This window comes from Gracilibacillus phocaeensis, from assembly GCF_900626275.1.
Classification (GTDB): domain Bacteria; phylum Bacillota; class Bacilli; order Bacillales; family Amphibacillaceae; genus Gracilibacillus; species Gracilibacillus timonensis.
This window is the reverse complement of sequence record NZ_LR131145.1, coordinates 1-57,671: the sequence shown is the minus strand read 5'-3', so window position 1 is coordinate 57,671 and position 57,671 is coordinate 1. Positions and strand designations below refer to the sequence as shown.

At 40.3% G+C, this 57,671-nt stretch carries 53 protein-coding genes, 1 tRNA gene and 2 rRNA genes (1 of these 56 running past the window's edge); 39 read left to right on the top strand and 17 right to left on the bottom strand.

What is annotated here, in order from left to right; genetic code table 11:
• The 4 genes from E0E32_RS16390 to E0E32_RS16375 form a co-directional block, all read left to right on the top strand.
• Positions 1–252, top strand: partial view of a TIGR01458 family HAD-type hydrolase gene (locus E0E32_RS16390; RefSeq protein WP_165445057.1) — the 3' portion only. The gene continues 513 nt to the left of window position 1, outside the view; the window shows 252 of its 765 coding nt (coding positions 514–765); its start codon lies beyond the left edge, outside the window; it ends in the stop codon at positions 250–252.
• A 29-nt stretch (positions 253–281) separates the two neighbouring features.
• Complete coding sequence (locus tag E0E32_RS16385; protein WP_130860246.1) at positions 282–677, top strand: nucleoside 2-deoxyribosyltransferase; 396 nt, start codon at positions 282–284, stop codon at positions 675–677.
• Positions 678–1,873: 1,196 nt separating this feature from the next.
• Entirely contained in the window at positions 1,874–3,331 is a 1,458-nt protein-coding gene (locus E0E32_RS16380) for a protein adenylyltransferase SelO (RefSeq protein ID WP_130860245.1), read from the top strand.
• An 87-nt stretch (positions 3,332–3,418) separates the two neighbouring features.
• On the top strand, positions 3,419–5,725 hold the full coding sequence (locus E0E32_RS16375; RefSeq protein WP_130860244.1) for a polyprenyl synthetase family protein: 2,307 nt from the start codon (positions 3,419–3,421) through the stop codon (positions 5,723–5,725).
• On the opposite strand, the gene E0E32_RS16370 is transcribed toward E0E32_RS16375, so the two are convergent.
• Entirely contained in the window at positions 5,722–5,997 is a 276-nt protein-coding gene (locus E0E32_RS16370; protein WP_165445056.1) for a hypothetical protein, read from the bottom strand. The genes E0E32_RS16375 and E0E32_RS16370 overlap by 4 nt on opposite strands.
• Before the next feature lie 100 nt (positions 5,998–6,097).
• On the opposite strand from E0E32_RS16370, the gene fabI reads away from it, so the two are divergent.
• The 5 genes from fabI (at position 6,098) to E0E32_RS16345 (ending at position 10,723) form a co-directional block, all read left to right on the top strand.
• Positions 6,098–6,877: an enoyl-ACP reductase FabI gene (fabI, locus tag E0E32_RS16365; RefSeq protein ID WP_066185919.1), complete on the top strand. Its 780-nt coding sequence runs from the start codon at positions 6,098–6,100 to the stop codon at positions 6,875–6,877.
• 261 nt (positions 6,878–7,138) lie between these two features.
• Positions 7,139–8,119 carry a D-alanyl-D-alanine carboxypeptidase family protein gene (locus E0E32_RS16360; protein WP_066185917.1) on the top strand — a complete coding sequence of 327 codons (981 nt, stop codon included), beginning with the start codon at positions 7,139–7,141 and terminating at the stop codon, positions 8,117–8,119.
• A gap of 23 nt (positions 8,120–8,142) precedes the next feature.
• Positions 8,143–9,024 (top strand): ATP-grasp domain-containing protein, encoded by an 882-nt coding sequence (locus tag E0E32_RS16355; protein ID WP_130860242.1) that lies wholly within the window; start codon positions 8,143–8,145, stop codon positions 9,022–9,024.
• Complete coding sequence (locus E0E32_RS16350) at positions 9,021–9,869, top strand: ATP-grasp domain-containing protein (protein ID WP_130860241.1); 849 nt, start codon at positions 9,021–9,023, stop codon at positions 9,867–9,869. Before E0E32_RS16355 ends, E0E32_RS16350 begins: the two co-directional genes overlap by 4 nt.
• 5 nt (positions 9,870–9,874) lie before the next feature.
• The gene (locus E0E32_RS16345; RefSeq protein WP_066185909.1) at positions 9,875–10,723 is read left to right on the top strand and encodes a metallophosphoesterase; all 849 of its coding nucleotides are present in this window, start codon (positions 9,875–9,877) and stop codon (positions 10,721–10,723) included.
• Positions 10,724–11,051: 328 nt separating this feature from the next.
• Here E0E32_RS16345 and E0E32_RS16340 read toward each other — a convergent pair whose 3' ends face one another.
• Positions 11,052–11,432 (bottom strand): SLAP domain-containing protein, encoded by a 381-nt coding sequence (locus E0E32_RS16340; protein WP_165445055.1) that lies wholly within the window; start codon positions 11,430–11,432, stop codon positions 11,052–11,054.
• Between the two features lie 193 nt (positions 11,433–11,625).
• On the opposite strand from E0E32_RS16340, the gene E0E32_RS16335 reads away from it, so the two are divergent.
• Entirely contained in the window at positions 11,626–13,167 is a 1,542-nt protein-coding gene (locus E0E32_RS16335; RefSeq protein WP_066185903.1) for a PTS sugar transporter, read from the top strand.
• Between the two features lie 83 nt (positions 13,168–13,250).
• The gene (locus E0E32_RS16330) at positions 13,251–13,763 is read left to right on the top strand and encodes a GNAT family N-acetyltransferase (protein ID WP_066185898.1); all 513 of its coding nucleotides are present in this window, start codon (positions 13,251–13,253) and stop codon (positions 13,761–13,763) included.
• Positions 13,764–13,828: 65 nt separating this feature from the next.
• Here E0E32_RS16330 and E0E32_RS16325 read toward each other — a convergent pair whose 3' ends face one another.
• Positions 13,829–15,190, bottom strand: a complete 1,362-nt coding sequence (locus E0E32_RS16325; RefSeq protein WP_130860239.1) for a PFL family protein — start codon at positions 15,188–15,190, stop codon at positions 13,829–13,831.
• An 11-nt stretch (positions 15,191–15,201) separates the two neighbouring features.
• Positions 15,202–15,474, bottom strand: a complete 273-nt coding sequence (locus E0E32_RS16320; protein ID WP_066185895.1) for an ACT domain-containing protein — start codon at positions 15,472–15,474, stop codon at positions 15,202–15,204.
• 272 nt (positions 15,475–15,746) lie between these two features.
• On the opposite strand from E0E32_RS16320, the gene E0E32_RS16315 reads away from it, so the two are divergent.
• On the top strand, positions 15,747–16,478 hold the full coding sequence (locus E0E32_RS16315; protein WP_130860238.1) for a Cof-type HAD-IIB family hydrolase: 732 nt from the start codon (positions 15,747–15,749) through the stop codon (positions 16,476–16,478).
• A gap of 112 nt (positions 16,479–16,590) precedes the next feature.
• A complete protein-coding gene (gene gnd, locus E0E32_RS16310; RefSeq protein WP_066185891.1) occupies positions 16,591–18,012 on the top strand; it encodes an NADP-dependent phosphogluconate dehydrogenase in 1,422 nt (473 codons plus the stop codon).
• Between the two features lie 116 nt (positions 18,013–18,128).
• Here gnd and zwf read toward each other — a convergent pair whose 3' ends face one another.
• Complete coding sequence (zwf, locus tag E0E32_RS16305; RefSeq protein WP_066185885.1) at positions 18,129–19,610, bottom strand: glucose-6-phosphate dehydrogenase; 1,482 nt, start codon at positions 19,608–19,610, stop codon at positions 18,129–18,131.
• 272 nt (positions 19,611–19,882) lie between these two features.
• Here zwf and E0E32_RS16300 point away from each other — a divergent pair, with 272 nt between their 5' ends.
• Positions 19,883–20,650: a TIGR01457 family HAD-type hydrolase gene (locus E0E32_RS16300; RefSeq protein ID WP_130860237.1), complete on the top strand. Its 768-nt coding sequence runs from the start codon at positions 19,883–19,885 to the stop codon at positions 20,648–20,650.
• A 336-nt stretch (positions 20,651–20,986) separates the two neighbouring features.
• Here E0E32_RS16300 and mreBH read toward each other — a convergent pair whose 3' ends face one another.
• Entirely contained in the window at positions 20,987–21,994 is a 1,008-nt protein-coding gene (mreBH, locus tag E0E32_RS16295) for a rod-share determining protein MreBH (RefSeq protein WP_066185868.1), read from the bottom strand.
• A gap of 332 nt (positions 21,995–22,326) precedes the next feature.
• Between mreBH and E0E32_RS16290 the strand changes: the two genes are divergently transcribed.
• The 6 genes from E0E32_RS16290 to pdaA all read left to right on the top strand — a co-directional run bounded on the left by E0E32_RS16290 (position 22,327) and on the right by pdaA (position 25,934).
• Positions 22,327–22,695 (top strand): DnaJ family domain-containing protein, encoded by a 369-nt coding sequence (locus E0E32_RS16290; RefSeq protein WP_078059864.1) that lies wholly within the window; start codon positions 22,327–22,329, stop codon positions 22,693–22,695.
• A gap of 15 nt (positions 22,696–22,710) precedes the next feature.
• A complete protein-coding gene (locus tag E0E32_RS16285; RefSeq protein WP_350308634.1) occupies positions 22,711–23,241 on the top strand; it encodes a low molecular weight protein-tyrosine-phosphatase in 531 nt (176 codons plus the stop codon).
• Positions 23,242–23,258: 17 nt separating this feature from the next.
• Positions 23,259–23,552 carry a YtxH domain-containing protein gene (locus E0E32_RS16280; RefSeq protein WP_066185863.1) on the top strand — a complete coding sequence of 98 codons (294 nt, stop codon included), beginning with the start codon at positions 23,259–23,261 and terminating at the stop codon, positions 23,550–23,552.
• Positions 23,539–24,396, top strand: a complete 858-nt coding sequence (locus E0E32_RS16275; protein WP_130860235.1) for a YihY/virulence factor BrkB family protein — start codon at positions 23,539–23,541, stop codon at positions 24,394–24,396. The genes E0E32_RS16280 and E0E32_RS16275 overlap by 14 nt, the downstream gene beginning before the upstream one ends.
• Positions 24,397–24,493: 97 nt before the next feature.
• Positions 24,494–24,886, top strand: coding sequence for an OsmC family protein (locus E0E32_RS16270; RefSeq protein WP_066185858.1), 393 nt, complete (start codon positions 24,494–24,496; stop codon positions 24,884–24,886).
• A 253-nt stretch (positions 24,887–25,139) separates the two neighbouring features.
• On the top strand, positions 25,140–25,934 hold the full coding sequence (gene pdaA, locus E0E32_RS16265) for a delta-lactam-biosynthetic de-N-acetylase (RefSeq protein ID WP_066185852.1): 795 nt from the start codon (positions 25,140–25,142) through the stop codon (positions 25,932–25,934).
• Positions 25,935–25,977: 43 nt separating this feature from the next.
• On the opposite strand, the gene E0E32_RS16260 is transcribed toward pdaA, so the two are convergent.
• The 3 genes from E0E32_RS16260 to E0E32_RS16250 form a co-directional block, all read right to left on the bottom strand.
• Positions 25,978–28,065 carry an RNA degradosome polyphosphate kinase gene (locus tag E0E32_RS16260; RefSeq protein WP_066185849.1) on the bottom strand — a complete coding sequence of 696 codons (2,088 nt, stop codon included), beginning with the start codon at positions 28,063–28,065 and terminating at the stop codon, positions 25,978–25,980.
• Positions 28,066–28,194: 129 nt separating this feature from the next.
• Complete coding sequence (locus tag E0E32_RS16255) at positions 28,195–29,721, bottom strand: Ppx/GppA family phosphatase (RefSeq protein ID WP_130860234.1); 1,527 nt, start codon at positions 29,719–29,721, stop codon at positions 28,195–28,197.
• A gap of 84 nt (positions 29,722–29,805) precedes the next feature.
• Positions 29,806–31,149, bottom strand: coding sequence for a tetratricopeptide repeat protein (locus tag E0E32_RS16250; protein WP_130860233.1), 1,344 nt, complete (start codon positions 31,147–31,149; stop codon positions 29,806–29,808).
• Positions 31,150–31,639: 490 nt separating this feature from the next.
• Between E0E32_RS16250 and E0E32_RS16245 the strand changes: the two genes are divergently transcribed.
• From E0E32_RS16245 to E0E32_RS16230, 4 genes are all read left to right on the top strand, one after another.
• Complete coding sequence (locus tag E0E32_RS16245; protein WP_130860232.1) at positions 31,640–33,760, top strand: ATP-dependent Clp protease ATP-binding subunit; 2,121 nt, start codon at positions 31,640–31,642, stop codon at positions 33,758–33,760.
• 220 nt (positions 33,761–33,980) lie between these two features.
• The gene (locus tag E0E32_RS16240) at positions 33,981–34,811 is read left to right on the top strand and encodes a dimethylarginine dimethylaminohydrolase family protein (protein ID WP_130860231.1); all 831 of its coding nucleotides are present in this window, start codon (positions 33,981–33,983) and stop codon (positions 34,809–34,811) included.
• Between the two features lie 98 nt (positions 34,812–34,909).
• A tRNA-Ala gene (locus E0E32_RS16235) sits at positions 34,910–34,981 on the top strand.
• A gap of 276 nt (positions 34,982–35,257) precedes the next feature.
• On the top strand, positions 35,258–36,652 hold the full coding sequence (locus E0E32_RS16230; RefSeq protein ID WP_130859979.1) for an IS4 family transposase: 1,395 nt from the start codon (positions 35,258–35,260) through the stop codon (positions 36,650–36,652).
• A gap of 254 nt (positions 36,653–36,906) precedes the next feature.
• Here the strand turns inward: E0E32_RS16230 and E0E32_RS16225 are convergent, their stop codons facing one another.
• Positions 36,907–37,026 (bottom strand): GapA-binding peptide SR1P, encoded by a 120-nt coding sequence (locus E0E32_RS16225; protein ID WP_130860889.1) that lies wholly within the window; start codon positions 37,024–37,026, stop codon positions 36,907–36,909.
• A gap of 228 nt (positions 37,027–37,254) precedes the next feature.
• Here E0E32_RS16225 and ald point away from each other — a divergent pair, with 228 nt between their 5' ends.
• Positions 37,255–38,370, top strand: a complete 1,116-nt coding sequence (gene ald / locus E0E32_RS16220) for an alanine dehydrogenase (protein WP_130860230.1) — start codon at positions 37,255–37,257, stop codon at positions 38,368–38,370.
• Positions 38,371–38,407: 37 nt separating this feature from the next.
• Here the strand turns inward: ald and E0E32_RS16215 are convergent, their stop codons facing one another.
• The 3 genes from E0E32_RS16215 to E0E32_RS16205 form a co-directional block, all read right to left on the bottom strand.
• Positions 38,408–38,653, bottom strand: a complete 246-nt coding sequence (locus E0E32_RS16215) for a YuzB family protein (RefSeq protein WP_066185833.1) — start codon at positions 38,651–38,653, stop codon at positions 38,408–38,410.
• A gap of 97 nt (positions 38,654–38,750) precedes the next feature.
• Entirely contained in the window at positions 38,751–39,437 is a 687-nt protein-coding gene (locus E0E32_RS16210) for an LrgB family protein (RefSeq protein ID WP_130860229.1), read from the bottom strand.
• Positions 39,430–39,798, bottom strand: coding sequence for a CidA/LrgA family protein (locus E0E32_RS16205; RefSeq protein ID WP_130860228.1), 369 nt, complete (start codon positions 39,796–39,798; stop codon positions 39,430–39,432). Before E0E32_RS16205 ends, E0E32_RS16210 begins: the two co-directional genes overlap by 8 nt.
• 274 nt (positions 39,799–40,072) lie before the next feature.
• On the opposite strand from E0E32_RS16205, the gene recX reads away from it, so the two are divergent.
• The 3 genes from recX to E0E32_RS16190 all read left to right on the top strand — a co-directional run bounded on the left by recX (position 40,073) and on the right by E0E32_RS16190 (position 41,680).
• The gene (recX, locus tag E0E32_RS16200; RefSeq protein ID WP_130860227.1) at positions 40,073–40,885 is read left to right on the top strand and encodes a recombination regulator RecX; all 813 of its coding nucleotides are present in this window, start codon (positions 40,073–40,075) and stop codon (positions 40,883–40,885) included.
• Between the two features lie 55 nt (positions 40,886–40,940).
• Positions 40,941–41,270, top strand: a complete 330-nt coding sequence (locus E0E32_RS16195; protein WP_066185824.1) for a YfhH family protein — start codon at positions 40,941–40,943, stop codon at positions 41,268–41,270.
• 140 nt (positions 41,271–41,410) lie between these two features.
• Positions 41,411–41,680, top strand: coding sequence for a YfhJ family protein (locus tag E0E32_RS16190; protein WP_066185822.1), 270 nt, complete (start codon positions 41,411–41,413; stop codon positions 41,678–41,680).
• A gap of 48 nt (positions 41,681–41,728) precedes the next feature.
• On the opposite strand, the gene E0E32_RS16185 is transcribed toward E0E32_RS16190, so the two are convergent.
• On the bottom strand, positions 41,729–42,718 hold the full coding sequence (locus E0E32_RS16185; RefSeq protein ID WP_130860226.1) for a metal-dependent hydrolase: 990 nt from the start codon (positions 42,716–42,718) through the stop codon (positions 41,729–41,731).
• 110 nt (positions 42,719–42,828) lie between these two features.
• Here E0E32_RS16185 and mutY point away from each other — a divergent pair, with 110 nt between their 5' ends.
• The 4 genes from mutY (at position 42,829) to E0E32_RS16165 (ending at position 46,745) form a co-directional block, all read left to right on the top strand.
• Complete coding sequence (mutY, locus tag E0E32_RS16180) at positions 42,829–43,965, top strand: A/G-specific adenine glycosylase (RefSeq protein ID WP_078059862.1); 1,137 nt, start codon at positions 42,829–42,831, stop codon at positions 43,963–43,965.
• A 121-nt stretch (positions 43,966–44,086) separates the two neighbouring features.
• Positions 44,087–44,260 carry a gamma-type small acid-soluble spore protein gene (locus tag E0E32_RS16175; RefSeq protein ID WP_066185812.1) on the top strand — a complete coding sequence of 58 codons (174 nt, stop codon included), beginning with the start codon at positions 44,087–44,089 and terminating at the stop codon, positions 44,258–44,260.
• 179 nt (positions 44,261–44,439) lie between these two features.
• The gene (gene ntdP / locus E0E32_RS16170; protein ID WP_066185809.1) at positions 44,440–44,967 is read left to right on the top strand and encodes a nucleoside tri-diphosphate phosphatase; all 528 of its coding nucleotides are present in this window, start codon (positions 44,440–44,442) and stop codon (positions 44,965–44,967) included.
• A 29-nt stretch (positions 44,968–44,996) separates the two neighbouring features.
• Positions 44,997–46,745: an ABC transporter ATP-binding protein gene (locus tag E0E32_RS16165; RefSeq protein WP_066185807.1), complete on the top strand. Its 1,749-nt coding sequence runs from the start codon at positions 44,997–44,999 to the stop codon at positions 46,743–46,745.
• A gap of 52 nt (positions 46,746–46,797) precedes the next feature.
• Here E0E32_RS16165 and E0E32_RS16160 read toward each other — a convergent pair whose 3' ends face one another.
• A complete protein-coding gene (locus E0E32_RS16160) occupies positions 46,798–47,886 on the bottom strand; it encodes an FUSC family protein (protein ID WP_235817421.1) in 1,089 nt (362 codons plus the stop codon).
• Between the two features lie 123 nt (positions 47,887–48,009).
• Between E0E32_RS16160 and bcbE the strand changes: the two genes are divergently transcribed.
• Positions 48,010–49,215 carry a bacillibactin exporter BcbE gene (bcbE, locus tag E0E32_RS16155; protein ID WP_286171961.1) on the top strand — a complete coding sequence of 402 codons (1,206 nt, stop codon included), beginning with the start codon at positions 48,010–48,012 and terminating at the stop codon, positions 49,213–49,215.
• A 39-nt stretch (positions 49,216–49,254) separates the two neighbouring features.
• Here bcbE and E0E32_RS16150 read toward each other — a convergent pair whose 3' ends face one another.
• The gene (locus E0E32_RS16150) at positions 49,255–50,544 is read right to left on the bottom strand and encodes a glutamate-1-semialdehyde 2,1-aminomutase (RefSeq protein ID WP_066185798.1); all 1,290 of its coding nucleotides are present in this window, start codon (positions 50,542–50,544) and stop codon (positions 49,255–49,257) included.
• Positions 50,545–50,695: 151 nt separating this feature from the next.
• Between E0E32_RS16150 and bcp the strand changes: the two genes are divergently transcribed.
• The 3 genes from bcp (at position 50,696) to perR (ending at position 52,448) form a co-directional block, all read left to right on the top strand.
• Positions 50,696–51,166 (top strand): thioredoxin-dependent thiol peroxidase, encoded by a 471-nt coding sequence (gene bcp / locus E0E32_RS16145; protein ID WP_130860225.1) that lies wholly within the window; start codon positions 50,696–50,698, stop codon positions 51,164–51,166.
• A gap of 68 nt (positions 51,167–51,234) precedes the next feature.
• Complete coding sequence (locus tag E0E32_RS16140; protein WP_066185792.1) at positions 51,235–51,792, top strand: cob(I)yrinic acid a,c-diamide adenosyltransferase; 558 nt, start codon at positions 51,235–51,237, stop codon at positions 51,790–51,792.
• A 206-nt stretch (positions 51,793–51,998) separates the two neighbouring features.
• On the top strand, positions 51,999–52,448 hold the full coding sequence (gene perR / locus E0E32_RS16135) for a peroxide-responsive transcriptional repressor PerR (RefSeq protein WP_066185787.1): 450 nt from the start codon (positions 51,999–52,001) through the stop codon (positions 52,446–52,448).
• A gap of 151 nt (positions 52,449–52,599) precedes the next feature.
• On the opposite strand, the gene E0E32_RS16130 is transcribed toward perR, so the two are convergent.
• Entirely contained in the window at positions 52,600–52,950 is a 351-nt protein-coding gene (locus E0E32_RS16130) for a YgzB family protein (protein WP_066185785.1), read from the bottom strand.
• 170 nt (positions 52,951–53,120) lie between these two features.
• Here E0E32_RS16130 and E0E32_RS16125 point away from each other — a divergent pair, with 170 nt between their 5' ends.
• The 3 genes from E0E32_RS16125 to E0E32_RS16115 form a co-directional block, all read left to right on the top strand.
• The gene (locus tag E0E32_RS16125; protein WP_066185782.1) at positions 53,121–53,993 is read left to right on the top strand and encodes a nucleotidyltransferase-like protein; all 873 of its coding nucleotides are present in this window, start codon (positions 53,121–53,123) and stop codon (positions 53,991–53,993) included.
• A gap of 293 nt (positions 53,994–54,286) precedes the next feature.
• A 16S ribosomal RNA gene (locus E0E32_RS16120) occupies positions 54,287–55,851 on the top strand.
• A gap of 374 nt (positions 55,852–56,225) precedes the next feature.
• A 23S ribosomal RNA gene (locus E0E32_RS16115) occupies positions 56,226–57,671 on the top strand; the annotation flags it as partial.

Genomic DNA, 57,671 nt, shown 5'->3' with positions numbered 1-57,671 from the left:
TACGTATTAGGAAAGCCCAGTAAGCAATATTTCTCCTTAGCACTTGATGAGCTTGGGGTAACAGCGGAAGAAACTGCTGTAGTAGGTGATGACCAGACAACAGATATACTAGGGGCAGAGGGCGTTGGTGCTACAGGGATTCTTGTTAAAACAGGAAAATATGCGGAAGTAAATGGGAGTCAAGTCAAAGTTGAACCGAATAAAGTGATTGATTCCATAAGCCAACTTCCTCTGATTTTAAAAGATATCTAAATCGAGATAATTGATAAGGAGGAGTTGCTGTGCATTTTTATATAGCCTCAAGTTTTAAAAATAGGAAAAAGGTAAAAGAACTTGCTAATAAATTAAAGCAGAGAGGTTATACCTATACTTATGATTGGACTCAAAATGAAAAAGCCAATTCTTTTGAGAGGTTATCTAATATTGGAGAAAAAGAACGTGAAGGGGTAATGAATGCAGATTTTTTCATTATTCTATTGCCAGGAGGTAAAGGGAGTCACATTGAATTAGGGATTGCTCTTGGACTGGGAAAACGAGTTTTTTTATATTCACCGGCTAATGATATATACGAATATGATAAAACATGCACTTTTTATCATATAAAAGGTTTAAATCGTTTTGTTGGAGCATTTGACTCGTTTACGGATTATTTATTAGAACATGAAGATTTAAATTGAAATGACATTTAATAAGTTGGTTTAAATAACTTTAGGCATGAGCAAAAGATAATAAGAAAAACCGGGCAAAATTCGCCCGGTCCTTTACCGACCACTCAAAGAAGTTAATGAACTGCCGATAAGATGGATGATGTAAAGTAGTTTGCTTTCTTTAGTGGTGAGTTTGCCCGTTTTTTTGTGCTAGGCGAGCGCTGCGGGAATATGCTGCGCTTTCCATGGGGACGGCTTCAGCTAACTAAAAAGAAAAGCACTTTTTAGTGGATCTTCAGCTCGTCCTGTTCCCATAGGAGTCTTCGCATATTCCCTCCGCTAGGTAAAAGTATAACAATGGTTGTTACTGCTAGAATGAAGGGTTCTAGGTACCTAGACAGTATTGTAGCAAAAGGAGAAAATCGTCAGCTGATTCTTCGGTTGCGTAATGATCATGCTACAAATATAAAAGTCATAACGTAGGATCAAACCGTTCTCAGAAAAAGGTTATGCGGTTTGCTTATTGGCAGAAATATAGTGTCTGGAACACTTCATCTTCGCAACCATTCGATTGTAGTGCTACTACCCAGCGGAGGAAATAGGTGGAGACTCCTGCGAGAAAAGCGCAGTGTGAAGACCCCGCAGGAAGCGATCTTTGCTGACGAGGAGGCTGAGCCAAGCTCGCGGAAAGCGGAACCTATTTCCGGAGCGTTTCCTAGCATTGACAAACAATCAACTTTACTACATGGAATAATGGAACTAGATACTTTACATCATACATCTTATCGGTATCACCATTCGTTCAAGATCAAAATCGGTCCACATCCTTTCATACTCAGAATTTTATACTTTCTTATTTTTCAAGAAAAAAGAATTGGGAACCACTCCAACTCCTCTTTCACTACGTTTACATGCTTCACGAGATTATTTTCACATCCATGTTTTAGAATGGGAATGGTGGTTTTGTTGATAGGATCATCGCTTATCTTGTTCCTGTTAAAGCAAGGGTTATCCAATACCGAATATTCAATTTATCTATCGTGTGTGGTTAAAAAGTGAATGATCAAACAATCGATAAACAGGACAAAAAAGTAACCTTTCTCTGCTTTGGTAGTCATTCCGCAATCAAATCTCATGAATAGTAACGACAAACAGTGGTATGTTATGCTAAAAGAAATATAATAGCTTAACGTCAAAAACGCCATTAAATTTACGAGGTGATACAAATGATAACCGACCAGAATCCAGGATGGCATTTACGTCATAAATATCAGGATCTTCCTGATATTTTCTATTCTTCCGTTGGTCCGACCGAAGTAGCGCAGTCGAAAATCGTTCTCTTTAATGAGACATTAGCCGAGGAACTGGGGTTGGATGACACCCTGCTTCGTCAACTTCCAGACATTTTCACAGGAAATCAGTTGCCAGATGAAAGTAAGCCAATTGCTCAAGCATATGCTGGTCACCAGTTTGCTTCTTTCACCATGTTAGGGGATGGAAGGGCTGTCCTGCTAGGTGAGCAGCAAGCCGACGATGGAAGATTGTATGATATCCAATTAAAAGGTGCTGGGCGAACCCCTTATTCACGGGGTGGAGACGGACGGGCAGCATTGGGTCCTATGCTTCGAGAATATTTGATTAGTGAATCTATGCATGGACTGGGTGTGCCAACTAGCCGAGGATTAGCGGTAGCCACCACTGGGGAAAAGGTATATCGAGAAGAGGTCTTGCCGGGCGCAGTACTGACAAGGGTAGCGGACAGTCATATTCGTGTTGGTACCTTTCAATATGCGCGCCAATGGGGAAGCAAACAAGATTTGCAGGCACTAGCGGACTATACGATCGACAGGCATTATCCAGAAATTGCAGAGGACGAAAATAAATACTTGTCCTTCTTACACAAAGTGGCCGAAAGACAAGCCGCTTTAATTGCAAAATGGCAGTTGGTTGGTTTTATACATGGTGTAATGAATACCGATAACGTAGCCATTAGCGGGCAAACTATTGACTATGGTCCCTGTGCCTTTATGGATCGCTATGATCGCCAAACGGTTTTCAGTTCGATTGATCTCGAGAGGCGTTATGCTTATGGAAATCAACCCGAGATAGGCGCTTGGAACATGGCGCGTTTTGCTGAATCTTTGTTAATACTGATCGATGAAGAGGAGGAAAAGGCACTTCCACAAGCAAAAGAGGTTATTCAAAACTATTTAAGCTTGGTAGAATCCTATTGGTTGGATGGTATGAGGGCTAAATTAGGGATCGTAGATAAAACGGATGAAGATAAGGTGCTAATCGAGCGGTTGTTGAATTTAATGGAGCAGCATCGTGCCGATTTTACCAATACTTTTCGAGCCTTGACGCTTCTACAATTTGATCCTGCCTCAAGATTGTTTCAAGCCAAGGCCTTTCAAACATGGTTTCAAGAATGGCAAAGTAAATTGGCGCTGCAGTCAATGACTGTAACAGAAGCTTATCAACTTATGAAACAGCATAATCCTTCTGTTATTCCAAGGAATTATTTAGTTGAAAAGGTATTGGACGAAGCAGTGTCCAATAATGATTATCAGCCTTTGTATGACCTGTTGGCAATTATGCAAAATCCTTATGCCTATACAGAAATGCAAGAAGCATATGCCGCTGATCCACCTGACGAAGCCTATCAGACTTTTTGCGGTACGTAAGCAAGCAGACGAGTCGAACTTGTCTGCTTTTTCACTTCTATCTAAACATGGTATACTAAGAAAAAAACGACAAGGATTGGTTATACCATGAGTGAACACTATTATGAAATGAAGCTGCGGCAGGCAGAGGATTATTTTCAATCATTACAAGCACAAGCAACCTCCAGTCATTTCGTCGATGCTTTGATAGATGACTTGCAACAATATGAAAAGTCCAAACAAAATATATGGGTGAACTTGGATAAGAGTGCTTCTCAGCTTGGACCATCACTCCTTACACAACTAGCTAGAGCTGGAATGTTGGATCATTACTTATTTCGCAGTGTTTCTTATATTTATTTACGGGATTTAGGGCGAGACGTTACTACACCAGTTATGCAAAAACGAATAGCAGAGATAACCAAAAGCGTGAAAGGTTACCTGAAAAAAAAGCAGCAGCGACTGTCCTTTGATTTAGCTGAATTATACCGATTAGCACAACAAGAATCGCTGGAAACTGTTTTTTTCTGGGTAACAGACAAGTTATCCAATATTTCTACATTAATGCCAGAAGGTATGGATCCCGCAGAAGCCAAACGTAAATTGATTAAAATTATTGCAGGCGTAGTGATCCACGAAATCGAAGAATTAAAGGATGAAACATCGTTGCATATAAGACAGCAACGGCTGGATCATGCGGTACGTATTGGTTATTATTATGGTTTAACGTATCCATTTATTGATGACCTACTGGATGCAGCTATCTTATCTCCGCAAGAAAAACAGAATTTCAGTTTTTTTATTCGGCAAACGTTATTAACTGGAGAGGTTGTTCCGCTTGAGGCTCAAGATTGGCAAGAGCAGAATCGTGATTTGATTCAAGCGGTACATGATGAGTTGGCGGAGGCGTTTACTTTTTTGAAGAATAATCAACCAGTTGAACGAGTGCAAGACTTTTTAGATAATGCCTATCTTTTCTTTCAGTCACAGGAAATTGATCGTAACAAGTGCCTGGATGATCCTTCCTACACAAACCATCAGTTATATGTGCCAGTCATTCTTAAATCAGCATCTTCGCGACTCATCGTGCGATCCTTTCAATCCTATTCCGAGGACAAACAAGTGGAGGATAATCTATTTTATTACGGTATTTATAATCAATTGTCAGATGATTTGACGGATTTACAGCAAGATTTAGCGTTGCAGAGTGTGACGCCGTATACCTATTTTCTAACCTATGCGGATGAGCAGGCGGAAATACGCAATCCCTTCCTGATGTACTGGTCGGTTATTTATTCTTTTATCCATACGGTTCATCAAGGAAAGTCAGAGATACGAAACCTGATATTGGACCGTGTGATTAATGGTTTGCAACGCTTGCAGGATCGGCTGGGTAAGGAGCGTTATCAGGCAATCATGCAGCAAATTTCCTTCGATGCCCGCTTTGATCAAGTCCTAAACCAAGTCGTTCAAAAAACAAAAAATGTAGCCTTTTTTGATAAATTAATGCGCGATCAATTATTAGATACTTTACGGAAAAAAAAGCAAGCGAAAGAACATTTTTTATCCATTATGAAAGATACCAAGTGGCAAATAGACCGTTATTTAAGACTGGATTCGCCTGAAAATGATTTGGAGAAGGCTGTTAATTACAGCTTAGAGGGCAATGCAAAGCGGGTTCGCCCGATTATGACCTGGGTAATGGCAAAAGAAGGGTTTGGACTAAGTGAGGCATTTATTCTTCCACTGGTGAAATCTGTAGAGTACATGCATACCGCTTCGTTGATTTTCGATGACCTGCCTTCTCAGGATAATGCCCCAACTAGAAGAGGTAGACTGACACTACATGAGAAATATAACCATGCACTAGCAGAATTAACCGCCTTATGGATGACACAGAATGCCGTCGAGGAACAGGCATCGATGAAAGAGGCTGATCCGACACTGGTGCTACAGCTTATCGCTTATTCCACTAGGACAACACAAAGGATGTGTCAGGGACAACTAGTTGATTTAGAGGCAAAAGGTAAGACATTACAGCTAGCAGAGTTGAAAGAATTATCGGTATATAAAACAAGTCTTGGATTCGAAGCGGCACTGATGATGCCATTAATTATGGCAGACGCACCAGAGGAAATGAAGCAGGCTGCTGCTCAATTTGCCTATCATGCAGGTATTGTTTTTCAAATCAAAGACGATCTATTGGATGTGGAAGGAGAGAGTACAGCGTTAGGTAAGCAAGCTGGGCTTGATCGACTGAACCAAAGTGCAACCTTTGTCTCTATACTGGGAATAGAAGCGGCAAAAAAGGAAATGTGGGAGCATTATCAAGAAGCTGTCCTTTGTCTCAAACAGCTTCCTAGCTTGTCTTTCTTTCAACAGCTGCTAGATTTTATCTTATTCCGTAAGCATTAATAACGAGTCATGGTTAAATAGAAAATAAACACTAATAAGCCACCAAATCCAATGATATATGCTAGGAAAACAGGGTTAAATAAAATTGGGTGTTTGGCCGTTATTTTGGTATCTTGATCATGTTCCTGTTCTTGCTCATTAACCGTTTTACCAACGCGAATGGTATAGATAAGGCCAGCTACGCCAACGATAACGACAAGAATCGATAAAAAAATAACCACGGGTTTGGTCACCACCTTCCGCTTATTGATGATTAGTTTGTTACAGAGCATGTGAAATTATGCAAGAATGTTTTTTATTTTCTTTGGCAGTTATGTTATATTAGTATGAGGTACTAAATCGTAAGTCACACCGGTTGTGAAGGAGGATATAATGGATAATTTATTAAAACTAAAGGATAAGAATATTGTCATAATGGGTGTAGCAAATGAGCGCAGTATTGCGTGGGGAGTGGCGAAATCTCTTCATCAAGCTGGTGCCAATTTGATTTTTACATATCGGAAGGAACGTTCGTTAGCGAAATTACAGAAAGCGTTAGACAAAAACGAGATAGAAGCAAGGCTGATTGTTGCTTGTGATATTAATCATGATGAACATATCAAAGAGGCTTTTGCGGCAATCGGAACAGAAGTTGGTACCATCCACGGATTGGTTCATTCGATTGCTTTTGCTCATGGAGAAGATTTAAAGAATCGTTTTGTGGAGACAAGTAGAGAGGGATACGCCTTTGCTCAGGATACCAGTGCTTATTCCTTAATTGCCGTCGCCCGCGAAGCACAAACTTTGATGACAGAGGGTGGTTCGATTATTGCCATGACCTATCTGGGTGCGGAGCGTGCCGTGCCAGGTTATAATGTGATGGGCGTTGCGAAGGCCGCGTTGGAATCTGCGGTGAAGTATTTAGCCTTAGACTTAGGTGAGCAGAATATCCGAGTCAATGCTATCTCTGCTGGAGCGATCCGTACCTTAGCAGCGAAAGGAATTCCGTCTTTTAACGAAATTTTACACAAAATAGAGGCAGAAGCCCCATTAAAACGAAACGTAACGCAAGAAGAAGTTGGCGATATGTCTCTAGCCATGCTCAGTCAACTAGCTCGTGGTGTAACGGGTGAAATTGTCTATGTTGATTCAGGTTATAACATTCTAGGGTAAACCATGATCCATCAGCACACCTTTGCCCTGCTGATGGATCATTTTTGTCACAGTATGAAGTGTCCGGAAAATCCAAGAAATTAGGTGAGGGATGAACATTAAACATCCACTTAAGCCTCGCGCTTATCTATCAGTGGGGCTGTGTAGCAGGCTAAGTTTGCGACAGCCATAACGTCTGCGCTACTACGTCCTGTTTGTTAAAAACCCTTCCACTGATGACAGTCTCGTTTTATCAAGTACACATAGAGATGGAGAATCATAATGAAAAAACGATTAATGTGGTTGATTTTATTAATAGTTGTTATTTGCAGCGTGTTTTTTATTGCTTTTGATTTTAAACAGACTTTGACCGGTAGTATGGCGCCTGGCTCAAGCACTTCTGTTCTTAGTCATAGCTTGCCGGAGAACATTATGGATCGATTCTGGTTGATTGATGAGGTCGATTTAGAGGCGGAGTCGGCATTGCTCATTGAGGCAGATACAGGGCATGTCCTGTATGAGCATAATAGTGAGTTATCCGTACCTACAGCAAGTATGTCGAAAATGATGTCTGAAGTCCTTGTATTAGAGGCGATTGAAGCGGGGGCACTTGACTGGGACGATACCGTCAAACTCAGTGAATACGCCTTAGCTATCTCAAATCATCCCGGATATGCCAGTGTTGGTTTGTCGGATGATCAAGCCTACACGGTGCGCGAGTTGTTTGAGGCGATGGCTGTTTCTTCCGCAAATGGCGCCACAATCGCTCTTGCCGAAGCAGTAAGCGGTACGGAACAAGCCTTTGTACAGGAGATGAATTTGAAAGCAGCGGAACTGGGACTAGAGGATTCCTCGTTTGTAAATAGTACGGGACTAGACAATTACTTATTAGGTGATTACTATTCTACCGGTAACCTTAATGATACAAATAAGATGTCAGCAAGGGACCTGGCGAGTCTCGCAAGTTATTTACTGGATACGCATCCTGCCGTATCACAGGTGATGAGTCAGCCACAATATAGCAAAGGGAATTTGACCTCTCCCAATACGAATCAAATGCTATCTGGTGAGTTAGCCTATGATGGTGTGGACGGCTTAAAGACAGGTTATACGGATATCGCTGGTTATTGTTTTACTGGAACTGTGGAGCGTGATGGCGTGCGCTTAATCTCTGTTGTAACAGGAACATCGAGTGAAGAACAGCGTTTTATTGATACGGCCTCTCTATATGAACAGGCCTATGATTTAATCGATAATTGGTGAAAACAGTTGGGAGGCGAGGAGAGATGGGAAAAACTGGCTGGATTGTTTATAATGGCAATTTATACACCAAAAAATTCTCTGAACAAGTAGAATGGCTGCTCTATAGCGCCAAACAACTGAATATCGAAATGGAGGCAATCGCTAACCATGACCTGCTGGTGATGACCGATCAGACCGGGCCTACCTTGTTGACAGACAAACAAGCCCCGGATTTTGTGTTTTTTTGGGATAAGGACTTGTTTTTAGCCAGACAGCTGGAGCATCAAGGGATACGCCTTTTTAACAGCGCCAGAACGATTGAAATTTGTGATGATAAGGCATTGACCCATGTAGAGCTAGCCAGCCATGGTGTTCCAATGCCTCGAACGATTATTGCGCCAAAGGTATATGTAAAGCTGGAGGATGATCGCCACCTACAGAAGGTAATGGAGACAATCAGATTTCCGATGATTATTAAGGAAGCATTCGGATCATTTGGTGAGCAAGTTTATTATATTGAAAATGAAGAGGTATTACGAAAAAAGGTTCGTGAACTCGGTAACACTCCCTATATTTTTCAAGAATATCTCCCATCAAGCTATGGTAAAGATATCCGTCTGCATGTGGTTGGTGATCGGGTCGTGGCGTCGATGCTGCGAAAATCAGACGATGACTTCCGGGCAAACGTAACAGCGGGCGGGCAGATGTTTCCTTATCAGCCAACCAAGGAGGAGGAAGCATTAGCCATAAAAACTAGTCAGTTGGTTGGTGCCGATTTTGCCGGAGTGGATTTATTGTTTGGTCCCAAGCAAGAGCCGATTGTTTGTGAAATCAATTCAAACGCTCATTTTAAGAATATCTATGATTGTACAGGGATAGATATAACAAAGGATATGCTTTCTTATATTAAGGAGCAATTATCATGAAGGGATGGTTGATTTATCGAGAGGAAGACGCAGAGAGGAATCAAGGGTTTATCACATGGCTGCAAGAAGAAGCGATTGAACAAGGTATTAACCTCAAGCTTGTGCTCTATCATACCCTTTCCTATGGTGTAAGGGATGGTGAGCTATTTGTAGATGCATGCTCTACTCTTCCTGATTTTGTTATGATGCGGGTGATGGACTCTCTATTATCCCAGCAATTTGAATACTTACAGATACCAGTTTTTAATAAGGCGAGGGTAGCCGAGATTGCTAACAATAAGGCCAAGACACATCAGCTCTTTGGTAGTTATGGTATTGCGATGGCGGACACCTATTTCTTGGCAAAAGATCAAGTGAATGCTTATGCGATGGAGCACCCGTTTATACTGAAAGAAGCAAAAGGCAGAAGCGGAAAACAAGTGTATAAAATAGAACAGCAAAAGGACCTGCCTAACGTAGATGGGGAACAATATATAGTCCAAGCAGCTGCTGTATATGGCAAAGATTTACGTGTGTTTGTGATGGGAAATGAAATAATTGGAGCAGTTCTGCGCTCTTCTGATCATGATTTTAAGTCCAATTATTCATTAGGTGGAACGATTAAGTTGTATACCTTATCTGAACAAGAAAAAAATGTGGTCAAACAGATTATGGATATTTTACCGGCCGATTTTATCGGAATTGATTTTGTTTTTGATGAAAAAGGAAGGCTGTTGCTTAATGAAATAGAAGATGTGGTGGGCAGCCGCTCTTTAGTAGATTTGACAAATATCAATATTGCCTCTATGTATATCAGATATATAGTAAGCACACTGTTGAATGGTAGTCGAGCGAGAGGAAAGTGAGAAATATGTCGAATAAACCATCGAAACCTTTTTACAAAAAGAAAGGCTTTCATCTTTTGACGATATGCTTATTGTTGGTGATGATTACGGTAAAGGTATACAGGGATACGAGTATATTTAAGCTGAATAAGATGCAACTAGAGAGTGAAAAGCTGGAAAAGGGAGATCGTTTTCAAATTTTACAGTTGACGGATGTCCATAACAAGGTGTTCCGCGATAATAATGACAAGCTTGTGGCAGAAATTGAGCAAACAAAGGCCGATATCATCGTAATAACCGGTGATTTAGTCGATCGAAAAACGGATGAATTGCAGGATGTGTTAAGCTTGGTGGATCGCTTGTTAGAGGTGAATCCACAGCTTTTCTTTGTCACTGGTAATCATGAATGGGAAAATTGTCACTATGGTTTATTAATGAATGAGTTAGCGTCTAGGGGTGTAACAATTCTTCACAATGCTAGTGAACAAGTGGAGCTCAATGGGGTAAGCGTTAATTTAGTTGGTATTGATGACGCCTCGACAGAACGTGAAGACCTACGACAGGCTTTTCATCAAGTAGATACAGACCAATATACCATTTTGTTATCTCATACACCGAATGTGACACAACATTATGCAGGAATTCCTGCTGACTTGATTTTGAGTGGTCATACACATGGCGGGCAAATCAGGTTCCCCATCATTGGCGCGCTTGTCGCTCCAGACGATGGGCTTTTTCCGAAATTAGAGAAAGGATTGTATCCTTTGGGTGAGCAGCAATATTTATATATTGACAGTGGCCTTGGTACGACAGGTGCTCCCATTCGTTTTTTAAACCAAAGTCAATTCAGCTTGATTGAGGTCACTAACGACTAGCATTCCGTTTACCGATGGAATGCTTTTTTGTAACAGGCAAAGCAAGTATTGCAATGGCGAGATTCGGGTATAACACTTCCTAACTATAAGAAAAAGCTGATAAAAATAGATCGACCAACCAACTTACTTATCTATTTTACCGACAGTGCTATTTGTTTTGGTTAGTACTAAAAGACTGGGTGTGATCGCATCTGTGAATTCAGAAAACATCTTTATAAAAGAGGTATAAGGGCGTCAACTTTCTTGATTTTATCTTCTTGCTTCGCTTGATGGTTGACTTTATTAATACCAAATAACATTATAAAAAAGTTCTTTGTTTTATTGTTTCTTAAGCCTGCGTAACCATTTCCATAGATGAAGAGTCAATCTCTGCAGGCTGTGTAACATCGGTGAAGATAAATGTCCATGGCATGCTTGTGTTTGTCGGGAGTCGCAGTCTGGGATCGGTGATGGAGAGCTTGGACAGAAATTGTTTATTTGATAGCAAATGTATGGTCTCGCATGTCAAATCAATGGTTTGGTTCGAAGTGTTATGGATAAGTACAGTAACAAGTAGGTGGTTGTGATGATTGACCGCTATATGAACGATGGTAAAGGACAGATCATGATGTGCCGTATCCTTCGTTTGTTGAAAAAGAGTTTCCAGTCTTTGGCGATCCTGAGAACTGATTGTACGATCCCAAGCTTCGGTAAATATTAGTTGCTGCACACGAATGCACCTCCTGAAATGATAGGGCTTAACTGTCCTTCATCGTGATATTACTATCTTAACAGGGAGTAGAGAGATAAAACAAGATAATTCTTTTAAAAGAAAAAATATTCAGATAATAGACTGGTATCTCAGCCTATCTTTTCTTATAATAAAGGAAGTTGCATCATTTTAAGGAACATGGGGGCACAATATGAAAAGAATAGCAATTATAGGAAGCAGTGGGGGAAACCTGTATAATCTGGGAGGAAAACATCCACAGCAATTATTAGAAGAGATAGAGAAACAAGCAGAGAGTGCAGGCATTTCGATTACAGCTGTTCAATTTATTGCAGCCAATGAGTCAATGGATGCTATCAAAGAGACTACCGAGGCAGCTATCTGGGAGAAGAATGAACAAGGCATGCACCCAGGGAAAAGTAATTTATTAATAGATATTAATGAACGAACGAAAGAAATCGACCAAGCGATTGCCAAACAGATAAGAGCAGGGGATATTGACGGGCTAATTGTCATGAGCGGTGATCCAGAAGGAGCCAATCTAAATGCCTTATCGGCCGCAGCGGAAACAAAGATACCTATTGTGGGAACAGGTGGGACTTCGATGGCGGCTATTGCTTCCATGGGTTGTCGTGTCATTTCCACTTCTGGCACAACGGGAACGACTAATAGGACAAGGGCGGTTTCCTTCATCACCTCGTTAAGTAAAGAATTTCAGCTTACCTACCGGCCGATTTTGGGGAGCGGGGATCGTGAGTTATCCAACGGGAGCGGTTTGCGAAATATCAGCATCCGCGGTATTATGATGGCCTCGTTACCAGGTTTTATCGCTTTGGCGTTAGTATTAGCATTAAGCAAGATTCCGGGTTTAGGAGCATTAGGCGATGTGTTTGATGTGTTATTAGGTGCTTTACCAGTTATGATTGCCGTTATTGCTGCCAAACAGATTTCTGAATTAGACGAGGTATCGATTGTAGCTGGCGTTATTGCAGGTATCTTATCGGTAGATGGAGGAATTATTGGTGGTTTAGTTGGCGGTATATTGGCTGGCTTAACCGTGAGGCTGTTATTTCGAAAATTTGTCGAATGGCGTTTCCCGATGACAACCGTTAATATTGGAGCCGGAGGAATATCGGGGCTTATCGCCGGATTATTGGTATTCTATTTGATCGCTCCGGTTGCTTTATATATTGGGGATGGTATTAAATGGCTGCTTGAAACGACGATTGCGTTTAATCCCATCGTCGCCGGAGCTATTGCAGGTATCTTGATTTGGCCAGCTATCATTGGCGGTATTTATCATGCGGCGATTCTCCCAATTGTGCTATTGGATATGGAGCAAACAGGTAATAGTTTTTTGGGCGCGGTCGATATGGTCGGATTGGTGATGGTGGCAGCTGGTATTAATCTTGCCAATATTATTAAACCTCGTGAAAAAAGTGAGGCAGCCGTCGCAGCCCCGGGGTTTGCGATTAATATGGGGTTTGGAACGTTTGTGGAATCAGCCTATCCGTTTATGTTTTCGAGCAAATGGATATTTGGCGGTGCGTTGCTTTCAGCTGGAATCGGTGGCGCTTTAGTTGGCTTTTTTGATATCAGGGGAACGGCCTATGTGCCAACTTTCACAGCACCATTGTTAGCCAACAATCCTGCTGGTTTTATCATTGCAATGCTCGTGCCATGTGTGCTGGCTTTTATCATTACATTAACCGTTAATCTTATCCAGCGGAAATAAACATGAAATAACTCTTTTAAGGCTGTAGTAGTTAGATATTCATTTATTTCTAAGCTTAGTTGGGAAGAGAGAGGTGCTGTTTGATGTCTGGAAATATCCAAATTAGATTAGTACAAGAAAGTGAAAAATCCGTGCTAAGACAATTAATGGAACTATATTCATATGACTTTAGCGAATTCACTGGGATTGATGTGAATCTGTATGGTTTCTATGGCTATCGCTACTTGGATCATTATTGGACGGAAGCTGGCAGATCCCCATTTTTTGTGCTAGTGGATGGAAAATTGGCTGGATTTGTACTAGTTAATGATCATTGCCATATATCGAAGGAGGATAATGCTCGTTCTATCGGAGAGTTTTTCATTATGCGCAAATATCGAAAGACAGGAGTCGGTTCTAAAGCAGCTGCTCTGATTTTTCAACAATTCACCGCACACTGGGAAATACTTGTACATCCTGAAAACCAGGTTGCGGATAAATTTTGGCAAAAGATGATCGAACAGTATACAGATGGGAACTATCTAACAAAAAAAGTAGTAACAGAGGATTGGGAGGGTACGGGATATACCTTTTTTAGTCAAATCAATAAACGGTGATGGACTTGCAACACGCCAAGTAATCAAAATAAAACAAAAGAAAAGCTTCTTCTGCTTTTCTTTTGTTAATTAATCAGTGATTGAAGCGGTGCCGGAATTCGCCCGCCACGCTTGATCAGCTTGTCCGAGTTAAAGTTATTGACACCGATAATGGGTGCACGTCCAAGTAAACCACCAAATTCAACGATATCTCCTGCTTCTTTTCCTATCACAGGGATGATCCTTATCGCCGTTGTTTTTTTGTTGATCATACCGATCGCGGCCTCGTCTGCAATAATCGCAGCTAGTGTCTCCGGACTAGCGGAACCTTCTAATGCAATCATGTCTAAGCCAACTGAACAGACACAGGTCATCGCCTCTAATTTCGAAAGGTTAAGCGCACCATCCTCAATACCGCGAATCATACCATTGTCTTCACTTACTGGGATGAACGCCCCGCTAAGTCCACCCACATATGAACTGGCCATCGCACCACCTTTTTTGACGGCATCGTTCATTAAGGCCAAGGCCGCAATCGTTCCATGCGTTCCCACACGTTCTAGTCCAATCTCTTCTAAGATTTCTGCCACACTGTCATTAAGTGCGTTCGTGGGTGCCAAGGATAAATCCATAATGCCGAATGGTACTTGTAAACGATCAGCCACGACACGTCCAATCAGCTCACCGGCTCGGGTGATTTTGAAGGCGGTGTTTTTAATCACATCCGCCACCTGGCCAAGGTCCGCATCAGGGTAGCGTTTGAGTGCATTCAGTACAACACCAGGTCCGCTGACTCCAACACTTAACACCGTCTCACCTTCTCCTGCACCATGGAATGCCCCTGCCATAAATGGGTTATCCTCAACCGGATTACAGAAAACAACCAGTTTGGCGCAACCGATACTATTATCTGTTTTGGTGAATTCTGCAGTTTCGTGAATAATCTTACCCATTTGCGCGACTGCATCCATATTGATCCCTGTACGAGTCGTTGCCACCGAGATGGAGGAACAGACTCGCTCTGTTTGACTTAATGCCTCAGGGAGGGCATCTAATAAAACCTGGTCTCCTTTAGAAATTCCTTTATGTACGAGGGCAGAAAAACCACCAATAAAATCAACTTCTAATGCTTGAGCCGCTTTATCCAATGTAATAGCAAGTTCAACAGCTTCTTCCTTGGTAGCATGCCCTAACAATTCAGAAACAGGGGAGATGGCGATACGTTTATTAATAATCGGCACACCATATTCTTGAGCCACTTGATTCGCTGTAGCCTGCAAGTTTTGGGCAGTGGTAGTAATTTTCTGATACACCTGTTCCTTTACTTTGGCAAAGTCATGATCAGCACAATCACGTAGACTGATTCCCATCGTAACGGTACGAATATCGAGGTGTTCCATTTCGACCATTCGAATGGTCTCTTGTATTTCTGTAAAACCAATTGGCATGTTTATTCCTCCTACACACGATGCATTGCTTGAAATACATCCTCTAATTGGATGCTGATTTTTAAGCCTAACTCATTTTCGACTGGCTTGAATTGCTTCTGCAGCATGTTTAAATTATTAGTATCCTTGATATCAATTAACATGATCATCGTAAAGAAATCCTGTAAAATGGTTTGACTAATATCCAAGATGTTCATCTCGTTTTCAGAAAGGACGGTTGTGACTTTGGAAATAATACCTATCTGATCCTTGCCAACCACACTTACTACTGCTCGTTTTGCCATTCTGATCATCCTTTTTATGATTTTATTCTGATAAAAATGTCCTTCACTAAAGACGTAGGTTTGGTTTCATTTGGAGATGAAAGGATTATACCTGATCTTCATTACATTAAAATATAGCATTATTATGCCTTGCTATCAAATTTTCTTTATTTATCTAACATGCCTTCTTTCCCTTGAAATAGAATTTCACTTAATGTATAGCCACTGTTTTTGCTAAATTTCTTCGTTTGCCTTAAAATATAAGGAGAACTGATATGGAAAGGAGTACATACATGACAAAGGATATCAAACTAATTGCCCTGGACATGGATGGTACATTGCTAGGAGCAGACCATCAAGTATCAGAAAGAAATCAACATGCAATAAAGCAAGCACAGAAAAAAGGTGTTGAGGTCATTATTTCAACGGGGAGACATTATCAAACAAGTTCCAAAGTCGCAGAGGCATTAGGGATTGATTATTTGATTACGGTGAATGGAAGTGAGATTTGGACATTGTCAGGTGAGCTTATTTCTCGACAAACCATCCAACCTAACACGATAAAAAAGCTCGTTGATATAAAAGATGAACATAATGTTTGGGCCTGGCTAGCCTCCGTAACAGATTTATGGCGTGGGGAAGTACCGACTGATTTACTGGCACATCAATGGCTGAAGTTCGGTTTTGACACGAATGATCCAACAACAAAGGAGCTCATTGTCAAGACACTAGCAGAATGGGATGATGTCGAAGTGAGTAATTCCAGTCCCACCAATATTGAAGTGAACGCGATAGGAGTCAATAAGGCAGCCGCTATTGAGACCATTTGTGAGCGGTTAGGGATAACAATGAATCAAGTAATGGCAGTCGGCGATAGCTTGAATGATATTAAAATGATTGAAGAAGCTGGCTTGGGTATCGCAATGGGTAATGCACAAGAACCTGTTAAAAAAGTAGCCAATCAGCAAACGGCGGCTAACACTCAAGATGGAGTAGCGCAGGCCATTGAAAGATGGGTACTCTAAGAGAGTGCACGATTTTGATCCGTCATACGAAATGGAAGGCATTTATCCTTTATTTATGGTAAAATAGAGAGGGAAAATATTATAGTAATAATGAAAAGGAGCGAATAAGAGCATGGCTAAACAGCAATTTGGTGTCATTGGTCTTGCTGTTATGGGAAAAAACCTGGCCCTTAATGTAGAAAGCAGGGGTTATTCCGTAGCAGTATTTAACCGTACTTATCAAAAAACAGAAGACTTCTTAAATAATGAAGCAAAAGGTAAAAACTTCGTAGGTTCAGAAACGATTGAGGAATTCGTTGATTCGTTAGAAAAGCCTCGTAAAATAATGCTAATGGTACAAGCAGGACCAGCAACGGATGCAACGATTGCCTCTTTAAAACCTCTTTTAGACAAAGGGGATATATTGATTGATGGTGGTAATACATTCTTCAAGGATACGATGCGTCGTAATGCAGAACTTGATGAATCTGGCATCCACTTTATCGGTACTGGTGTATCCGGTGGAGAAGAAGGTGCACTTAAAGGACCTTCGATTATGCCAGGTGGTCAACAAGAAGCATATGAAAAAGTAGCACCGATTTTTGAAGCTATTTCTGCTAAAGTAAATGGTGATCCATGTGTTACCTATATCGGTCCGAATGGTGCAGGACATTATGTAAAGATGGTACATAATGGCATTGAATATGGGGATATGCAGCTGATTTGTGAAGCCTATTTCATTCTCAAGCATGTACTTGGTTTAGAAGCCGAAGAATTACATGAGGTATTTAAAGAGTGGAACAAGGGTGAATTGGATAGTTATCTGATCGAAATCACTACTGACATCTTCAAGAAAAAAGATAAAGAAACAGGCAAGCCAATGGTGGATGTCATTCTTGATACCGCTGGACAAAAAGGTACAGGTAAATGGACGAGCCAGAGCTCACTAGATTTGGGTGTACCATTACCTGTTATCACAGAGTCTGTGTTTGCACGCTTTATTTCCGCTATGAAGGAAGAACGTGTAGCGGCAAGCAAAGTATTACAAGGACCATCTGCACAAGACAAGCCTTATGAAGGGGATAAAGATGAGTTAGTCGAAGCCATCCGTAAGGCACTATACATGAGTAAGATTGTTTCTTATGCTCAAGGATTTGCGCAAATGCGTGCTGCTTCAGAGGAAAATGATTGGAACTTGCGTTATGGGGATATTTCGATGATCTTCCGTGGCGGATGTATTATCCGTGCCCAATTCCTCCAAAAAATCAAAGAAGCTTATGATCGCGATCCAGCTTTGGCTAATCTTTTATTGGATCCTTATTTCCAAGAAATCGTGGAGAGCTATCAAACATCATTGCGTAAGGTACTTTCCATTGCGATGGAACGCGGTATTCCAGTTCCAGGTTTTGCTAGTGCATTAGCTTATTATGATAGCTATCGTACAGCGACATTGCCAGCAAATCTACTTCAAGCACAGCGTGATTACTTTGGTGCCCATACGTATCAACGTGTAGATAAAGAAGGAGTATTCCACACCGAATGGTTGGAAGATTAATTTAAAAGAATCGACAAAGACGCCGGCTTTATGTCGGCGTCTTTGTTATAAGCTTTCTTAAATCTTAGCATAAAAAACAACCTATCCCTCGATTGGAATAGGTTGTTTTAAGGTGCTTATTCAGGTTTAACGTTCCACCACTCAAGACCGTCTTTATTTAAAAGCATATCAGCCTCTTTAGGTCCGTTAGTTCCAGACTTGTAATTAGGGAAGTCAGCTTTTTTACTAGCCCATGCATCTGCAATCACATCAACAAATTTCCAGGAAAGTGCTACTTCATCCCAGTGGGTAAAGTTTGTAGAATCACCGCGCATACAATCATGCAAGAGGATTTCATAAGCTTCCGGTGTATTCATTTTATCCTTTGCGTTGTTGTCATAGCTTAATGCAATCGGAGTAGAAGAAGCATTATAATCTCCTTTTCGGGCATTTACATGTAAGGTAATACCTTCATGAGGCTGTACATGAATCACCAATAAGTTGGACTGTGTTTCATTTCCTTGGCCATAATAAAGGTTCATAGGCAAATCCTTGAATTCAACAACGATTTGGGTTGACTTCTCTTTCATACGCTTTCCAGTACGAATATAGAAAGGGACACCTGCCCAGCGGAAATTATCAATCATCAGTTTAGCAGCAACAAAGGTGTCCGTGTTCGATTCAGGATCTACACCATTACCTTCACGATAAGAGGCAACTTCTTCTCCATTAACCGTTCCATTATCATATTGCCCACGAACAAAGTGCTGATCAATTTCATCTTCATTGAAGACGCGTAACGCCCTTAATGCTTTCACTTTTTCACTGCGAATCTCATCAGGCGTCAATTTAATTGGTGGTTCCATCGCGATCAATGCAAGCATTTGCAGCATATGATTTTGCACCATATCCTTGAGTGCCCCAGCGCTGTCATAATAACGGCCGCGTTCTTCTACACCCAGTACTTCACTGGAAGTGATTTGAATGTTGGAAATGTATTGATTATTCCATAAAGGTTCAAACAAGGCATTGGCAAAACGGATCACTTCAATATTTTGCACCATTTCCTTACCAAGATAGTGGTCGATACGATAGATTTGATCTTCGTTAAATGCTTCACGAATCTGATCATTCAGTTCTTTTGCTGACTGGTAATCGTGGCCAAATGGCTTTTCAATCACAAGGCGAGTCCAGCCTTCTGTTGTAGTCAATCCCTCTGATTTAAGGTTCGCGGCTAATGTACCAAAGAAATTAGGTGCCATGGAGAAATAGAAGAGACGATTACCTTCTGTTTCATGTTTGGCATCTAGCTCTTTAATTAAGTTCTCCAGTTCTTGATAGTGTTCCAAGTCTTGAATATCAAATGGGTTGTAATGGAAATGACTGGCAAATTCATCTTTATCAATATGAGGATCATCGAAGCTATCGATGGACTCCTTCACCTTTTCATGAAAAATTTCATTTGTCCACGGACGTCTTGCTACACCAATTACTGCAAAATTATCAGATAATTTTCCATTACGATAAAGTCTGTAAATGGAAGGGTAAAGTTTTCTATTTGCAAGATCCCCTGTCGCACCAAATATTACGATTACTGCTTTCGGGTTATTCGTTGTCATTGACTTTAACTACCTTTCTTCTAGTTTATTTACGAGTTATATGCATATGTGTCACGATATGCTATAATCATGTAGCAACTACAGTGATAAAGTAAAATTTATCAGGCATCATACTTTACTATTGTAGCATGTTATAAACTTCAATGGAATTATTCCACCTGATAACAATCAACTATAGTGCTAGTTGTCAATTGTCATAAATATATACTATCATTTATTATGAAAATAACAAATAAAATACATAGAATTTTTAAAAAATTTAGGAGGACACGATGAAACAATATAAAGGATTTTTAATTGACCTAGATGGAACCATGTATAAAGGAACAGAGCCTATTGAAGAGGCAATCTCTTTTGTGCAAAAATTGGAAGAAAAAAAGCTACCCTATTTGTTTGTAACCAACAATTCCACTAAACATCCCCGAGATGTCTCTGAAAAGTTGCAAAGCATGGGAGTACCAAGTACAGCAGAACATGTCTTTACCACGAGTATGGCAACCGCTCATTATCTGAAAGAACAAAAGCCTAATGGGAAAGTCTACGCCATTGGCGAGGAGGGACTGCACCTAGCTCTTGAAGAATGCGGACTGGAATTAGTGGAAGAGGATGCTGATTTTGTTGTAATGGGTTTGGACCGCACTATCACTTATGAAAAATTGACTAAGGGAGTTTTGAATATTCGATCCGGTGCCCAGTTTGTAGCCACAAATGGCGATGTTGCACTGCCAACTGAGCGCGGCTTCTTACCAGGTGCAGGCTCATTGATTTCTGTTTTGTCTGTATCCACTGGTGTAACACCAACTTTTATCGGCAAGCCAGAATCGATTATTGTGGAACAAGCGATAGAAGTGTTGGGCACAACAAAGCAAGACACCCTAATGATAGGTGACAATTACGATACAGACATCCTGGCAGGTATTCGTGCAGACATCGATTCCTTGTTGGTGCATACAGGTGTAACGACTGCAGAAGACCTCGAGGTTATCGAACAGCAACCAACATTCACGATGAACAGCCTTTCAGAATGGCCTTTTGAATAACAAGGATAAAAATGATGATGGACAGCGTGCTATGTTGCCCATCATCTCGCGGACTAGGGAGAGGAAAACACGCTCCTGAGTCCGTAAGAATAAATCTCACGGACAAAAAACCAGCAAAACGCGAAATACTGTCCGTAAGAGTAAATCTCACGGACAAAAAACCGGCAAAACGCGAAATACTGTCTGTAAGAATGGATCTCACGGACAAAAAAACGCACAAACGCGAAATACTGTCTGTAAGAATAAATCTAACGGACAAAAAAACGTCAAATCGCCAAATGCTGTCCGTAAGAACAACCTCTTATAGCTAAATCCGTCAAGCCCGGTATTTCCATATTATTTTGCCGCTTTTTGCAGTTTTTGAATCATTTGTAAGGATCGACCGGTTCCAACCGCTACAGATTCTAAGGGGCTGCTCGCAAGATGAACCGGTACATTTACTTCTTCGCCGAGCCAATCCTGCATTCCTTTTAATAAGGCACCTCCGCCAGTTATAGTAATCCCTTGGTCGACAATATCGCCGCTCAACTCAGGAGGGCAATCTTCAAGTGTTTCCGTTATAGCCTGGAAAATGGATTCTAACACTTCTTTGATAGCGTGATGAATTTCGCTTGAATGAATGGTCACCACTTTAGGTAAACCTGTGACAAGATCACGACCTCGAACATCCATTGTTTCTTCTCGGTGACCGTCCACGGCGTTCCCGATCTCAATCTTGACACGTTCTGCTGTGCTTTCCCCGATGAGGATATTATATTTCTTTTTGATATATTGGATAATCTCTTCGTCCATATGATCACCACCAACTCGCACAGAACGGCTGGCAACCACACCGCCAAAGGAAATGATTCCCACTTCGCTTGTGCCGCCGCCAATATCGACAATCATACTTGCTTGTGGTTCTGCTACTGGCAAGTCCGCACCAATGGCAGCCGCCACAGGTTCTTCGATAAGATGTACTTCTTTTGCACCAAAATTTTTGACCGCATTATCAATCGCTCGGCGCTCTACTGCCGTGCTCCCAGATGGGGTGCAGACAACGACACTAGGCTTACGCATTGATACACCAGCCTTTTTACTCACTTTTTTGAGAAAAGCTTTTAACATTTGAGTGGTACGATCAAAATCAGCAATCACGCCATCCTTTAATGGACGGATTGGAACAATATTACGTGGTGTTTTCCCAACCATTTCTTTTGCTTCATTTCCTACTGCTACGACTTGATTCGTAGACGTATCCACTGCCACGACAGAGGGCTCGTTTAAAATAATACCTTTGTTTTTAGTATAAATTAGTATATTTGCTGTACCTAAGTCAATTCCAATTTCAGTTGTTGAGAACATGATGTAACCTCCAGTTTATTGATTAGCTATTGTTAAGTAAATAAAACGCATATAAAATGTGTAAGTCATTGTTTATACTCTTCCCTATATAAAAAAACTCACTCTAATACATAATTATTCTTATGAAAAAAATAAATTATGACGGTTGTTGAAATAGTAAAATATTCATTTTTATAAAAGCTAACCAATGAAAAGAAAGACATTCTTATGTATACTGTTTGTAGAAGAACTACAATCAGCCTCACTTCAATATCGCAACCTTTATCAGTGTTTACAGCAATTACCGAGCAATTGGAACTGGTAATGATAGTGAGGGGAAAGGATGGTATATAGTGGATTTCATTTCGCAAATGGCAGAAGAGCGGATTAAACAAGCAATTGCTGACGGTGATTTTGATCAATTGGAGGGGAAAGGAAAACCTCAACGTCAAGACCCTTTGGCTGGTGTACCAGAAGATCTGCGAATGAGCTATCGAATCATGAAAAACAGTGGTTATCTTCCAGAAGAAGCAGAAATCAACAAAGAGTTAATGTCATTAAGGGATTTATTAAATGCCTGCACGAATGCAGAGGAGCAAGCAGATATTAGAAAACGGATATCGGAAAAGGAAATTCAATTTCAAATTTTAATCGATAAAAGAAAATGGAAGCAGAATCGTTCTGTTCGAAAATATAGTAATAAGTTGCAACGATTGTTCTAGTACTATTAGCAATAAATGATAGCAGAAATAGGATTAACAGGAGAGGTATGGTGGTATCATATGATTAAGGTGTTGTTTATTTGCTTGGGAAATATCTGCCGATCACCCATGGCTGAAGCGGTATTTCGTCAATTAGTGAAGGACAAAGGAGTGGAAGAGAAATTTATCATTGATTCTGCAGGTTTAGGTGATTGGCATATCGGCAGCCAGCCCCATGAGGGTACCAGACATAAATTGGATGAAAAGGGTATTTCTTATCAGGAACAGCATGCTCGGAAATTGACAGCAGATGATTTTGCTAACTTTGATTATATCATAGCCATGGATCAGCAAAATATCGATGAAATGTCTCGGTTTAATTATGCAGAAGAGACTGTCACTGTGAAAAAGTTAATGGATTTTGTTGACGACATGGAAGAAAACAATATTCCAGACCCTTATTTTACGAATAATTTTGATTACACGTATGAATTAGTCCAGTCCGGTTGTGAGCAATTATTTTATTATATATCTAACCAACAGGACTCGTCCTATAAAAAAATATAGAGAAAAGAGTTGAAATCATGAGTAGAGATAAAGTAATAAAAGGAGTAATCGCCGGTGCAGTAGTAGGTGGTCTTCTGACATTAACAAATAAAGATACAAGAAATTATGTAACAAAAGGAGTAAAAAATTGCGGCAGCCAAGTGTCCTTTTATCTGCATAACCCGGTTGAGGCGGTTCAACAATTGAATAATCAATATACACAATATTCGAAACAACTTTCCGCTACCCTGACATCTGTGTTAGATATCCTTAATCAAGTACAATCGGCAAGCAATAAACTACTTGAGCGAGATGAACATGAATCTAGCTGACAATCGTTTCGTTCAGTTCGTTAAACAATTGATAGCTCGTATTTCGAGACACGATGTCCCAGGGTTGTCGGCACAGTTATCTTATTTCTTTCTGTTATCCTTGTTTCCATTTATGATTTTCTTCGTCACCTTGATGGGTTATTTACCCTTTGAAGATATTGATGTAATCAATTTCTTATCGGATTACGCTCCTGCTGATATCGTGAATTTGTTAAATAGTACGATTTCAGAAGTAATGAATAATCGTAATGGTGGATTGTTATCCATTGGTATTATTGGTACACTTTGGTCCGCTTCTAATGGTATTAATGCTTTAATACGTTCTTTTAACTCTGCCTATGATATTGAAGAAGCACGTCCATTTCTTATTGCAAGAGGTATTTCGATTATTTTAACGATTGCTATGATTGGTGTCATCATTATGGCATTTGCTTTACCCATTTTTGGACGGATGATCGGAGAGTATATCTTTTCTTTGATCGGTCTATCGGATGATTTTGTTAGTTTATGGAATACCTTGCGCTGGGTAGTTTCTTCTGTTGTATTTTTTATTGTGTTGATTATGTTATACAAAATGGCACCGAGTAAACACGTTTACTTTAGACATACTTATCTAGGTGCGTTGTTTGCAACGGTTTTTTGGCAATTAACGTCATTAGGTTTTTCTTATTATGTATCCAATATGGCAAATTATTCTGCGACATATGGCAGTCTCGGTGGGGTAATCATTATGATGTTCTGGTTCTACCTGTCGGGTATTATTATCATCGTTGGCGGTGAGATCAATGCCTTGTTCGCTCAGAAGAAAGAGAGAAAGGCAATACGTGCGTCATCCGTAAGCTAGGCAGGAGAACATCTGCCTAGCTTATTTTCGTGATCAAGCTTATCGATTATCAGAGTGTGGTAAACTAACTATAACAAGGGAACAAGGAGGGAAGGCAATGGAATTTTATCTGAAACAAGGTGGGGTAAGGACTAATTTGGCTTATGGAGAATTAGATATTGCTGGTAATGAAGATAATGGTTACCGCCCATTTGAATTAATGGTAGCTTCGGTGACAGGCTGTAGCGCTTCTGTGTTCTGTAAGGTGTTAAAAAAGAAGCGGATCGATATTGATGATTTAAAGATTACTGCAGATGTGGAACGATCACCTCAACACGCCAATAAGATTACGGCTATCGAATTGCAATTTGTTGTTAAGGGTTCCCAACTAAAAAAAGATCAATTAGAAAAAGCTTTAGAAGTCGCCAGGAAAAATTGTTCGATGATTCGGACGATAGAGGAATCTGTCAACATTACTGAGAAGTTGGAAGTGATTAACCTGAGCCATTGATACTTGGATTTACTAAAGTGTGTTTGTCTGAGTATGATATGCACGCCTTAAGTTATTTAGAAAGGGTTCATCACCATAGACTCGAAATAGGCTTAAACCTATGGAATGATTTGGATCTGGAACCAATTCAAAGGTTCCGTATCTACTTTTGCTTCGTTGTTTATTTTTGGCTGGATTGCCAGCATTATTTTAGTGTAAAAAAGCATAAAAAACTGCCTGGATGTCAAAATAAAAGAAAAAAAGGTGAGTTTTTATGAAAAAATTATATGTATTGCTCTTGATTGGTTTATTTCTTTTTCCTTTGCAAGCTGAAGCAGTAAGTTATGGCTGGGGATATAAGAAAGCTGCCGATCATCAGCCACCTGAAGTAGGAAAATTTGAAGCAATCTTAGCCAAATATGACGCCTTCTATGTAGACCCATCTGGCGATAAGGATATCTATTTAACCTTTGACAATGGTTATGAGGCAGGATATACTAAACAAATTCTTGATGTATTAGCAGAGAAAAACGTACCAGCGACTTTCTTCTTAACCGGTCATTATGTTACTGATCAGCCATCACTGGTCAAACGAATGATAAAAGACAATCATATTATTGGAAATCATTCCGATGGGCATCGTGATTTTACTGCTTTATCAAATAAGGCATTCACTAAGGATGTAACAGTATTAACCGATAAATTAAAAGAAATCGATCAACAAGTAAATGTGAAATATATTCGCCCGCCGAAGGGAACTTTTAATGAAACGACTCTGGAATGGGCCGGTGAGCTGGGTTATACCCATATATTCTGGTCGCTTGCATTCGTTGATTGGAACCAAGGATCGGAGCAAGGCTGGGAACATGCGTATAAGCAAGTCATGGATCAGATTCATCCAGGTGCCATTGTATTAATGCATACCGTTTCACAAGATAATGCGGATGCATTGGCTTATTTAATCGATGATTTAAAAGAACAAGGTTATCAATTCAAAAGCCTGGATGACTTAATGTTAAAGCAGATGTTACCTAAAGAACTGCATCTGGGTACAAAACGGCCATCATAGTGAGTTGTTAAAAGAAGAGATAAGCAGCCCGACAAGAGGCTGCTTATTCTATGATAAAAGGTTGGTATGCTTGTTCAAAAAGGATTAACTGAGAATCTACATCGTTTTTGGGAGAAGTAATATGTGCATAGTTGCCATCGGGTGATTGGATCCGCGCTTTGGCTGTATCCTCCAGCATCAACTTTAGAATAGAAAGAATTCGTGCTTTGATCCGTCCTTCAAAAATAGGAAACATAAGCTCAACCCGTTTCACCATATTTCTTGTCATTAAATCAGCAGAAGATAAAAAGACCTTATCCTCTCCATTGTGATAAAAATAATACACGCGGCTATGTTCAAGAAAACGGCCCACAATACTGCGTACATGGATATTATCACTTACACCTGGAATTTTTGGTCGCAAGCAGCAAATACCACGAACGATCAGATCAATCTTCACTCCAATTTGTGAGGCCTCATACAATTTTTCAATTAAAAGCTTATCGGTTAAGGAATTCATTTTGGCAATAATATAACCATTTTTATAGCGTTTGTGGAAGTCCATTTCCTGATCAATATATGTCAATAAGTCGTTGCGAATATCAAATGGGGCCATTGATAAATGATGAAAGGTAGGTTTTTCGGTGTAGCCACTTAAATAATTAAAGAAATTAGTGGCATCCACACCAAACTTACGCTTTATCGTGACGTAAGACATATCGGTGTAAAATTTGGCTGTCTGATCATTATAATTACCGGTTCCTAAATGTACGATTCGTTCAATCCGCTGTTGATGTTTGCGAACAATCAAGGTGATTTTACTATGGGTTTTTAAGGAAATCATGCCATAGATAACATGACAGCCAGCTATTTCTAATTGTTTAGCCCACTGCACATTATTCTCTTCATCAAAACGAGCCTTCAATTCGACCAGAACAGTGACTTGCTTACCGTTTTCAGCAGCTCGTTTCAATCCGGCAATAATGGGGGAGCCACCACTTACCCGGTATAATGTCTGCTTGATCGCAAGCACTTCTGGATCATCGGCCGCTTCCCTGACCAAATCGACAATAGGTTCAAAGGATTCATAAGGATGGTGGAGAAAAATATCCCGCTTTCTTACCGCATCAAATACCGTTTCATCCTCATGTATATCTAGGGCTGGTTGTGGAATTAATGTTTCGTAAATTAAGTGTTCATTATCTTGCTCCAATTGGCTGTAAAACTCACCCAAGCAGGTGAGATCCAACGGTCCATTCATCACATATAAGTCTTTTTTATGAATGTCCAGCACGTGCAGTAAGAAATCAACCATTCCCGAATCCTGCTGTCTGGCGTCTACCTCTAGTCGAACGGCAGCACCAAATCGCCGTTTTTTTAATTCCTTCTCGATCTCCTTCAATAAATCATGTGCTCCTTCTTCGTGAATAGTCATATCTGCATTCCTTGTGATGCGAAAGGTGGTTACAGAAGTCACATGATACCCTTCGAAACATTTATGAATATAATAGCGAATGACATCTTCTAATAAAACATAATGGTGGGAGTCATCCATTCGCAAGAAGCGATCAAGTAGAGCAGGCACCTGTACAATCGCCGTTTTATGATGTTCTTGTTCATGGTCATAGTGATCGGCTAACTGCACGACGAGGTTGATAGATTTGCTTAGCAACATTGGAAATGCCCGATAGGCATCAATGGCCATTGGTGTGAGAATCGGAAAAATGTGTTCTGCAAAATAGTCACTTAAGCCGTCAAGCTGTTGTTTTGTTAAATCTTCCATCTGGATAATCCGAATGTCTTCTTTTTCTAGTTCAGCGAATAATTGTTTATATAAGGTATATTGTTCCTGCACTAATTCATGATTAAAGTCGGAAATTCGAGCAAGCTGTTGTTTTGGTGTCAGAACGGATTTGTTATCCGGTCGGTTAAATTCCGCTTTTACTTGGTCTTTTAATCCAGCCACACGCACCATAAAGAATTCATCAAGATTAGATGAAAAGATGGACAGAAAGCGCAGTCGCTCTAATAATGGATTCTTTACATCACTAGCTTCTTCTAGCACCCGCTTATTAAAAGAAAGCCAGCTTAGCTCTCTATTGTTGTAATCAGCCGGTGGGTGGGGTTTAGTTTTTTCTGTGTTTTTAGTCATATGATATCACCCTTTTTGTGCAGTCAGAAGGTATAAAAAACTCGTGAGAGCAGTTGAACAACCTCTTATAGTATAACTTTCCATTGTTAAGCCTATGTAAAGTGTATGTTTGATTCGTGTAAAATAGTTCTATTTCATTTTGAATTTTAATTGAATATTTTGATGGATCGCTTTTTCTAAGTGTTTCTTTTGTTTTTCTGATTGATATTCTTCTGGCCGGGCATCGCCATCGCACAATAATGTAATGACTAAGGCCTGCTTCTTTTGCTTAAAGGAAATATCTTGCACTACCTGTCTTTTGGTAGCATCTAAACAATAACTGAATTTTAACATTGCCCCTAGGTGTTGCAGTTTTTTTCGTTCCTCTTTCAGAAACCATGACTTGTAAGGCTGGATAAACTGTTTGAACACGGTCTTGTTTTTGTAAGAAGCTACTAAAGCAAGCTTTAATCGATCTTTGTGCATCAGTCCATCTATCGTACGATTGGCCAATAAGTAGAAGCTATGCTGTGCGCTTGATTCGGCATCAATATATTCACCTAGGTGACAGAGACAGCTCGCTCTTTTTAACAGCAGCCAGTCTTGCTTTTTTAAATGTAGTAAACCATTCTCACGGCAATAATTAAAAAGGGTTTTAGCGAAAAACTGAACATGAGTCACTTGTTTTAGATCCAAGTCATAATCATTAATCAGTTCTTGAATGCTGTCTTCAAGGACATTGGGGAAAATCGCATAGCCCATCTCTTTAGATAATTGTTCGTAAAATACTCCATCGCGTAAGCCTTTGCGACTGAGAATAAAACTATCGGCTTGTATCGTTTGATAGAGGCTGTGAAATACTTCAATAGCAGGAATGATAATATCCGCTCGATCCTTGGATAATCCCTCTACTTTCGTTAAGTTTTCTGGCTTCAGTGAGGTGAGATAATTACTGACTTGCATAATATCTGTGTCATACATTTGATACTGATGTAACCCAGCTAACGGGTATTTTTTTAGGTTTTGATCGATTTGGGCCAAGTTACGAGCACTTCCACCGATGGCGATTAAAGGCACTTCACGATTTCTCAACCATGGTAATGTATCAAATTGCTTGGTTAAGTAATGCCGAAGCTTATTTAACTCATTGGTGGTAGGAAGGGTATGTTTAAAGAAATCTTTTAGAGTCAGTGCACCAAAAGGAAAGCTATGTGATTCTTTTATTTCGCGGTCTTCGAAATAAGTTACCTCAGTACTTCCACCACCAATATCCACCGTGATTCCTGTAGTAATGGAGGTAGAGTTGACTACGGCCAAATATCCATAATAAGCCTCTTCTTTTTCTGAAAGAATACGCATCGCAAGCCCAGTCTGTTTACTTACTTGTTTTTCAATATCTTCTTGGTTAGCAGCTTGTCTAATCGTTGCTGTCGCTACACAAACAATATCCTGTAACGTATAGCTAGCCAAGACATCCTGGAAGCTTTGCAAGGTAGTGATTAATCGGTCAATACCAGCTTGGCTTACCGTATGATCTTCTTCGAGGAAAGTTCGCAGTCGGGCAACCGCCTTGACGTTCTCAATCTCTTTTAATCTGCCGCCTTTTTCTCTTAAATAAATCACAAGGCGCATGGTGTTGGAACCGATATCGATAATAGCAAAATATTGTTTCTCCATTATTGTCACATCCGTTTCTATAGGTAATATTTTTTTCGTATTATAACATATAAAAAGTGGCCGCCATTCTTTCATAAACGAGGTTCAAGAAGGGATATTACCTAGTAGCTGCTTATACATAGAAGCTTGTTCTTTATCCCCTTTTGCTAAATGACTCTTATATAAATATTGAATAGGGGCTGCATTCTTTGGTGATAATTCCATTTCCCATTCAAAGCATGAGATGGCCTGGTCATATTGTTCTAAATCATAATAGAGCTCCCCAAGGGCATATTGCTGGTCAGGGTTCTGCATCAATTTCTCCATATTGCGCAGTTTCTGTACGATGGGAAGTTCGGTATGCTCAATCCGTTTCAGAATGTCTCTTATTGGGATGACAGGGAGCAGTTTCTTTAGTACTTGCTGTAACAATTTTTCCAAGTGTGGATGATCTTCTTGATAAGTTACCGTTAGCTGCTTAAGTAAAGCCTGATAATTCCTGCTAAGTTCTTCTGTAGAGGCAGACTGTAGTGCCAGTTCAAAGGTCTCCTGCTGTTCTGCATTAATGGGTGACTGTAGATAATAGTGCAGCACGGTATCATATGCTTCTAGTGATAATAAATGCTTCATAATTTGCTCTGGTTCAAGGGTGGTTTGTAAGATATGCTGCCAAAAGTGAATCTGCTGGTCGGTCGTAAAATAATCGTTTAACAAGTTAGTTATGGAAGTATCTGTATGCAAGTGCTGATGTCGGATGTAATAAAGGTAAATTTGATCAAATATACGGTTATCCTGGTGGTATTGGTCAAACAACGACGGAACGAAAGGAGCAGGAAAGTCTTGGTCAACGATATAGTTCTCAATATAGAGCGGATCTTGCCAATCTTGGATTAGCTGAGGGATATGGTCATATGGTACTTTATATTTTTGGAAATCACGATGTTGCAGCATGTCATTAGCGAAGGTATCGTCAGGACGTGCCTCTGCAAAATGTAAGACGACCTGAAAGGCTTTTTTAAGTTGACCATTTCTTCGATAACGATAAAAGGCGTCCTTACAAAAGGTTTGAATTTTATTTGGTTGTATATAATGGTCAAACATTGCCAATACATAAAGCATTTCAGATGGATGATAGCTTTTTTTTAACTGCTGGACCATTTGATTGTTAGAGATAAGCGATGATTGATTTTGCAACTGTAAGAAAGCATTCGTTAAGAAATGATCAGCTGGATAGGATACTCCCGTTCGCAGTGCTCTTGCAAGATAGGATGTTAATTGGATAGAAGCAGTTTTCTTGATATTGATAAACTGATTTTTATAGCAGAATAGATAGTAGGAATGACGATTCTTTCCATATGCTTCGATGATTTTAGTTTGTCGGTAAATCGTTAAATGAGTGACTTTTAAACGGATTTTCCTTTTATTATAAAGCATTTCCAGCATGGCCATAAAGCACACAACTCCTTTTTGAGTGGATTAATGTAAGTGTAGCATAAAAGCAATGTTGGAGAAAAGTTCGACCTTCTAAAAATTGTTCAAAAATGACACATCGAATCTCCATATTGGCTTGTATAATAGGACTTGAAATGATGTTGACCTGGAACGAATCCCCCTTCCTGATCGGTAGTCAGCATTTTTTCATGATATAAGTTGAATGAAATCATTGTGGATTGATATCTGATAGGTGCTCTTGATCCCTTCGTGTGAATCGCCATTCACACGAAGGGATCAAACAAGGTATTATTAGGAAATAATGTGAGCAAAGACTTGCCTCACACATGTTTCTGATCGACCTTTTATGAAAAAAATAATTTTTTTGAGCAAAGATATTGAAAGTCAAAAAAGGTCAGAGTATAATAAGAATCAAGGAAGGTCAAAGATAGTCAAAGTCAAAGTTGACCTTGGCCTTCATCCTACTAATTTGAAGGAGGAATTATCTATGAAATGCCAACAATGTGGTGTTCATCAAGCAACTATTAATGTAAACCTTCGAGTCAATAATCAAACAGAATCATTACATGTGTGTCAGTCATGCTTTGAAGATATTAAAAATCAAATGAAACAACCATCAGGAATGTTTGGTGGACAAGGGTTTGAAGAATTCTTCGCTGGGGGAGCAAATGGCTCTGGAGCAGCCCAAGCGCAAACCCGTACTAGAAAAGGTGGCAGAGGGAATGGCCTGCTTGATCAACTAGGTAAAAATCTAACAGATGCAGCAAGATCGGGTCAGATTGATCCAGTTATTGGGCGCGATCAAGAGGTAAAACGTGTGATGGAAACCTTAAACCGCCGCAGTAAAAATAACCCTGTTCTTATCGGGGAACCTGGGGTAGGTAAAACTGCTATTGCAGAAGGTTTGGCACTAAAAGTAACAGAAGGTAGTGTGCCAGCGAAATTATTAGACAAACAAATCTATATTTTAGATGTCGCTTCGCTGGTTGCTAACACGGGAGTGCGTGGTCAATTTGAAGAGCGTATGAAGCAATTGGTTTCTGAGTTGCAAGAGCGTCAAGAAGTCATCCTATTTGTGGATGAAATTCATCTGTTGGTAGGCGCCGGCACTGCTGAGGGTTCGCAAATGGACGCAGGTAACATCCTAAAACCAGCTCTTGCTCGTGGCGAGCTGCAATTAATTGGAGCAACTACGTTAAAAGAATACCGTCAAATTGAAAAAGACGCAGCATTAGAACGTCGTTTCCAACCTATTATGGTTAAAGAGCCAACATTGGAAGAAACAGAACAAATTTTACAAGGCTTAAAAGATCGTTATCAACAATACCATCAAGTAGGTTACTCTGATGAAGTATTGAGCGCTGCCGTTCGTTTATCGAAAAGGTATATTCAAGATCGTTTCTTACCAGATAAGGCAATTGACTTGATTGATGAGGCAGGCGCACGTTTGAACTTAACTGTCAGTGAATCAGATCATGACAGTATTCAAAGTCGATTGGATGAAATTGTTAAAGAAAAAACAGAAGCAGCAGAACAAGAAGACTATGAGCGTGCTGCTAACCTTCGCCACCAAGAGATTAAACTTGAACAAAAATTGGCGGAATCTCAAGAAAAACCAAAGGCTGAAGTAACGATCGAGGACATTCAATTAATTATTGAAGAAAAAACAGGTATTCCTGTCCGCAAGATTCAGGCAGATGAACAGTCTAAAATGAAGCAGCTAGCCGACAATCTCAGCCAGAAGGTAATCGGTCAACAACATGCCGTAGATAAGGTTGCCAAAGCAGTGCGTCGTAGTAGAGCAGGACTAAAATCTAAATATCGTCCCATCGGTTCCTTCCTATTTGTTGGTCCAACAGGTGTAGGTAAAACCGAATTGACCAAGGCGTTAGCTGAAGAAATATTTGGTACCAAGGATGCGATGATTCGATTAGACATGAGTGAGTATATGGAAAAACACACGATCTCTAAAATTATCGGTTCTCCTCCTGGCTATGTAGGTCATGAAGAGGCAGGTCAATTAACCGAAAAGGTTCGTCGCAATCCATATAGCTTGCTTTTATTAGATGAAATCGAGAAGGCACATCCAGATGTACAGAATATGTTCTTACAGATTATGGAGGATGGTCACTTAACCGACAGTCATGGTCGGACAGTCAGCTTCAAGGATACCGTGATTATTATGACAAGTAATGCCGGTACCAATGTCAAAAATATTTCAGTAGGATTTAATAGTGACAACAATGAAGCTGTTTCCGTGCTAGAGCATTTAACAGATTATTTCAAAGCGGAATTCCTTAATCGTTTTGACGCGATCATTCCGTTTAATGAATTAACAGAAGCAGACTTGTTGCAGATTGTTGATTTAATGCTTGCTGAATTATCCGACCATCTTCAAGAAGCAGAACTTGAAATAACAGTAAGTGATGAAGCGAAGAAATTCCTTGCCGATAAAGGCTATGATCCACGCTTTGGTGCACGTCCATTACGTCGTGTGATCCAAGACAAAGTGGAAGATGGCATTACCGACATTATCCTAGAAGAAGATCAGGTGAACAAAGTAGAAGTCACTTTTGAGAACGAGGATATTGTGGTTAGAAACGTCTAATAGAACGATTTAATAGGGCACCCTCACGTGATGAGGGTGCTTTTAGTGTATTAAACCACTTCTTAAAACATCATCCCAGCATGAAACTGGGCAAATAGCGTATGATATACAATGAGGCTTATCTGGTATATAATTCTGAAAGTCAATCAAGATTATCCCTGAAATAAAAGGGGTAGGACAGTAATAGCACACTTTGACAGGAAAGAGGAGTCAGCAATTCATGGTCTATCAAATAAATGAATACGATCACTTAACACGAGTGATCACTTGTCCACCAATGTATATGGAAATCAGAAATATTATTAATGAAACACAGCGAAAATATCAAAAGGAAAATATCAACACCCGTTTAGCCATGCAGCAATATCAGAACTTTGTGCAAACCTTGAAAAAATTAGAGATCGAAGTGATCGAGCTAACACCATCCCCAGATTTGAATGAACAAGTTTTTACCCGTGATATTGGTTTTACGATTGATGAACATTTGTTTACTTGCAAAATGGAACAGCCGATTAGAAAAGGGGAGGTAGAGGTCCTCCAGCAGACACTCCAACAGCATGACATCGATTGTCAGCCATTAACGGTTGATACGATGGAAGGTGGTGATATTGTCATTACCGATGACATCGTTTATGCTGGTAACAGTAATCGAACCACTGCCAAGGCTATTCAACACCTCCAGCAATTGCTTCCAGACAAACAAATAGTACCATTACCGATGAGAAAGGATATTCTCCATCTAGATTGTTGTTTTAACCTAGTTAGTGAAAGGGAAGGTCTCATATATGATGGTGCTTTTTCCACTGATGATGTCCGACAGCTGCATAAACGATTTGATTTAATCGAGGTGTCAGCTGAGGAACAATTCTACATGGGAACGAATGTATTATCCCTTGGTGATAGAGTCGTTATTTCTTTGCCTGAAAATAAACGAATTAATCAAAAGTTAGAGCAGAAAGGATTCCAAGTGATAGAGGTACCCTTTTCTGAGATTATCAAGTCTGGTGGTTCATTTCGTTGTTGTACGTTACCTGTTCAAAGGAAATGCTAATTTGTCTACCTTACCGTATAACAGAAAATCTGCAATTAATATAAATTTATGCTTGAAGAGACGAATGAAATTGCTTATAATAGGTAAGGTAGCCTAAAGGGGCATTAGCTCAGCGGGAGAGCATCGTGCTGGCAGCGCGAGGGTCAGCGGTTCGAATCCGCTATGCTCCATAAAAAAAGAACCTGGCAGACTGATATCAGTCTGCCAGGTTCTTTTTTTGGATAATATAGCTGTTGCTTGGCGTTGATGATTTATTAAGATCAAAATAGATGATGACCAACATTCAGGGAGTAAGACTTATAAACTCAAGTTTCGGAGTTTAAAAAATGACCTGACTCCTTGTTGCACTTAGTCTTGGAATGAAATAATTATCATTAAAATACAAAAAACACCCTATTCTTTGGTAAAATATAGGCACCACACCAACCAAAGAAAGGATGTTTTCCGTGTCTACTATTTTACCAAATTCTAATGAAAATGAAAAATCAAATTCCCGTATGCTGCAGTTTTTTACTCAAGCTAAGATTGGAACTTTTCTTAATCAGGCCCATGTTCACAAGGAAAAAGGATTTTCCCCACGTCTTATTATGCAATTTATTTTCGCACTTGTACTTCATGGAATGAGTTTTTCCAGGGCGCTGGAATCAGAACGTGTTTCAAAGGATTTTGAAAAGGATACGGTGTATGAGTTCTTGAAAAACCCAACTTATAACTGGCGTAAATTCCTTTCCAATGTTGGCTCTAATCTTGTTATGAAATTCTTGCTCCCTTTAACTTCCGAGGATCGTGACCGAGTTCTCATATTTGATGATTCTTTGTTCAGCCGCAATCGCAGTAAAGCGGTCGAACTGCTTGCCAGAGTGAAAGACCATACAACCGGAAGATACTTTAAGGGATTTCGTATGCTCACGCTTGGCTGGTCAGACGGAGCTTCTTTTATGCCACTTGCTTTTTCGCTTTTAAGTTCAAAAAATGAGAAAAATCGTTTTCAAGACGTCGATTCAAATATAGACAAGCGAACAGTCGGTTATAAAAGACGCCAAGAGGCAACGAAAAAAAGTACAGAGACGATGTTTGATCTTCTCGATTCCATTAACCCAAATAAGCTAGGTGCGAAAACGGTTCTTTTTGACAGTTGGTTCGCATATCCAGCTATCATATCGAAAATCATAAAAAACTATTCGCTAGATGTTGTTTGTATGATCAAACGTTCACCTAAAATTCACTACACCTATGAAGGTGAATCTTACACATTGAACCAGCTTTACAAGAAAGTTCGTAAAAAGCGTGGACGTGCTAAGATCCTTGCGAACATTGTAGTTGGACTTCGCCATGACGATAAAAATGGGAATGAAATTCAAGCACGCATTGTATTTGTTCGTGATAGAAATCGTTCCAAACAATGGCTTGCGCTTTTAACAACCAACCTCGAACACACGGAAGAAGATGCTATCCGTATTTATGGCAAGCGCTGGGAGATCGAGTGCTTTTTCAGGGTGGTCAAATCCAATTTGCGACTGGCAAAGGAATTTCAATGCCGTAGCTATGATTCCATGACTGCACACACTACAATTGTTTTCCTGCGTTACATGATGTTGTCACTTAGCGTACGGGAAGAAGAAGACCATAGAACAATTGGTCAACTTTTCTATGTGTGTTGTGATGAGATAGAAGATATCCGATTTGCACAAGCATTGATGACTATCCTAGAATTAATCGGTTCAACAATGGTAGAAGAATATCTACTAACTGATGAACAAATCAACGAGTTTTTTAATCGGTTCTTCCGCAAATTACCTGATTATTTGCGGAAATCGCTGCTTCATACTGATGTAGCCTGATAATAAAAACTATATTATCCCTTTAGTACCAAGTATTGAAGCTTATTTGTCTTGTCCGAAACTTGAGTTATAAATGTAACAAAAACGTGTTACAAGCAAGTCTTTGCTTGCATTATTTTCTGTTAATACCTCGTTTGATCTCATCATACCGCCTAAATGGATCAAGAACACCTATCCGATATCAATCCACAATAATTTCATTCAACTTATATAGGTTGTAAATTCAAAAAAATGAACACGCTTTCTTTCGGGAGTTACCTTACAGTCTGATGCCGGCATCTTGGGTTTTTGCAAAAGGAATAGTAAGTAGTAACCTTATCAGTAGAGAATACATCTATTGCATTTCCACAGTTCCCACAAATGATCTGACCCATTTTTTGCGGCTGTCTTGCTTTGTACATTATCAATTCCTCCTTAGATAGTTTACTTACTAATAATGTACACTATATAATTATAAAATGCAACGCAATTACAAAAAAAGCACACTAAATAACTCGAATCTCTTTACCATAAGCTATTTTTTTATGGGCGTTATTTTTCATGCGAAAAAGGGAAGTACTATAATAAGATTAAATATCTCGTTCAAGAAAGTTGGTGTTGTTATGAAGATAGGGGTGCCTAAGGAAATGAAAAGTAACGAAAATCGAGTAGGGATGACTCCTGCGATGGTCTTGATGCTTACCCAGCAAGGCCATGAGGTAGCGATAGAGACTGGAGCAGGAACAGGAAGTAGTATTGCAGACGAGGATTATCAAAAGGCCGGTGCAACCATTGTACCAACGGCAGAGCAAGCTTGGGCGCAGGAATTGGTGATTAAAGTAAAAGAGCCGCAGCCAGAAGAATTCGCATTTTTACGCGAGGATCTGGTATTATTTACTTATTTACATCTAGCTGCCGAAAAAGAAGTGACCGAGGCATTATTAGAAGCAAAAACAACTTCGGTTGCTTATGAAACGATTCAGAACCCAGATGGTAGCTTACCTTTACTAGTACCAATGAGTGAAATCGCCGGTCGAATGTCTGTACAAGTGGGTATTCGCTTTTTGGAAAAAATATATGGTGGAAAAGGTATCTTACCAGGTGGAGTTCCTGGCGTGTCACCGGCGAACGTTATGATTGTAGGTGGAGGCATTGTAGGTAGTAACGCCGCAAAGATTGCGGTTGGACTAGGTGCGAACACGACATTATTGGATATCAATATCGAGCGTCTACGACAACTTGAAGATTCCTTCCAAGGCAAGATTCATACCCTGGCTTCTAATGAATTTAACCTAAGAGAACAAGTGGAAAAAGCGGACTTGATCATCGGAGCAGTGTTGATACCTGGAGCCAAGGCACCAAAACTTGTAACAGAAGAAATGGTGCAAACGATGGAAAAAGGATCTGTCATTGTCGATGTAGCCGTCGATCAAGGAGGATCGATTGAAACCATTGATAGGATTACCACCCATCAGGATCCGATATATGTTAAACACGGAGTCAATCATTATGCTGTTGCTAATATCCCAGGCGCAGTAGCAAAAACGTCAACCTACTCACTGACTAATATGACTGCACCCTACATCCTTAAATTGGCAAACCAAGGTTTGTTAGAATATGGACGACAGGATTCAGCCTTTGCCAAGGGAATTAACACCTACCAGGGTAAGCTTACTCATGAAGCCGTTGCAGAAGCGCACGATAAACGTTTCATAGATATATCGGCTATCTTTGAATAAAAAAACTAGAGCTCATAGAAGCTCTAGTTTTTTTAAATTATTGATAAAAGGCCAATTCTTCTTCAATCGCCTTTCTGATCTTATCTAATGTTTCTTCCGGCGTTTTTCCATGGACACGTTGGTTATTCACTAATGCATAGGGCTTTAATCTGCATAACCCGCAAAAGCTTAGACAATCACTGATTAATACCGCTACTTCTGGATATTCTGATTCAATAATATGTTCTATGTCCAACGTATTCATTAAATTACTATCACAAATTTCTACGACAACGATTCCCATAGCATCACCTTCCTATGTCTTTCCTGCAAGACATCAAGAGAATCATCAGTTAAAAATAACGCTTGTTCTACGGGTTGTCAACTTATCTGTTCACTCATTATATCAATGATAAGATAACAGGTACAAGGAAGGAGACCATCACTGCGCTAATAATCATCGATAAGGCACTTACTGCTCCTTCTAATTCCCCTAGTTCCAGTGCCTTAGCAGTCCCAATCGCATGAGAGGCGGTACCGATGCTAAGACCTTTGGCGACCGGGTGTGTAATTCGACATAATCGAAGAATGGAAGGACCAAACATAGCTCCACTTATTCCTGCTACCATGACAAATACGGCGACAAGTGATATATTTCCTCCCGCAGTTTCTGTAATGCTAATGGCAATCGGTGCGGTAACTGACTTGGCTGCTACCGACTGAATCAGCCAACGATCAAAGCCAAGCAATAGGCTTCCCACAGTACCGGTGATAACTCCCATTAATGAACCAGCAAATATACCGACGATAATTGGCAGAGCAAATTTTTTGATCAAGCCAAGCTGCCGGTATAAAGGAATGGCTAAAGACACGACGATGGGTCCTAGAAATAAATCAATCCACTGAGCACCCATCATATAAGTGTGATAAGGAATATCGCTAATTAATAGACATAACACGATGATAACTGTCGAAAGAAAGATAGGCAGTGTAAATGGGCTTGGTTTTAGATAATAAATCTTCTTTGCGACCTGGTAAAGGATGATTGTCGTAATAATTGCGGTTAGTCCAATAAGAATATCAGTCATGAGCAGCCTCCCCTTTTTTTAGCAGTTGATCTGTTATGAGACCAGTGATACCAATAACAAAAAAGGTGCTAATGATAACCAGCAGTACCAGTAAACTCCCTTTACCATAGAAAAAGTTGATATATTGAACGACCCCTACAGTGACCGGAATAAAGAAAAAAGGTATATCCTTCAGTAGCCAATCAACTCCTGATTGTAGCCAAGTGATAGGAATAACCTGCAGACTTAACAGACTAAATAGTAATAACATGCCAATCAAACTACCCGGAATAAAAAGGGAGAAGCAACTTTGAATTAGCTGTCCAATATAATTAAAAAGGAAAAGCGTACCAATTTGTAATACCATGATTAAATACTTCACCTGCAAAACCTCCGTTATTAATCATATGCCTTTTTTGAAATGCAGGCAAGCAGCAATTTTATATAAGTAAATGTAGACTGTTTGATATAATAGGATTTGAAAAGATGATGATATTGAACGAATCGGAGTATCGAGAAGTCGGGCTATGCAAGAGTAGCTGTTCCATCTATATCCATGTAATAAAGTTGTTTGTTACAAGTTTCTACTTCGAATACAAATTCTTATTTGACGAACAAATGTTTGTTTGTTAAAATAAATAAGTGAGGTGAATAATATGCCTGAAATTGCGAAGATCTCGGCTCAAAAAAAACGCAAGGACCGCTATAATATATTTTTCCAGGAAAACGGCCAGGAATATTATGGTTTTAGTGTTGGTGAAGATGTACTTATTACTTATCATTTGCACAAAGGGCTTGAGCTCACTAATGAGACAATTGAAAAAATTCAGGAGCAGGATGCAGCGCATAAGGCCTATCTTTTCTCGATAAGATACTTAAGTTATCGGATGCGTTCCGAGAAAGAAATAGCTGATTATTTGCGGAAGAAGGAGATTGACCCTGACTATATTGAGGAAGTTATCACTAGGCTGAAGAAGGAACAACTTTTAGATGACTTGGCCTTTAGTGAAGCCTTAGTAACTACTAGAATACAGACTTCCAGCAAAGGTCCGCTCATGATAAAAAAAGAATTAGCCGAAAAAGGAGTAGCTCCAACAATTATTGAACAGGCAATAACGGCTTATACTTTTGAGAAACAAACCGCTAAAGTTGAAAAATGGGTAAATAAACAATTAAAGCCTTCCAGTAAAAAATCGCACCAACAGCAGATCAATAGCACGACACAATCGCTATTACAGAAAGGATTTACTCAAGAAGTGATTTCTGTAGTGTTGGCACAAATAGCTGACCAGCGTGATCAGGGCGAAGAGTATAAAGCCGCTGTCTATCAAGGAGAAAAATTAATAGCCAAGTTCCAAAAGAAAGAATCTGGCTATATGTTAATACAGAAGGTCAAGGCAGGTTTGTATCGAAAAGGCTTTCCAGTTGATTTGATAGACCGTTTTATTGATGAGTACATAAAAGAATAATCCCTTGCACAAACATGCTAAAATAGTAGTAAGAACAATAAATGGTGGTGTAATAATGGACCGTAGATACAGTACATATACAGTAGAAGAATTGCATGCCGAAGTAGCTAGTCTGAAAGAAAAATTGCAAAAGGCGGAGCAATGGGGAAATATAAGTGAGTATGAAATTTTACAGAGGAAAATGCAAATGGCTGCTGCTTATTTGGTGAATCCAGCAGATTTTGAAAAGGGTGCGCGTTATGAATTAGCTGGAGATCCCGGACAACAATTTGAAATAACCTATATTAATGGTGTATTTGCATGGGGATATAGAATTAATTTATTAGGCCAGAAATTTGAAAAGGAAGAAGCCGTACCACTTTCCATCTTAGGAGATAAACAATGACACTATATAGGTTTCACCGATATTCCCTGAAGTATTGCAACAATTAAGATAACGTCCAGTAGGAGGATTTTATTGGTTTTTCACTAAAATAGCATAGGGACACTTAACGCAGTGATCCATTTAATGAGGAGAAGATGACGATGCAGGAAGAGATACAGAAGTTATCAGAAGAACTAAAACAGAAAGATACCTCACTCACCTTATTAGAGGCGCGAAGTTGGGTTGAATTATTGTGGGAGGATTTTGAAGCATCCCGTGCAAAGGCTGGGCGTGAGTATGAAGGGGCGGATATCACCGCAAAGTTCGTTCGTCATTTTATTGATCAGTACGGCAGTAACCTGACAGATTTTGCTACCAGATATCCCAAGTATCAGCAAATGATTGATAAAAGTAATAAAACCATTCACTAACATAAAAAAACAGGGGAAGTTATCATCCCCTGCCTTGCTCAAGCTTGATTACGCCATTTTGCTGTCCATTTTTAATTTATCTTGAAGTTTTTCCTCTGAGAAAACCCATCCTGTATAGGAGTTCATTAGACGCATGTTGTCATCAATCTGTACAATGGCGATAAAAGTATAGTGGCCTTCCTCCGATCGATAGCGTAAATCGATGAAGCGAACTTCACTAAAATCATCGTATTCACTAATTTCCCAGCGATAAATAGGGGAAAATGACAGGAATGCCGATATATTTTTATCCTGTTTAGCAGCGGTTATCAATTCATTATCCGGAACTGGAATACGCGCAAATCGGTCTTCGATGGTAATATGACCATCTCCAACTCTGCCAACATAATAATAATTGGTGGTTGTTAAGGCAACTCGCCAAATGTTTTGTTTCGTTGTGGGCGAAGTCGCAATTTGTTCCACTCCGGCAAAATTGCCATGAATAATCTTGACAATTTCACGCTTGTCGATAAAACGTTTGATGTAATACAATAAAATAATAAAGTAAATTAATAACCAAGTATATCCTGGATTCGCTCCAAGCAACCAGGCAATAATGCCAATAACATGCAAGCTGAATATATAAGGGTCGAATGTACTGATAAATCCATATGCCACCCATTTTTTTGTGAATGGCCGATATGCTTGCGTACCATAGGCATTAAATACATCGACGAACACATGTAAGATTACAGCTAGAAATGTCCATAACCACAAGTGCAGAAAATTAACTTCTGGAACAAATAAATATATCAAGGAAGATACGGATATGCCCCAAAAAAAGACGGCAGGCATCGAGTGGGTAATACCACGGTGATGCCGAATATACACCGCATTGTTTCTCAGTTTTAAAATCGTATCAAAGTCTGGTGCGTGTGATCCGATAATCGCACCAACCATTATCGAAGTAAAAAGGGTTGTATCTTGTTGTACTACTGGATCTAATGTGGCTAGTCCACCTATGGCAATGCCCATCGTAATATGTGTGGCAGTGTCCATATTAGCTGCCCCTTTCTGTATAGAACGTAATTTCATTAACTCAATCATGTTAGAAGTGGTTGTTTAAAACCCTCGAATAAATATTTAGTTTAACTACTTTTTATTTTATCATGGTACTAACATACAGTAAAATCATTGCGATTGCACTATTCGCAATAAACCAATTAAAGAAGGATGAAGCTATTGTGTCATACACGTCTACTATTAATATACCCCAATTTCAACAGGATTTAATCAACTGGTTTGAAAAGGAGCAGCGAATATTACCATGGCGGGAAAATAAAGATCCATATCGTGTTTGGGTATCAGAAATTATGCTGCAGCAGACAAAGGTTGATACTGTCATTCCTTATTTCCAACATTTTATGAAGCAGTTTCCTGATTTAGAAGCATTAGCAGAGGCGGAAGAACAACAGGTGTTAAAAGCGTGGGAGGGTTTAGGCTATTATTCGCGAGCACGTAATTTACAAACGGCAGTTAAAGAAGTTGTCAGTGAATATCGCGCACAGGTTCCCGAGACCCCAAAAGAATTAGGTGAATTAAAAGGGGTAGGTCCTTATACCAAAGGGGCAATATTAAGCATTGCCTATAACAAACCCGAACCTGCAGTTGATGGGAATGTCATGCGAGTATTATCTCGAATTTTGCGAATTGAGGAAGACATTGCTAAAGCAAAAACAAGAAAAACCTTTGAAACAGCAGTTTACCAACTTATTTCAAAAGAAAATCCGTCTGCCTTCAATCAAGGACTAATGGAACTAGGGGCATTAGTCTGTACTCCCAAAAAACCGAGTTGCCTCTTATGCCCGGTTCAACAGCATTGTTTAGCCTTTCAAGCTGGAGTGGAAGAGACCTTGCCAGTCAAGGTGAAGAAAACAAAACAGTCTACGAAGCATTATGTAGCATTTATTATAGAAGATGAAACAGGTAGGTGTGTATTGGAGCAACGTCCAAATAATGGGTTGTTAGCTCAGATGTGGCAGTTTCCGATGGTGGATACCACGACAATTGATGAACAGCACTTAGAGGCATATATACAAGAAAAATTTCAAACGAAAGTATTGCAGACAACGGAGAAAGAACCGGTGAAGCATGTGTTCTCTCATTTAATTTGGTATTTAACAGTTAAACATATAAAAATAAAAGGAACGATTAGATTACCGGCTAGGATGAAACTTCTTACCAAGAAAGAAGTAGAACAATATCCCTTACCAGTATCCCACCAAAATATTTATCGGCAATTATAATAATCCAATGTCTTTTTTAAATCATTGGATTGTTACGGACTACCTCACATAAATCCTTATCATTTTTTTGCGAATAAAAAATAACAGCTTGGGTAAATTAAATGTCGTGGAGGTGATATCAATGGCTAAACGTAACAATCAAAACAACCCAAGCAAAACAAATGCAGAAGAAGTGAAGCGCCAAAACCAACAAGCGCAACAAGGTCAAGGTCAATATGGTACTGAATTTGCGAGCGAAACAAACGCACAGGAAGTACGCAAGCAAAATCAAAAATCTGAAAATAAAAAGCAATAGTTATAAAAGCCTAAGAAAGCTTGATTCTCAGCAGCAGGGAGTCAAGCTTTCTTTTTGTTACTATACATATTCCTAATAAAATAACCCAGACAAACACCAAGCTATAATTGTATTATTTTCAATTGTAAATATTTATCGTTATAATATGAGTTACACAAAATACAGAAAGGAAAATACGTATGGACGACCTTGAACCAGGAAAGACAATACAAATACAGAGTTATAAGCACAATGGTCAGCTCCATCGTGTCTGGGATACAACAACAGTGTTAAAAGGGACAAGCCGACAGGTAATAGGTGCGAACGATAAGACATTGGTAACGGAAAGTGATGGAAGGACATGGATTACGAGGGAACCGGCTATTTGCTTTTTTCATGTAGAATATTGGTTTAATGTGATCGGCATGTTGCGTGATGATGGGATATACTATTATTGTAATATCAGTTCGCCATTTGTTTTTGAAGATGGAGCGGTAAAGTATATCGATTATGATTTGGATGTCAAAGTATTTCCAGATATGACCTATAACATATTAGATGAAGATGAATATGTCTTGCACAAAAATCAAATGAAGTATCCGGAAGTGTTGGATAAAATTCTTAGGAATAATCTTGATCAATTATTACATTGGATCAGACAAAGAAAGGGGCCATTTTCAGCAGAGTTTGTAGATCAGTGGTATGAACTGTATTTGACATACAGATAAGCAAGTAGAAAGAAAAGAGGTAGAAACTTTTGAGTAGTATAAAAAGATATTTACAATATGTCTTCCCATATAAATGGAAGATATTAGTGACGGTATTGATTGGCATTGTGAAATTCGGAATTCCGCTTTTAATGCCGTTAATCGTAAAATATGTAATGGATAATATTATCGGTGCAGAATCGATGACAACTAGTGAGAAACTATCACAGCTATTTTGGTTGATGGGAATTGCTGCATTTTTATTTGTCCTTTTAAGGCCGCCGATTGAATATTATCGGCAGTACTTGGCGCAATGGACAGGTAACAAGATTCTTTTTGATATTCGTGAGCGTTTATTTGACCATCTTCAGCGGCTAAGTTTGCAATTCTATTCGAGAACAAAGACGGGTGAGGTTATTTCCCGTGTTATTCATGACGTAGAGCAAACTAAAAACTTTGTGATGACTGGCTTGATGAATATTTGGCTAGATATGATTACCATTGTCATAGCCATCGTGATTATGCTGTTTATGGATGTATGGCTGACAGTAGTAGCAGTGGCCTTGTTTCCGCTATATGCAATTTCAGTTAAGCTGTTTTATGGGAGATTGCGTCTATTAACAAAAAATAGATCACAGGCATTGGCAGAAGTGCAAGGTCATTTACATGAACGAGTACAAGGTATTCCGGTTACTCGTAGTTTTGCGTTAGAGGATTACGAAGAAGGAGAATTTGATAAAAGAAACCAGAATTTTTTTAATAAGGCTATTGATCATACCGTTTGGAATGCGAAGACATTTGCCGTGATGAATACTATTACCGATGTAGCACCATTATTGGTAATTGGTTTTGCGGGATATTTTGCGATTACCTCTGATTTAACTTATGGTACGATGGCAGCCTTTGTCGGCTATATGGACCGTGTATACAGTCCATTGAGAAGGTTAATCAGCTCTTCCACTGTATTGGTTCAATCGATTGCCTCCATGGATCGTGTCTTTGAACTGATTGATGAGAAGTACGATATTCAAGATAAGCCGAATGCTCAACCATTAACCAATGTAAAGGGACATGTTCGTCTTGACCACGTTTCCTTCCGTTACGAAGACGAGGAAGACTTAGTGTTGAAGGATGTTTCGCTTGATGTGAAACAAGGAGAAACTATCGCTCTGGTTGGTATGAGTGGTGGAGGGAAATCCACTGTTATAAGTCTCATCCCTCGTTTTTATGATGTGACGAGCGGACGAATTTCTGTTGACGGACACGATATCCGCGATGTACAGGCACGTTCACTACGAGACAAAATTGGAATGGTGCTGCAGGACAATATTCTATTTAGTGAATCCATTGCAATGAATATTCGCATGGGGAATCCAGAGGCATCCGATGAAGAAGTGATACAAGCAGCAAAGGCAGCAAATGCCCATGAATTTATCACTGAATTAAGTAATGGTTATGATACGTTAGTTGGTGAACGAGGAGTTAAGCTGTCAGGAGGGCAGAAGCAGCGTATAGCCATTGCACGAGTCTTTTTAAAGAACCCGCCATTATTAATTTTGGATGAGGCTACATCTGCCTTGGATTTGGAAAGTGAACATTTGATTCAAGAGACATTGGATAAATTGGCTTCCGACCGCACGACATTTATCGTTGCCCACCGTTTATCAACGATTACACATGCCGATCGTATTATCTTAATTGAAAATGGAGAAATCGTTGAAGAAGGTACGCATCATCAATTAATGCAACAGCAAGGCCATTATTATAATTTATATCAAGTGCAGGAATTAGACGATTAATAAAGCAAAAGCGCCCATGGCAATTGGGCGCTTTTTTACTGTGGTTTTGTTGTTATACTGGTTTGCGTCTCTTCTTGAAATCAAACTCCATATGTTTATGAAAATTTTGATAACTATATAAGATTCGTTCAAAGTGCAAAATCTCTTTGTGATATTCCATTAAGCGCGAGGCTAGTGGTAATAAGGCAAGCCGCTCTTTGTCGTCTTTTTCATAAACTTGGATCAATGCATCCACAAGGTGTGGAATATCTGGATCGGTAATATCTTCGATCGATTTACTTGGGTTCTTTTTTATCTTACCCATCGCACTTAACAAAAGGCGCTCATGTGAATATATAAGCTTATCTAATTCATCTATGAGAACTTTACGGAATTCTTTCGGTATATGTTCCACCTTATCGTCGTATTGGTGGAAGGCCTCTAAAGTTGCTAAAGATTTTTTGGATGTATAGATCATCTGTCGAAACAAAATTAACTTACGCATCCTGGGCATACGAGCCTTTTTGCGATAAATTCGTTCTTCGCTGAATAGTAAATAGGTATTATCGATTCGATGAATTTCCGCTTGAATACGCTCAATCTCTGTACGTAAGGCAGGGTCATCCGACAAGTGCTTTGTCGATATACGCAGCCATTGCAAAATATCAGAAGTAATTTGATCAATCGACTTAAACAAACGCAGTTCGTATTTTGGCGGAAGAAACAATAAATTAATGACAAACGCCGATAAAATACCAAGTGTTAATGCAGAGAAACGAACTCCTGCAAAATGAAGTAACATCATTTCCGTAGTCTCCATCACTGCGAGAACGGCAAAGATGGCTAAGGCAATAGTATTTTCGTTTACCTTGAAATACATGAGAACCCCAATCACAATAATTACAGTAAAACCAATAACCACTGGATCATTTCCTAAACTAAAAACAACCAATGCACCAATGCCTACCCCGAAGATATTGGCATAAATTTGTTCCAGCATCGTCTGAAAGGAACGATAAATATTAGGCTGGATTGCAAAAGCGGCGGCAATACCTGCATAGGTTGCTGCTTGTATTCCCAGCAATTGTGCCACATATATAGCGACAGTAATTGCTAATCCCGTCTTTAATATCCTTGCCCCAAGCTTCAATTTGTGCACCATCCTTCCCATTTTGTCCAATAATTTTAGTATACCAGAAAGTATTAAAAAAACTGAGTATGAAAACGTTAGGCGTGTAAACACTACTTATAGTAACATATAACTCGTTGAATGGAAGGGAATAATGTGAGAGGAAAAAATTTAGGTATTATTGCATTAGCATCCATCCCATTGGTGATGACATTAGGGAATTCTATGTTGATCCCAGTGTTGCCAATTATTGAAAAAGAAATTCAAATCAGCTCCTTTCAGTCAAGTCTTTTAATTACGGTTTATTCCGTGATAGCCATCTTATTAATCCCCTTAGCAGGTTATTTGTCTGATAAGTTTGGCAGAAAGAATATATTGCTTCCCAGCTTACTTATAACGGCAATTGGTGGTCTGGTATCCGCATTAGCTGCTTGGAAAATGGCGGATCCTTTTTATGTAATCTTGGCAGGCAGATTCCTACAAGGTATGGGAGCGGCAGGTGCATTTCCTGTGGTAATTCCGACAGTAGGAGATATGTTTGAGGATGAAACAGAAGTCAGCGCTGGACTTGGTATCATTGAAACCTCTAATACATTTGGTAAAGTACTCAGCCCAATTATCGGATCCTTCTTGGCTGTTTTTATTTGGTTTTTACCTTTTGTGTTTATTCCCATTTTTTCCGCTATTGCCATCGTGATGGTTTGGTTTTTATTAGACGCACCCAAACGAGCAGATGACAAAAAGAAGCAATCGTTTAAAGAGTTTTTACAGTGTATCCGTCAGGTTTTCCGTGATAATGGCAGGTGGCTTATTGGTACTTTTGTAATTGGGGCGATTAATATGTTTATTTTGTTTGCCTTTTTATTTCATTTTTCCTCCTTATTAGAAAAACAATATCAATTAGCTGGTGTCTTGAAGGGATTAGTGCTTGCCATACCATTATTATTCCTTTGTATCGCATCCTATGTCACAGGAAAAAAGATTGGTAAAAATAAATTGGTGATGAAATGGACGATCTTAACGGCTAATGTCATTAGCTTAGTCCCACTCTTATGGGTGAAGGATGATCTGCGTTTGACGTATCTTTCTCTGTTATTAGCAATTGCAGGTATTGGAATCGGTATTTCCTTGCCAGTACTTGATTCCCTTATTACAGAAGGAGTAGAGAAAGATATACGTGGCACCGTTACTGCTTTATATAGCAGCATGCGATTTCTTGGTGTTGCAGCAGGTCCTTTTATTATGGCTATCCTGATGGAAAAGGGAAACAGTTGGATGTATTATGTTTTGGCAGGGGCAGCTGCTGTAACCATCCTTCTTACGTTAACTGCCATTCGTCCCAGTCGAGAAGAAGCCACATAAAGGAGGCTGATCATGATAGCGATCAGCCTTCTTCTCTTCCTATTTCATCATAGAAAATGCATAGTCGATGCAGGCGATGGTATGATAAATATTTTCCTCTGTATGGGCAGTTGTTATAAACCAAGCCTCATACTTAGAGGGAGCCAAATTAATACCTTGTTGTAGCATTAATTTAAAGAACTGACCAAACCGTTCTCCGTCACTATTTTCTGCTTGACGATAATTGGTAACCTTTTCCCCTGTGAAATAAAGGGTAAGCGCACCTTTCAATCGATTAACCGAAATCGTTATATCATGTTTAGTAGCAGCTTCATACATACCATTCTCTAATAATGCACCCAATCTATCCAATTCTTGATAAATACCAGCTTGTTCTAATACTTCCAAACATGCGATTCCAGCAGACATCGAAGCAGGGTTTCCTGACATCGTGCCGGCCTGATATGCAGGACCAAGTGGTGCAACTTGCTCCATGATTTCCTTTTTACCACCATAGGCCCCGATTGGTAAACCACCGCCAATGATTTTACCAAAGGCTGTCATATCAGGTTCAACGCCTACTAGCTGTTGTGCGGATCCGTATGTGAAACGGAAGGCAGTAATCACTTCATCATAGATAACAAGGGATCCATTGTCATGGGCAAAGTCGTTCACTGCTTGTAGAAAACCATCTTTAGGTTCAACAATCCCAAAATTCCCTACGATCGGTTCGACTAATACAGCAGCAACTTGATCTCCCCAGTGTGCTAACGCCTCTTGTAAAGCAGCTAAATCATTAAAAGGTACTGTTATGACCTCTTGAGCAGTTGCTTTGGTCACACCAGCAGAATCAGGATTTCCTAGTGTGGATGGTCCAGAGCCGGCTTGTACCAACACTGAATCAAAGTGGCCGTGGTAACACCCAGCAAACTTGATGATTTTTTCTCGTCCGGTATAGGCACGTGCAACACGGACAGTGGTCATGACGGCCTCTGTGCCTGAATTAACAAAGCGTACTTTATCGAGAGAAGGAATCGCCGACTTTAATTTCTGTGCAAAAATATTTTCCAACTTGGTAGGTGTACCGAATAAAACACCATTTTCTGCAGCAGATTGGATCGCCTTAGTGATGTGAGGATGGGCATGACCAGTAATGATCGGACCATAGGCACCAAGGTAATCGATATATTGATTGCCATCAACATCCCAAAAATAAGCACCTTGTCCCTTCTCCATGTATACGGGTGAACCACCCCCAACTCCCTTAAATGCTCGGGAAGGGGAGTTGACTCCTCCAACAATATGTTCTTGAGCTTCTTTATGTAAAGCCTTTGAATTTGTGAATTGCATAACATAAACCTCCGCTAATTCTTAAATTAATAAGGTGCGTTATTATTATAACATTTAGTGCAAAAGTGGTAAAAGATAGATGTATATTAGTTGAGTGTTTGCCTGTTTTCCGATACCCTAGAAGTATTAAGAAGTAATGGAGGGATCTGTAATGACAGTAGAAGTCGGTCAAGCCGTTCAAGACTTTGAACTAATTAATAATAAAGGAGACAAGGTACAACTTTCAGATTATAAAGGAAGTCATATTGTTCTCTATTTTTATCCCAAAGACGATACGCCAGGTTGTACAACGGAGGCTTGTGATTTCCGTGATAACCATGAGAGCTTTCAGGAATTGGACGCGGTTATCCTTGGGATCAGCCCAGATTCAGAGGAGAGCCATAAGAAGTTCAACGATAAACATGACCTTCCCTTTGAATTGTTAGTAGACGAGGACAAACAAGTAGCCGAACAATTTGGTGTTTGGCAGCTTAAGAAAAAATTCGGGAATGAATCAATGGGAATTGTCCGCTCTACTTTTATTATTGATAAAGAGGGCGTTCTACGAAAAGAATTCCGCAATATTCAGGTGAAAGGGCACGTAGACAAGGCGTTAAATTATATACGTGAAGAATTATCATAAAATAAAGGGTGTGGGCCTATAGCTCGCGCCCTTTATTTTACATATTTTTGATAAAAAGGAGGAAAAGCATGCGCATCTACACAAGATCAGGTGATAAAGGAGAAACATCATTAATTTACGGGAAAAGAGTACCCAAAAACCATTTACGAGTAGAGGCATACGGTACTTGTGATGAGGTGAATGCAGTTATTGGCCAGGCTGTCAGCAGTTTAGATCAGGAAAACTTCTCAAACAAGCAGCACCTAATAAATGAACTTTTACAGATACAAACCATTTTATTTCATGTAGGCTCCGAGCTGGCGACACCTACAGATAAAGAAGTAACGTGGCAGTTAACACAAAATCATCTCGAACAGTTGGAAAGGCAGATAGATCATTGGCAATCCTATCTTCCAGAACTGCGTCAGTTTATTTTACCAGGAGGTCATATGGCAGCAAGTATACTGCAGTATGGCAGGACAGTAACGCGCCGTGCCGAGCGATTGGCGGTAGGCTTGAAGGAAGAGTTGGCGGATTCATTGGCAATTACTTATTTAAATAGACTGTCGGACTATTTATTTGTGGTTGCGCGTTTGGTGAATCACCAATTACAAGTGGCAGAGATCCCATTGAAAATCGATATTTAGAGGTAATAAAAGGCTATTTTCGCATCTTTGGCACAAAGAATTCATAAAAATCAGTTTGGACAAGTATACTTGCATTGACAGAATATCAGTAAAAGGAGTACACTAATTATAAGAATTATAAAGTAATAATTGTATTAATACTGGTGCTATTGTAATCTGGTATTATATAGAGAAGTTTTACAATTATGCAGTAGAAAGTGAGGTGCATGGCGGTGTCTGATCATAAGTTGCAAGAGGCTGTAGATAAGTTGAAATCTTCTGGTGTTCGAATCACGCCTCAACGTCATGCGGTGTTGGAATATTTGTTGAATGCGGACACACACCCAACTGCTGACGAAATCTATAAGGCATTGGAAGGTAAATTTCCGAACATGAGCGTAGCCACTGTCTATAATAATTTGCGGGTATTTCGTGAAATCGGTCTGGTCAGAGAACTCACGTATGGTGACTCTTCCAGTCGATTTGATTGTGATACATCTGATCATTATCATATTATATGTGAGACTTGTGGCAAGATTGTTGATTTTCAATATCCAAGTCTAGATGAAGTTGAAGCCTTGGCTGAGCAGATTACTGGATTTGAAGTCACCCATCATCGGATGGAAGTGTACGGGGTATGTCACGCATGTAAAAAAGAAAATAATAAAGCCATTTAATGCGCACACACACGAGCGTTTCACCAACTCGTGTGTGTTTTTGTGAGTAGGATAAATGAAATGTTCAGGTTAGTGGTGATCAAATACTACGGCAGTGATTTTAAGCATTGCCATACTAAAAGCTAATAGTAGTCCTAGATCTCCTTCACATTTACCTTCTTTTATTATATTTTTCATCGAATTCTTTACCTTCTAGATCCTTATCCAAGGTGAGTGGCTGCTTACAGTGCATGCAGGCATCCACACGACCAAGCATTTTGGTAGGTTTGTTACAGTTGGGACAGATAATTTTGACCGCCCTTGTCGAAAGCATACCGATCCAAAAATATATAACCGTACTTAATACAATAGATATTGTACCAAGTATCATGAGTAATAGCATCAGCCACTCTATGTTTCTAAACAACAAACCGGCATACATAATAACAAATCCAATAAAAACCAAGGCTAATGCAACGGTTCGAATTCTATTTATCTTATTACGATAGTTAATTTCCGCCATCTTTCTTCCTCCAACAAATAAATTAATTCCTGAATGGTAGTATAGCATAAAGCAGATGAAAATGCTTGTAAGTCAGCACCTGATTCAAGTAAAATCGGTTTAGATAATTTGTACTTAGGGAAAAAGTTTAAGAATAATAAGGCTGAAACACCATTAAGGGGGAGAACTACTTGGAGGATATACTACGTCCGATTTATCAAGAAAGAGCTAGCAACCGTAATACACTAGGCATATTAGTTATGGAGAAGAAAAATGCTGTCAGCCCTGAGACAGATAATTTTGATTCCATTTTATTGGTTATTGTAAAGGACTTTGAAGATAATTGGCTTGTGAAGCATTATGAATATGGAGAAAAATCAGCCGCTCTTCATATCGTGGATCAACACCAATTAGAGTCATGGATCAAGAATAGTACCTATAAGAGAGTGATAGAATGGGTTCTTGAGGGAAGAATAATTTATGATCGCAATGAGTATGTAGCAGACTTAAAAGAAAACCTTCAAACTTTTCCAGACGATCATAGAAGTCTGCGATTAACCATGGAATTCTCCAAGTTAACTCGAGGTTACAATGAATCAAGGCATCTATATGAGACTGGTAATTATTTAGACGCTTATAGCAGGTTGTTGCGTTCATTACATTATTTAGGAAGAATGGCCATTTTAGAGAAGGGTTATCACCCGGAAGTAGTGGTTTGGAATCAAGTGAAGCGGATTGATTTAGAGGTTTACCAAATCTATGAAAAACTTATCAAAAGTACAGAAGATATAGAGGATAAGATCAAACAAGCTTTAAATGATATTGATATATCCCTGACCAAGCGAACAGAACGATGTGCGGAGCATTTATTACAAGTAATGCGGACGCGTCAATCATCTTGGGGATTTGGCGAGTTAAAAATTCATCCAGAGGTATCTCCGTATGTCTATGATTTGGTTGGAATTATCGAATACTTAGTTTCTCAAAATATTGTGAATGTCGTACTGGAAGAGACTAAAAGTACCGCTGTTAAGCATCGGAAATATCAGGTGATTAACCTTTGATGGAACAACGTACTTAGCAGGCTATTATCTTGTATATAAAAAAGTTGTTGACATTAATATTGTAGCCATGGTATATTATTAGACGTCGCTGAAACGGGAAAGCAAACAACGGATTTATCAATAAAATAATTATTGAATAAAGTTATTGACATTGGCCAGCATAAGCGATATAATATAAAAGCTGTCGAAAAAAGCAGCCGAAACATTGATCATTGAAAACTGAACAAAACAACCAGTATGTGTAAGAAGAAAAGCAAAAAGCTAGCTTGTCAAAAGCGAGCACAAGTACAAACTATATTGAGAGTTTGATCTTGGCTCAGGACGAACGCTGGCGGCGTGCCTAATACATGCAAGTCGAGCGCGGGAAGGCAGCGGAACTCTTCGGAGGGAAGGTGCTGGAACGAGCGGCGGACGGGTGAGTAACACGTGGGCAACCTGCCTGTAAGACGGGGATAACTCCGGGAAACCGGAGCTAATACCCGATACCCCCTTATTTTCACCTGAAGAGAAGGGAAAAGATGGCCTCCGGCTATCACTTACAGATGGGCCCGCGGCGCATTAGCTAGTTGGTAAGGTAATGGCTTACCAAGGCGACGATGCGTAGCCGACCTGAGAGGGTGATCGGCCACACTGGGACTGAGACACGGCCCAGACTCCTACGGGAGGCAGCAGTAGGGAATCTTCCGCAATGGACGAAAGTCTGACGGAGCAACGCCGCGTGAACGAAGAAGGTTTTCGGATCGTAAAGTTCTGTTGTTAGGGAAGAACAAGTACCGTTCGAATAGGGCGGTACCTTGACGGTACCTATCGAGGAAGCCCCGGCTAACTACGTGCCAGCAGCCGCGGTAATACGTAGGGGGCAAGCGTTGTCCGGAATTATTGGGCGTAAAGCGCGCGCAGGCGGTTCTTTAAGTCTGATGTGAAATCTTGTGGCTCAACCACAAGCGGTCATTGGAAACTGGGGAACTTGAGTACAGAAGAGGAGAGCGGAATTCCACGTGTAGCGGTGAAATGCGTAGAGATGTGGAGGAACACCAGTGGCGAAGGCGGCTCTCTGGTCTGTAACTGACGCTGAGGTGCGAAAGCGTGGGGAGCGAACAGGATTAGATACCCTGGTAGTCCACGCCGTAAACGATGAGTGCTAGGTGTTAGGGGGTTTCCGCCCCTTAGTGCTGCAGTTAACGCATTAAGCACTCCGCCTGGGGAGTACGGCCGCAAGGCTGAAACTCAAAAGAATTGACGGGGGCCCGCACAAGCGGTGGAGCATGTGGTTTAATTCGAAGCAACGCGAAGAACCTTACCAGGTCTTGACATCTTTGGATGTCTCTAGAGATAGGGAGTTCCCTTCGGGGACCAAATGACAGGTGGTGCATGGTTGTCGTCAGCTCGTGTCGTGAGATGTTGGGTTAAGTCCCGCAACGAGCGCAACCCTTAATCTTAGTTGCCAGCATTCAGTTGGGCACTCTAAGGTGACTGCCGGTGACAAACCGGAGGAAGGTGGGGATGACGTCAAATCATCATGCCCCTTATGACCTGGGCTACACACGTGCTACAATGGATGGTACAAAGGGCAGCGAAGCCGCAAGGTGAAGCCAATCCCATAAAACCATTCTCAGTTCGGATTGCAGGCTGCAACTCGCCTGCATGAAGCCGGAATCGCTAGTAATCGTGGATCAGCATGCCACGGTGAATACGTTCCCGGGCCTTGTACACACCGCCCGTCACACCACGAGAGTTGGCAACACCCGAAGTCGGTGGGGTAACCAATTGGAGCCAGCCGCCGAAGGTGGGGCCAATGATTGGGGTGAAGTCGTAACAAGGTAGCCGTATCGGAAGGTGCGGCTGGATCACCTCCTTTCTAAGGATAGAACGGAACACCTCTTACGAGGTGCCACATACTAGGTTGTTTGGTTCAGTTTTGAGCGATCAANAGTTGGCAACACCCGAAGTCGGTGGGGTAACCAATTGGAGCCAGCCGCCGAAGGTGGGGCCAATGATTGGGGTGAAGTCGTAACAAGGTAGCCGTATCGGAAGGTGCGGCTGGATCACCTCCTTTCTAAGGATAGAACGGAACACCTCTTACGAGGTGCCACATACTAGGTTGTTTGGTTCAGTTTTGAGCGATCAATCTCGCTCGACCATGTACCTTGAAAACTAGATAAGAAGTATGACAAGACATCAAACAAAACAAACCAACGACTTTTTTACAGTAAGAAGCGGTGAAACATGTATCGTTAAGTGAAGAAGGGCGCACGGTGGATGCCTTGGCACTAGGAGCCGAAGAAGGACGGGACTAACACCGATATGTCTTGGGGAGCCGTACGTAGGCGTCGATCCAAGAATTTCCGAATGGGGGAACCCGCTACTTTTCATCGAGTAGCACGTTGAGCTGAATCCATAGGCTGAACGAGGCAGACCCGGGGAACTGAAACATCTCATTACCCGGAGGAAGAGAAAGCAAACGCGATTTCCTGAGTAGCGGCGAGCGAAACGGAATCAGCCCAAACCAAAAAGCTTGCTTTTTGGGGTTGTAGGACACTCCATTGGAGTTACCAAGAGAGACGTTAGACGAAGAGGCCTGGAAAGGCCCGCCAGAGGAGGTAACAGCCCTGTAGTCGACAACGTTTCTCCTCCGGAGTGGATCCTGAGTACGGCGGAACACGTGATATTCCGTCGGAATCCGGGAGGACCATCTCCCAAGGCTAAATACTCCCTAGTGACCGATAGTGAACCAGTACCGTGAGGGAAAGGTGAAAAGCACCCCGGGAGGGGAGTGAAAGAGAACCTGAAACCGTGTGCCTACAAGTAGTCGAAGCCCTTTCATGGGTGACGGCGTACCTTTTGTAGAATGGACCGGCGAGTTACGATCTCCTGCAAGGTTAAGTGGAAGACACGGAGCCGCAGCGAAAGCGAGTCTGAACAGGGCGACATAGTAGGGGGTCGCAGACCCGAAACCGTGTGATCTACCCATGTCCAGGGTGAAGGTCAGGTAACACTGACTGGAGGCCCGAACCCACGTATGTTGAAAAATGCGGGGATGAGGTGTGGGTAGGGGTGAAATGCCAATCGAACACGGAGATAGCTGGTTCTCTCCGAAATAGCTTTAGGGCTAGCCTCAAGGGATGTATGTTGGAGGTAGAGCACTGATGGAACTAGGGGCCCTCACCGGGTTACCGCATTCCGTCAAACTCCGAATGCCAATCATATTACCTTGGGAGTCAGACTATGGGTGAGAAGGTTCATAGTCGAAAGGGAAACAGCCCAGACCGCCAGCTAAGGTCCCCAAGTATACGTTAAGTGGAAAAGGATGTGGCGTTGCTTAGACAACCAGGATGTTGGCTTAGAAGCAGCCATCATTGAAAGAGTGCGTAATAGCTCACTGGTCGAGTGACGCTGCGCCGAAAATATACCGGGGCTAAACGTATCACCGAAGCTGCGGATTGATCGAACGATCAATGGTAGGAGAGCGTTCTAAGGGCGGCGAAGTCAGACCGTGAGGACTGGTGGAGCGCTTAGAAGTGAGAATGCCGGTATGAGTAGCGATAAAGAAGTGAGAATCTTCTTCACCGAATGCCTAAGGTTTCCTGAGGAAGGCTCGTCCGCTCAGGGTAAGTCGGGACCTAAGCCGAGGCCGAAAGGCGTAGGCGATGGATAACAGGTTGATATTCCTGTACCACC

Excerpts from the sequence above, each read along its gene's own strand:
- E0E32_RS16380 (WP_130860245.1), top strand. The coding sequence starts at position 1,874 with ATGATAACCGACCAGAATCCAGGATGGCATTTACGTCATAAATATCAG.
- E0E32_RS16375 (WP_130860244.1), top strand. The coding sequence starts at position 3,419 with ATGAGTGAACACTATTATGAAATGAAGCTGCGGCAGGCAGAGGATTAT.
- E0E32_RS16370 (WP_165445056.1), bottom strand. The coding sequence starts at position 5,997 with ATGCTCTGTAACAAACTAATCATCAATAAGCGGAAGGTGGTGACCAAA.
- fabI (WP_066185919.1), top strand. The coding sequence starts at position 6,098 with ATGGATAATTTATTAAAACTAAAGGATAAGAATATTGTCATAATGGGT.
- E0E32_RS16360 (WP_066185917.1), top strand. The coding sequence starts at position 7,139 with ATGAAAAAACGATTAATGTGGTTGATTTTATTAATAGTTGTTATTTGC.
- E0E32_RS16355 (WP_130860242.1), top strand. The coding sequence starts at position 8,143 with ATGGGAAAAACTGGCTGGATTGTTTATAATGGCAATTTATACACCAAA.
- E0E32_RS16350 (WP_130860241.1), top strand. The coding sequence starts at position 9,021 with ATGAAGGGATGGTTGATTTATCGAGAGGAAGACGCAGAGAGGAATCAA.
- E0E32_RS16345 (WP_066185909.1), top strand. The coding sequence starts at position 9,875 with ATGTCGAATAAACCATCGAAACCTTTTTACAAAAAGAAAGGCTTTCAT.
- E0E32_RS16335 (WP_066185903.1), top strand. The coding sequence starts at position 11,626 with ATGAAAAGAATAGCAATTATAGGAAGCAGTGGGGGAAACCTGTATAAT.
- E0E32_RS16330 (WP_066185898.1), top strand. The coding sequence starts at position 13,251 with ATGTCTGGAAATATCCAAATTAGATTAGTACAAGAAAGTGAAAAATCC.
- E0E32_RS16325 (WP_130860239.1), bottom strand. The coding sequence starts at position 15,190 with ATGCCAATTGGTTTTACAGAAATACAAGAGACCATTCGAATGGTCGAA.
- E0E32_RS16320 (WP_066185895.1), bottom strand. The coding sequence starts at position 15,474 with ATGGCAAAACGAGCAGTAGTAAGTGTGGTTGGCAAGGATCAGATAGGT.
- E0E32_RS16315 (WP_130860238.1), top strand. The coding sequence starts at position 15,747 with ATGACAAAGGATATCAAACTAATTGCCCTGGACATGGATGGTACATTG.
- gnd (WP_066185891.1), top strand. The coding sequence starts at position 16,591 with ATGGCTAAACAGCAATTTGGTGTCATTGGTCTTGCTGTTATGGGAAAA.
- zwf (WP_066185885.1), bottom strand. The coding sequence starts at position 19,610 with ATGACAACGAATAACCCGAAAGCAGTAATCGTAATATTTGGTGCGACA.
- E0E32_RS16300 (WP_130860237.1), top strand. The coding sequence starts at position 19,883 with ATGAAACAATATAAAGGATTTTTAATTGACCTAGATGGAACCATGTAT.
- mreBH (WP_066185868.1), bottom strand. The coding sequence starts at position 21,994 with ATGTTCTCAACAACTGAAATTGGAATTGACTTAGGTACAGCAAATATA.
- E0E32_RS16285 (WP_350308634.1), top strand. The coding sequence starts at position 22,711 with ATGATAGCAGAAATAGGATTAACAGGAGAGGTATGGTGGTATCATATG.
- E0E32_RS16280 (WP_066185863.1), top strand. The coding sequence starts at position 23,259 with ATGAGTAGAGATAAAGTAATAAAAGGAGTAATCGCCGGTGCAGTAGTA.
- E0E32_RS16275 (WP_130860235.1), top strand. The coding sequence starts at position 23,539 with ATGAATCTAGCTGACAATCGTTTCGTTCAGTTCGTTAAACAATTGATA.
- E0E32_RS16270 (WP_066185858.1), top strand. The coding sequence starts at position 24,494 with ATGGAATTTTATCTGAAACAAGGTGGGGTAAGGACTAATTTGGCTTAT.
- pdaA (WP_066185852.1), top strand. The coding sequence starts at position 25,140 with ATGAAAAAATTATATGTATTGCTCTTGATTGGTTTATTTCTTTTTCCT.
- E0E32_RS16260 (WP_066185849.1), bottom strand. The coding sequence starts at position 28,065 with ATGACTAAAAACACAGAAAAAACTAAACCCCACCCACCGGCTGATTAC.
- E0E32_RS16255 (WP_130860234.1), bottom strand. The coding sequence starts at position 29,721 with ATGGAGAAACAATATTTTGCTATTATCGATATCGGTTCCAACACCATG.
- E0E32_RS16250 (WP_130860233.1), bottom strand. The coding sequence starts at position 31,149 with ATGGCCATGCTGGAAATGCTTTATAATAAAAGGAAAATCCGTTTAAAA.
- E0E32_RS16245 (WP_130860232.1), top strand. The coding sequence starts at position 31,640 with ATGAAATGCCAACAATGTGGTGTTCATCAAGCAACTATTAATGTAAAC.
- E0E32_RS16240 (WP_130860231.1), top strand. The coding sequence starts at position 33,981 with ATGGTCTATCAAATAAATGAATACGATCACTTAACACGAGTGATCACT.
- E0E32_RS16225 (WP_130860889.1), bottom strand. The coding sequence starts at position 37,026 with ATGGGTCAGATCATTTGTGGGAACTGTGGAAATGCAATAGATGTATTC.
- ald (WP_130860230.1), top strand. The coding sequence starts at position 37,255 with ATGAAGATAGGGGTGCCTAAGGAAATGAAAAGTAACGAAAATCGAGTA.
- E0E32_RS16215 (WP_066185833.1), bottom strand. The coding sequence starts at position 38,653 with ATGGGAATCGTTGTCGTAGAAATTTGTGATAGTAATTTAATGAATACG.
- E0E32_RS16210 (WP_130860229.1), bottom strand. The coding sequence starts at position 39,437 with ATGACTGATATTCTTATTGGACTAACCGCAATTATTACGACAATCATC.
- recX (WP_130860227.1), top strand. The coding sequence starts at position 40,073 with ATGCCTGAAATTGCGAAGATCTCGGCTCAAAAAAAACGCAAGGACCGC.
- E0E32_RS16195 (WP_066185824.1), top strand. The coding sequence starts at position 40,941 with ATGGACCGTAGATACAGTACATATACAGTAGAAGAATTGCATGCCGAA.
- E0E32_RS16190 (WP_066185822.1), top strand. The coding sequence starts at position 41,411 with ATGCAGGAAGAGATACAGAAGTTATCAGAAGAACTAAAACAGAAAGAT.
- E0E32_RS16185 (WP_130860226.1), bottom strand. The coding sequence starts at position 42,718 with ATGGACACTGCCACACATATTACGATGGGCATTGCCATAGGTGGACTA.
- mutY (WP_078059862.1), top strand. The coding sequence starts at position 42,829 with ATGGTACTAACATACAGTAAAATCATTGCGATTGCACTATTCGCAATA.
- E0E32_RS16175 (WP_066185812.1), top strand. The coding sequence starts at position 44,087 with ATGGCTAAACGTAACAATCAAAACAACCCAAGCAAAACAAATGCAGAA.
- ntdP (WP_066185809.1), top strand. The coding sequence starts at position 44,440 with ATGGACGACCTTGAACCAGGAAAGACAATACAAATACAGAGTTATAAG.
- E0E32_RS16160 (WP_235817421.1), bottom strand. The coding sequence starts at position 47,886 with ATGGTGCACAAATTGAAGCTTGGGGCAAGGATATTAAAGACGGGATTA.
- E0E32_RS16150 (WP_066185798.1), bottom strand. The coding sequence starts at position 50,544 with ATGCAATTCACAAATTCAAAGGCTTTACATAAAGAAGCTCAAGAACAT.
- bcp (WP_130860225.1), top strand. The coding sequence starts at position 50,696 with ATGACAGTAGAAGTCGGTCAAGCCGTTCAAGACTTTGAACTAATTAAT.
- E0E32_RS16140 (WP_066185792.1), top strand. The coding sequence starts at position 51,235 with ATGCGCATCTACACAAGATCAGGTGATAAAGGAGAAACATCATTAATT.
- perR (WP_066185787.1), top strand. The coding sequence starts at position 51,999 with ATGGCGGTGTCTGATCATAAGTTGCAAGAGGCTGTAGATAAGTTGAAA.
- E0E32_RS16130 (WP_066185785.1), bottom strand. The coding sequence starts at position 52,950 with ATGGCGGAAATTAACTATCGTAATAAGATAAATAGAATTCGAACCGTT.